A 57,671-nucleotide genomic window follows, 5' to 3' on the forward strand; every position below is an offset into this window, starting at 1 on the left:
TGAAGCAAGTGGGTAATGTTGAGGTGCCTCAAGAAGCATTCTTGGCAGTACTGAAGTTAAATGATTAATCATAATTAACTTAATTGCTTGTAAGATAACGCCGCATTAAGCGGCGTTGTCGTTATAATCGAATAAACTTATCTACAAATCGTTTCTAGTCATGATCTGTTTTTGTAATGTGGCTTACACTGTTTGCTAGAGTGAATACATTGTAAGTGTGAGACCTAACAGGAGTTTTCCATAAAATGGCAGCCCATTTTTCAATTATATTGGTGTTGATTACGTTAATAAGTGGCTTAATTTGGCTTGTTGATGTGATCTTTTTTGCGCCCAAACGTAAAGAGAAACTTGCGATAGCTCAAGCGGGAACAGCGCAATTGAGCGATGAAGCAATCGATAAAATTATTCGCGAACCGGTTGTTGTTGAAACCGCGCATTCTATTTTCCCTGTGATTGCATTTGTAATGATTCTGCGTTCATTTATCTATGAACCTTTTCAAATCCCTTCAGGCTCAATGATGCCAACTTTATTAGTGGGTGATTTCATTTTAGTTGAGAAGTTTAGTTACGGCTTGCGTGACCCTGTTTGGCGAAAGAAATTAGTAGAAACCGGTGAACCTGAACGGGGTGATGTATTTGTGTTTAAATATCCTGAAGACACCAATATTGATTACATTAAACGGGTTGTAGGCTTACCAGGCGACAAAATAACTTATGACAACAAGAGTTTAACGGTGACGCCAAAATGTACCATAGATAATGAATGTCCAAAGTCACTAACCATTAGTCATAAAGAAGTCAACCGTGGTGAGTTCAATCAAAATGGCGTACCGTTAATCCGCTATACTGAAGATACCGACGGCTTTGAGCACGATATTTTAATTAACCCATCTCGTCCTGATTTTAGGCAGCATTTTTACCCTCAAGCCGGGACTCGTGAGGGTGAGTTTATCGTGCCTGAGGGGCAATACTTTGCCATGGGCGATAATCGTGACAACAGCACTGACAGCCGTTTCTGGGGCTTTGTTCCTGAAGAAAATTTAGTGGGTAAAGCGGTAGCGATTTGGATTAGCTTTGAATTTGAACGTGAGCAAGACAGCTGGTTACCTACTTGGGTACCAACAGGAGTTCGTTTTGAACGTGCAGGTGGAATACAGTAATGGAGCCGATTAAAAATTTACCGCGACTTTGCCGTACATTGGGTTATGAGTTTAATGATATCAAATTATTAACTCAGGCTTTAACGCACCGTAGTGCTGCAAATAAGCACAATGAAAGATTAGAGTTTTTAGGCGACTCTATTTTATCCATCATTATTTCTGATGCCTTATATCACCAATTTCCAAAAGCGACTGAAGGTGATTTAAGCCGAATGCGAGCCAGCTTAGTGAAAGGCGATACTCTAACGTTAATAGCTAAAGAGTTTAAGCTGGGTGATTATTTATTCTTAGGCCCTGGCGAGCTTAAAAGTGGTGGCTTTCGACGTGAATCAATTTTAGCTGATGCTGTAGAGGCTATCATCGGCGCCGTGTATTTAGATGCTGATATAGAAGCTTGCAGAAAACTGCTATTAAACTGGTATCAAAAACGTTTAGCTGATATCAAACCGGGTATTAATCAAAAAGACCCTAAAACGATTTTACAAGAACATCTTCAAGGCTTTAAAAAGCCACTACCAGAGTATCAGGTGGTTAAAGTTGAAGGTGAGGCTCACGACCAAACATTTACTGTTGAATGTCGTATAACTGACTTAGCTGATGTGGTTATTGGTGTAGCCGGTTCAAGAAGAAAAGCTGAACAGCTTGCTGCTGCTCAGGTATTGGAGTTACTGAAGAAATGACCAAAAAAACTGACTTGCCAGAACAACAAACTGAGTTAGATCAAGAGCCCAGTTTAAATGAACTACTGGCAAGAATGAATTTAGCAGCCCCGCAAGCAACCGCACAGTATGAAGTGACTTACTGTGGCATGGTAGCCATTGTTGGCCGTCCAAATGTGGGTAAATCAACGCTGTTAAATAAGTTGTTAGGGCAAAAAGTAAGTATCACTTCTAAAAAGCCTCAAACCACTCGTCATCGTATTTTAGGTATTCATACCGATGAAGCTAAACAAATCGTATTTATTGATACACCAGGGCTTCATATTGAAGAAAAGCGTGCAATTAATCGATTAATGAACCGTGCGGCTGCAAGTTCTTTGGCTGATGTCTCTATGGTAATTTTTGTTGTTGATGGTATGAATTGGACCGCTGATGACGAAATGGTCTTACAAAAACTTCAATATCGGAATGATGATAGAAAAATTGTATTGGCAATTAATAAAGTCGATAACATCAAAGATAAAGAAGCCTTGTTTCCTTACTTAAATGAGCTAGGACAAAAATTCGATTTTGATGAGATTCTGCCTATTTCTGCCAGTAAAGGTACCAATGTTCAACGTATTTTGGACATGGCACAAACTTCATTGCCAGAAGCGCCGTTCTATTTCCCAGAAGATTACGTCACAGATCGTTCTCAGCGATTTATGGCCTCTGAAATTGTCCGTGAAAAACTAATGCGATTTTTGGGTGATGAGCTGCCATATGATTGCACTGTTGAAATCGAACAGTTCAAAATGATGGAAAATGGTGTTTATCAAATCAACGCGCTTATTTTAGTTGAGCGTGATGGTCAAAAACGCATGGTTATTGGTAATAAAGGTGAACGTATTCGCACTATTGCTACCCAGTCTCGTCTCGATATGGAAACACTTTTTGATAATAAAGTGTTTTTAGAGATATGGGTTAAAGTAAAATCTGGCTGGGCTGATGACGAACGAGCATTACGCAGTTTAGGTTATGGTGAAGATTAATTATTTTACCTATATTAGGAAAATGACAACATGGCCACAATGAAGCGTGGCTATGTATTGCACCATAGGCCGTTCAAAGAGTCGAGCGTGATTGTTAACCTACTCATTGACGGTGTAGGGCGCGTTGATGCCATTGCCAGAACAGGAAGTGGCAAAAGGTCAATTAAGTCTATTTTACAACCTTTCCAACCGCTATTATTACAATTTAGTGCTCAGTCAGAAAGCAAAAATCTCGCACTAAAAACCGTCACTCATATAGAGGCCGCATCTCCGGCCATTCCACTTAGTAGTAACAGTTTATATTCAGGGTTTTATTTAAATGAACTCTTGGTGCGTTTGTTGACGATTGAGCATCAAGCAGAGTCATTGTTTGTTGCTTATCATCAAGCTTTAATCGCCTTAGCCCAGTCGTTTTGCTCTAGTCACCTGCGTTATTTTGAAAAAGCATTATTACTTGAGTTAGGGGCCTTACCGTCACTGGACTATGATGTTGACGGGAATAATATTAATAGTGATGGTTTTTATCGCCTAGAAGCTGATTGTGGCTTTATCCCAGTATTGCAACAAAGTGTCGGTGTATTTACTCACAGCCGAAGCGTTGTCCCCGGCGCTATGCTAGTAGCGTTACAAAAAGAATCTTTAGCTGTAGAACATTTGAATAGCGCAAAAGGCTTGATGCGTTTTTTACTATCCCCTTTGCTCGGCAATAAACCATTATTAAGCCGACAGTTATTTGTTAAATAACCTCGAATTAGTCTGCAGTAGTCAGTACAATATCGACAATGACTCTCATTATCACGTTAAGGAATCCACCGTGAGCGCAATTCTTCTAGGCATTAACATCGACCATATTGCCACCCTTCGTCAAGCCCGTGGTACAAACTATCCAGACCCTATTCATGCCGCTGCTGTTGCCGAACATGCTGGGGCAGATGGTATCACCATTCACTTACGTGAAGACCGTCGCCATATTCAAGATAGAGATGTTTATCTACTAGCCAAAACGCTGAAAACAAGAATGAATTTTGAGTTTGCAGTCACAGAAGAAATGATTTCAATTGCCTGTGAAGTTAAGCCGGCTTATGCCTGTCTAGTGCCAGAAAAGCGTGAAGAGTTAACCACTGAAGGTGGTTTAGATGTAGCTGGTCAACTAGAAAAAATAACTACTGCCGTATCCCGTTTAGCTGAAAACAATATCAAAGTGTCGTTGTTTATTGATGCAGACAAAACTCAAATTGATGCCGCTGTTGCTACAGGGGCGCCTTATATTGAAATTCATACCGGTTGTTATGCTGATGCTCAAACTGATGCCGAGCAACAAGCTGAACTCGAGCGCATAGCAAGCATGGCAGCGTATGCTCATAGCAAAGGCTTAGTTGTGAATGCTGGCCACGGGTTGCATTATCATAACGTTAAACCCATTGCGGCAATTCCTGAGTTATATGAACTCAATATTGGCCATGCTGTGATTGCGCGTGCGGCTATCGACGGTTTAGATAAAGCGGTCCGCGACATGAAACTGCTAATGTTAGAAGGGCGTCGAGGTGAATAATGGCCATTGTAGGTATAGGTACCGACATTGTTGAAATTGCCAGAATTAAAGCTCAGCAGCAACGTTTAGGAGATAAACTCGCTTGTCGAGTATTAACAGAAGCTGAGTTAAACTCTTATCGCCAAGCTAAGTTCCCTGAGCGCTTTTTAGCAAAACGTTTTGCAGCTAAAGAGGCGGCGGCAAAGGCATTAGGCACCGGCATTGGCCGTGGGGTGTCTTTTCAGCATATTCATATAAGTAACAATGACAATGGGGCTCCTTGTATTTCTTTTACTGATGGCGCACTTGAGCGGTTACAGCAACTGAATGGTAAAAAGGGGTTTATTTCAATTGCAGATGAACAGCATTACGCTGTGGCAAATGTCATTATTGAAAGCTAATCTATACCTCATCTATTCATATTAAGGCGCTTTGTAGCGCCTTTTTTATGCTTTCAAAATTAGAGTAGATACGTTAAGTTTATGTAACAAGAATAATAGCAATAGGATTTAACACCATGAAATCAGCAGTAGAGCAACTGGCAACGTATAAAAGTGTCCATCTAAACCCTAAGAATATTCGGACACATTTTTTTGGCGTGCCAATGATTATTTGGTCATTGTTTGTGATGCTGGGCACCATCAGGTTTGAGGTTCAACAAGTCGAAGTGAGTGTGGCAATGTTATTCACACTCGTTGTGTTGGTTTATTATTTTATGCTTCATGTTAGGCTCGCCATTGGATTAACTGTATTTATCATTCCTGTGATATTAACTTCTGAAATGGCAGTTCATTCTGCTCATCCTATTATTCTTGCTGTAGCTGTTTTTGCCATAGGTTGGGTGATTCAATTTATTGGTCATAAATATGAAAAAGCTAAACCTGCCTTTATCGATGACCTAAACCAATTACTTGTAGGACCATTTTTCTTGATGGCTGAAGTGTACTTTTTATTCGGGTGGGAGAAAGAGCTTGATGCTGAAATTACCCCGATAGCTAGAGAAAAGCGTCGTGCCATTGAAGCGGCAAGAAGAGCGGGTTAGGTTTGTGTTGTTGTGCTGTATTTATTAACAATAAAAGGCGCTAAGCGCCTTTTATTTTCAGATGGATATGATGATTAGCTGATTGATTCCTCATCCTCATCTTCTACCACAGCAATGTTAGGAATAATCCGTACCAGCTTGATCATATTATCACTCACTTCAACCACTTCGATTTGATAATCTGCCAAGCGTAAGCTGGTTTTTGCTGCAGGAATGTCCTCCAAAAACTCAACAATTAAACCATTGAGCGTTTTCGGACCATCAATAGGAAAGTCCCACTTCATTTCTTTGTTTAGGTCGCGAATGTTAATTGTTGCATCAATTAAAAAACTACCATCTTGTTGCACATTAATATCTTCACTCGGGGTGGTGATCATTGATGTGGTAAAGTCGCCGACAATTTCTTCTAAAATATCCTCAAGCGTCACAAGTCCTTGAATATCCCCATATTCGTCAACCACTATACCTATACGCTCTTTATTTTGCTGGAAATTAGCCAGTTGAACATTTAACGGTGTGCCTTCAGGAATAAAATACAATTCCTTGACTGCGCGTAACAATGATGACTTACTAAATTGCTCTTTTGACTGTAGACGTAATGCATCACGCAGATGAATAAAACCAACGACATCGTCAATGGTGTCGCGATAAACTAACACGCGAGTATGCGGGCTTTGAGTGACTAACTTATTAATTAGCTTAAAATCATCGTTGACATTAATGGCGTAAATATCTGAGCGCGAAATCATAATGTCTTCAACGGTCACTTTTTCTAAGTCTAAGATAGACAACAGCATTTCTTGGTGACGATGAGGGATAAGTGCCCCCGCTTCATGAACTACCGTTCGTAGCTCTTCTTGGCTTAAGGCATCATTAGTTTGCACATTTTTAATGCCTAATATTTTTAAGAACAAGCTGGTAATGATGTTAAGTGCTTTAACTAGAGGGAGCAAAACAATCAGCAACCATCTTAATAGTAAGCTGGATGGGAAGGCGATTCGTTCAGGATGCAGTGCTGCAAATGTTTTTGGGGTCACTTCAGCAAAAATTAATACTACAACAGTTAGGGCGCCCGTGGCGATAGCGACTCCGACATCACCAAATAACCGCATTCCAATGATGGTGGCGATTGCTGACGCTAAAATATTAACAAGATTGTTGCCGATAAGGATTAATCCTATAAGGCGATCGGGTCTATCTAACATTTTCAAGGCACGTTGTGCGCCCTTATGCCCATTACCGGCGAGATGCCGTAAACGATAACGGTTTAACGTCATCATGGCGGTTTCAGAGCCAGAAAAGTAGGCTGAAATTAAAATGAGTACAAACAGAAATATAAGGAGTGCGCTGGTTGATATCGCGTCCAATGAAAGGGCCCCGTGTTACAAAACAAGCTGAAAGTCTCAGCCAAAATTGATGAATTAATCCGACATTATTAATCACTGGTTATAAGAGTCAAGATACAGATGTGATTAACTTCAAAAAAGATCATTTTATGCGAGGGGAATTAACGTTTATGGCAACAATAACGGTAAGTGGTACTAATTGTTTTTTAGCCAGTAGCGTCATTTATTATCGGTCTGTTTAACCATTAGAGGCCTAATGATTATTACTGATAAACTAAGATGAATCATTAACAAAAAGGAGCTGTTAAGCTCCTTAATATCACTGAAAATATTTAAGCCAATTTAAGTTAAGATAAGCTCTTTTACGATTCGAGCACCAAAGTACCCTAAAGAAAGTAATAGCGCACCACTGATACTATACAGTACCGCTGTTCTTATTCTGCAGCCAATTGTAAAGTGTTGCCACAGCATTGCACCATAAACAACCCATGCAGCAATAGATAAAATTGCTTTGTGTCCTTTGCCGTCCGCAAACATATCTTCAAGAAATACAAAGCCAGTTATCAGCGATAAACTTAATAACACGAACCCTATCACGATCAAATGATAAAGTTGGCGCTCAACGGTCATTAGCGGTGGCATTGCAGGGCTCATGATCATTTTCTTGGTTTTAAGTTTGTTTTGAATTAGCCATAATTGGATAGCATATAATGCCGCAATCATCAGGGCACTGTACGCCATTAATGACAGCACCACATGGGCGAGGACTTCAGGGTGTAATTCAAAATGAATAATAAATTGAGGCGGTAGTAACCATAACAAGGCTACAGAAATAATCGAACAGGCATAAATAACCGGCAACACCACAATCACTTTTAAGCGTGACAACGTGACGGTGAACGAAAGCGTGATGATCCAGTTAACTAACGAAATAACATTGGTTAAACTAAAGTTCTGTCCTTCAGCAGTATACATCGACTTAGATAAAGCGAAGCCATGCATAATGACCGCAATGGCTGAAATCACCATTATTATTTTTCTATTTGGCCCATCAACATGAAACAGTCGGCTTGTGACTAGTATCAATGCGATGCAATAAAAAATCATAGCCGAAGCTGAGAAAATAACCATCCGTAATAAACCTATAAAATAGTATGGACAAGTTGACTAGACGCAATACCCAGTCTAAAAGTACTCGAACATTGTTCAGTAAGATTAACATGAACTACCCTATTAAGGGCAGTGACCTAATACGCAAAATTTAACAGTATCTTACTGTTAGCTGCAAATAATTTACTTATGTCACTCTTGTACTCATAAAATTTCTCAATCTGAAAGGCTTTGGCAGCTTTGTTTGGTCTGTGCGAAAAATTAAAACATCTTCAATAAAAACAATTTTTATTATGCAAGCGCGCATCTTTATCTCGTTTGGGTATATAATAGCGCGCATTATCGAGAACGTATTAAAGAGCGACTAAATGTTTGAGAATTTATCTGACAGACTTTCGCGAACACTAAAAACTATCAGTGGTCGCGGTCGATTAACTGAAGACAACATCAAAGAAACCCTTCGTGAAGTTAGAATGGCTTTACTAGAAGCGGATGTTGCTTTGCCTGTAGTAAGAGAATTTGTTAACAGCGTAAAAGAGCGTGCTGTTGGGCAAGAAGTCTCAAAAAGTTTAAGTCCAGGGCAAGCTTTTATTAAGATTGTGCAAAGTGAACTTGAACGCGCAATGGGTGAAGCTAATGAAGCGCTAGATTTAGCAGCCCAGCCACCAGCAGTCATTATGATGGCAGGTTTACAAGGTGCGGGTAAAACAACTTCTGTCGCGAAATTAAGTAAACTATTACGTACTCGTCATAAAAAATCGGTATTAGTTGTCAGTGCTGACGTATACCGTCCTGCGGCTATCAAACAGCTAGAAACTTTGGCGACAGAAGTCGAAGTGGAGTTTTTCCCATCAGATGTAAGCCAAAAACCAGTTGATATTGCTAAAGCCGCTATTGCCCACGCAAAGCTGAAGTTCATTGATGTGGTTATTGTCGATACTGCAGGCCGTCTGCATGTCGATGAAGCTATGATGGACGAAATTATTCAGCTTCATGCTGAAGTTAAGCCAGTAGAAACCTTGTTTGTTGTCGATGCGATGACAGGTCAAGATGCAGCCAATACGGCTAAAGCCTTTAATGAAGCTTTACCGTTAACGGGTGTTATTCTGACTAAAGTTGATGGCGATGCCCGCGGTGGTGCTGCACTTTCTATTCGAAATATCACTGGCAAACCCATTAAATTTTTAGGTGTAGGTGAAAAAACCGACGCTTTAGAGCCTTTCCACCCTGACCGTATTGCTTCACGTATTTTAGGCATGGGTGATGTGCTGTCATTAATTGAGGAAGTGGAACGCGGTGTCGATAAAGACAAAGCGATGAAGCTGGCTTCAAAAGTGAAAAAAGGCGGCAGCTTTGATTTAGAAGATTTTCGTGAGCAATTGCAGCAAATGAAAAACATGGGCGGCATGATGAACATGATTGAGAAACTGCCCGGTGTTGGACAATTGCCACCAGAAGCTCTTGCGCAAGTGCAAGATGGCAAAATGACCGTGCAAATGGAAGCGATTATCAATTCTATGACGGCTAAAGAACGTAAAAACCCGGACTTGATTAAAGGGTCGCGTAAACGTCGTATTGCCTTAGGTTCAGGCACACAAATTCAAGATGTAAATCGCCTATTAAAGCAATTTACTCAAATGCAAAAGATGATGAAAAAAATGTCATCTAAAGGCGGCATGAAAAAAATGATGCGTGGTATGAGCGGTATGTTACCACCAGGCATGAAGATGCCAGGCCGTTAAGTTATCTATTCAATCTCGGTGAGAATTGCTTGGCTTATGCTATCAATACCTTTTTGCTGTAAATATCGGCATTTTGGTTGCAATAGTTTCAAAGTCAGGTAAAATCTTCCGGCTTTCTTTCTGGGACCTTTGCGAACACGGGTTCCAGTTTTTATTTTTGCTTATAGCAAATCATTAGAGGAATAAAACGCATGGTTACCATTCGTTTAGCTCGTGGCGGCGCAAAAAAGCGTCCATTTTACAATATCGTTGTTGCTGATAGCCGCAATGCTCGTGACGGTCGTTTCATCGAACGTGTTGGTTTTTTCAATCCACTAGCTCGTGGTCAAGAAGAAACTTTACGTTTAGATTTAGATCGTGTTGAGCACTGGGTTGCTACTGGCGCGGCAACATCTGAGCGTGTTGCAAAGTTAATTAAAGACGCACGTAAAGCAGCTGCTTAATGGCGTTTAGGTATAGATAGATGAGTAGTAACCAACAACCTATTGTACTGGGTAAATTAGGCTCTAGTCATGGTATTAAAGGTTGGCTAAAAATCACTGCCTATACCGATTCTGTTGAGGGTATCTTTGATTATTCTCCTTGGCTTATTAATGACCAAGGACAATGGCGTGAAGTTAAGGTCAACCAGTGGCGTCCACAAGGTAAGGCAGTTATTGCTGAACTTGAAGGGGTAACCACTCGGGAACAGGCGCAAATACTCACCAATTGTGAGATTGCAATTATGCCAGAACAAATGAAAGAACTTGCTGATGATGAATTTTATCACCGAGATCTTATCGGCTGTGAAGTGACCAATAATAACGGCTATAACATGGGATTTGTCGACCAGATCGTGGAAACAGGATCGAATGACGTATTACTTGTTAAAGCTAATGCCAAAGATGCTTTTGGCAAAGCGGAACGTATGATCCCCTTTGTCCCTGAACAATTCATTTTAAAAGTGGATTTGCAAGGTAAACAGATATTAGTGGATTGGGATCCTGACTTCTAAGTCGAGGTACAACAAATGTGGTTAGGGGTAATAACCCTGTTTCCAGAGATGTTTCGTGCTGTTACAGACTTTGGGGTGACGGGTCGAGCCGTTAAAAACGGCCTGCTTGAGGTGCAAACGTGGAATCCTCGTGATTTCACCCATGATAGACATAACACGGTTGATGACCGGCCTTATGGCGGTGGACCGGGTATGTTGATGATGGTGCAACCTTTGCGAGATGCCATTCATGCAGCGAAAGCCGCATCGGGTGACAGAGCGAAAGTGATTTATCTATCTCCTCAGGGACGTAAGCTGGATCAGCAAGGCGTAACTGAGTTAGCTAAATCAGACAGTTTGATTTTAGTATGTGGGCGCTACGAAGGTATCGACGAGCGTATTATTCAAACTGAAGTGGATGAAGAATGGTCAATCGGGGATTACGTGCTTTCGGGCGGCGAATTACCGGCAATGACATTAATTGATTCAGTTGCGCGTTTAGTACCAGGTGTACTTGGCAAGCAAGCTTCGGCAGAGCAAGACTCTTTCTCTGACGGATTACTGGATTGTCCTCATTACACTCGCCCTGAAAACCTAGATGGTATTGATGTACCAGCAGTGTTGTTAAGCGGTGACCACAAAAAAATTAGACTCTGGCGGTTACAACAAAGTCTCGGAAGAACTTTTTTAAGACGGCCAGAAATATTTGAAAATCTAGCTCTGACTGACGAACAATCGGCTTTATTAGCACAGTTCGTAAATGAAACGGACTCGTCAAAATAGTCATCGCTTCAGTTATTCTAGAACGGAGTAAGTTATGAACAATATCATTAAAATGCTCAACGATGAGCAAATGAAAACAGACGTACCTGAGTTTGGTGCTGGTGATACAGTAGTCGTTCAAGTACGTGTTAAAGAAGGTGACAAAGAGCGTCTTCAGGCTTTTGAAGGTGTGGTTATCGCAAAGCGTAACCGTGGTCTGCACTCTGCATTCACAGTACGTAAAATCTCTAATGGCGAAGGTGTTGAGCGTGCATTCCAAACGCACAGCCCATTAATCTCAAGCATCGAAGTTAAGCGTCGCGGCCGTGTTCGTCGTGCTAAACTTTACTACTTACGTGAGCGTTCAGGTAAATCTGCACGTATCCGTGAAAAATTGGCAACTAAGTAATAGTTATCAATTTAGTTTAAAAGATGCAGTGTTCGCACAATTAACCGCCGAAAGGCGGTTTTTTGTTTCTAAAATTCAGTTAATTTGACCATTTTCACTTATGACACAAATTAAATAAAATATTGCTTGATCTGCGCAACGCACACAGGCATAGTAGCTCCTAAGCTGTAATGATGTAGCGTTACAGTGATACAGGTTGAGTTTGATAAAGTCAGTTAGATAACTGAAGTCAGTTTAATTAAGTATTAACTTTTGATCCCATGTAAACCATTAAAGTGAGTCGATAACATGCAGCAAGATACTATCAATAACGTTCATATTAGTTCTGAACAAGTGCTTTCAACCCCCGCACAATTAAAGCAAGAGCTTCCATTATCTGCGCATGCTTATCGTTATATTCTTGATGCACGTAAAACGGTAGCGGATATTGTCCATAAACGTGACAATCGGGTGTTAGTCGTTACCGGCCCATGTTCTATCCATGATATTGATGCTGCGAAAGAATACGCTCTAAAATTAAAGAAGTTACATGATGAATTAAGCGATGACTTTTATATTTTAATGCGAGTTTACTTTGAAAAGCCGCGAACCACAGTAGGGTGGAAAGGATTAATTAATGACCCGAATATGGATGAGTCTTTTGATGTTGAAAAAGGCTTGCGAATGGCGCGTGAATTGATGATTTGGCTTGCTGAGCTAGAGTTGCCTGTGGCAACTGAAGCGTTAGATCCAATTAGCCCGCAATATATTTCTGAATTAGTCACTTGGTCAGCCATTGGTGCTCGAACAACTGAGTCACAAACTCACCGTGAAATGGCTTCGGGTTTATCAATGCCGGTGGGCTTTAAAAATGGTACCGACGGTAAACTTGATGTCGCCATTAATGCACTTAAATCTGCCGCCAGTAGCCACCGCTTTATGGGGATTAACCAAGAAGGCCAAGTCAGTTTATTACAAACAGCGGGTAATCCTGACGGGCATATTATTTTACGTGGTGGTAAAAAACCAAATTATGATGCTCAAAGTGTCGCAGAGTGTGAACAACAAATTCATCAAGCTAAGCTGAATGCGCGTTTAGTTGTAGATTGTAGTCATGGTAATTCATCTAAAGACCATAACCGTCAAAAACAGGTATGTGAAGACGTATTTAATCAAATCGCAGTAGGCAACAAGTCTATTATTGGTGTTATGCTAGAAAGCCATTTAAATGCAGGTAATCAAAGTACTAACAAGCCATTGAATGAGCTAGAGTATGGCGTATCTGTAACGGATGCCTGTATTGATTGGGCTACAACTGAAACCATTTTACGACAAGGCGCTAACCAGTTATCTGCTGTACTCCCTAGACGGTTTGATGTACAGCAAGTAGTTAACGGTTAATGATGAAAAACACCATGAACGAAAAGACCACTGCTGATTTAGAAAAACTACGCGATTTAATTGACGGAGTAGACCAACAACTGCTGCATCTCCTACGCAAAAGATTAGATTTAGTGGCACAAGTTGGTGCGGTAAAACATGCGGCTGGGGTGCCAATATACGCCCCTCAGCGTGAAGCCTCTATGCTGGCTAAGCGTCGTGATGAAGCTGAGAAAATGAATATTTCTCCTCAGTTGATTGAAGATATTCTTCGACGCTTGATGCGCGAGTCTTACTTAAACGAAAAAGATGTTGGTTTTAAGCAAGTTAAGCATGACTTAGGGCATATTGTCGTGGTTGGCGGTGAAGGGCAATTGGGTCAGTTATTTACGCAAATGCTGACATTGTCTGGTTACAGCGTTAAGAGCTTAGATAAAAATGATTGGCAGCGTGCTGACGCTTTATTTGATGGCGCAGGAATGGTGTTGGTTACTGTGCCCATTAAAGTCACTTGCGATGTCATTAAAACCCATTTAACTCGTTTACCAGATACGTGTATTTTAGCAGATTTAACCTCAATTAAAGAGCAACCAGTCGATACTATGTTACTGGCTCATAAAGGGCCTGTAGTGGGGCTTCACCCAATGTTTGGCCCTGATGTAGGAAGTTTAGCAAAACAGGTTGTAGTGGTTTGTCATGGCCGTCAAGCTGAAGCGTACCAATGGTTATTGGATCAAATTGCTATTTGGGGGGCAAGAATCGTTGAAGCTGAACCGGTAAAACATGACAAGGCCATGCAATTAGTTCAGGCGATGCGTCATTTCTCCAGTTTTGTCTACGGTATGAATTTGTGTAAAGAAGATGCTGAAATAGACACTTTACTGCAGTTTAGTTCACCTATTTACCGGTTAGAGTTAGCGATGGTAGGGCGCTTGTTTGCTCAAGATCCTGAGCTTTATGCCGATATCATATTTGCCCAACAAGGTAGTCAAGATGTGATAGCTGACTACTTGGATAATTATCGTGATGCATTAGCGATGCTAAAGTCAGGTGATAGAGATGCATTTGTTGCAGAGTTCAAACGTGTCGCTAAATGGTTTGGTGATTTTGCACCTCAATTCCAACATGAAAGTCGTGCAATGCTGCAATCGGTAAACGATATGAAGACGGGTTAAGCTTTTTTAATCTATCTTTAATTGCGTAAAATCGACCTAGGGCTTATGTTTATAGAGTCATGAAAACGTCTTTAATTTGTCATGATTTTATACTAGGCCTTAGATTCACACGGAGACTGCCCATGACGACTCAATCGCTGCCTACTGAGGCAACTCAAGATAACACCGTTGGTCATTTTCTCTATGCGCTAATGAGCGCCTTTCCTTTATTCTTTATTCCCGTTTTGATGAGCTTTTGGTTGAATTTAATTCAAAAGAATATTCAACCTAATACCCTGTTAGCGTCGCACCTTCGGTGGCAGCGCTTATCTATTATTGGCCTATGTCCATTTTGTATTGTGGGCTATTTGATGAACCCTATGTGGCTGAGTATATCGATATACCTTTTAGGAGTGATGTGGTTTAGCTATCGTATTGTTAAAGGCTGGCTTAGTTTAAATGAAGGATTGATGGTTTAACCACTTTGTTGTTTCAACCGGTCGTAAAAATGCCGCTATCTTTTCATTAGATTGCGGCATTTTTTATGATGATGCGGTATGGTTAACAGAAATTAGTATTCGTCGCTCATTTAGCAGTAAAGCTCACGTAAAAGGCTGATGTCAGTATCATTACAGGGTAAAGACATTATGATGCCATTAACATTAAGCTGTTTAGCCGCCTTTGCTTTAGCTGATTTAAACTCACAGTCCTCTTGAATTAGATTACAAATCACCGGCAAATGAGATTGTTGTTTCAAGGTCACTAAAGCTGATAAATCTAAGGCGATCTGATCAGGTTGAGCAAAACTGCGCACACCTGAGTCACATAAAATTACCTGCTGATTTCCTTGCTCTAACACTGTTTGTACTGCTTGTAGCCAGTCTTCAACACTCGCCATATTATTGCGTTCAATTATCACGGGAATGTTCAAAGAGCCTAACTGATTGAGGATGGTTTGGTTATACATCTGCTGTCCCGTTAACATGAGTAAGTCGACCATGTTAGCCGTGACTAAATCAGCTTCTTGTTCAATTAAGTAGCCACTCACTAATCCGGCTTGTTCAATGACTTTGATTGACTTTTTAAGTTGTAACTCATTCACTGCAGTAGCCGAGTGCTGCAAGATCAGTGCTTGAAATCCTGTTTCTTTACTTTGTTTTGCTAACGTTGCTAACGCGGTATCATCAAGCCGCAGGTCGGCAATTTGAATTGCGGCAAAATGTGCTCCGCCTATGTGTAATTGTTTACACATAACTTCACTATCTTCCGGTTGATATTGGCGGCTATATTTTGCTGAATTTGATACTTCTGAAAGTGGTTTAGTTTCAGTGGATTTTGAACTTTCAGGTTCGATCAATAATTGAGATTGAGTCAATTGGGTTGGTTTAACCGTTTCACATGGGTAACAACCTAATACTTTAATAAAGCGCGTTAAACGTTCTAACTCTTTAATGGATTGCTGCACATCTTGATTTGCTAAGTTGCCGTCAATATCAATATAAAACATTTCTTCCCAAGGCGTACCTGGAATAGGTCTAGATTCTAATTTAGACATGTTTAGGTTATGTGCTTTTAATATTAACAGTGCTTCTACCAATGCGCCTGGCTTTTGTCCCGTTGCCATAATTAAGGTCGTTTTGGCTGGAAGTTGTGACGGCACTTCAACGGCTTTTCTAGCGACAACAATGAAACGGCTTTGATTGATTTTTTGATTGGCTAGCCCCTCTTCTATCGCACTGAGTTGATATAAAGAGCCGCCTTCAGCACTGCCTATTGCGGCAACATTATTATCTGCAGCGTCATTTACTTTAGTCATCGCTTCTGCGCTACTAGAGCAGTACTCAAGTTTAAACTCAGGATGTTGGCTTAAATATCGGCTACATTGGCTAATGGGCTGTGGATGAGCGTAAACGGTTTTGATATTAGATAAATCGGTTCCCGGTTTTGCCAGTAAACAGTGACCTACTTCGATAGTTGTTTCGCCCACAATGGATAAACTAGTATGTTGTAGCACATCATACACTTCGTTAATTGAACCAGAAGAAGTGTTTTCAATGGGTAAAAAGCCATAGTCAGCGTGGCCTGATTCAACGGCGTTAACAATGTCATCGAAACTTTGGCAGCCGAAATCAATCATATTGACTTGGCGACGGTCACAATATCGGCTTGCTGCTAAATAAGAATATGAACCTCGAGCGCCTAAAAAGGCAATGGTATATTGTGTCTTCTGAGTATCTGGGTTCGCACGACCATGTAAAAAGGCTTGCTGGTTAAGCACTGAGTCTTCAATAATGCTTTGGTATAGCGAGATAACAAAGTGTGCATCTAAGCCTTTTTCTCGGCCTGCAATAACGAGTCTTTCAAGTAATTCTTTTTCTCGTTGCGTATCTCGTATTGGCCTGATGTCCACTTCTTTACTTTTGGCAACTTCTAAACTGAGCTCACGTCTTTTTGACAATAAGGATAGTAACTCATTATCTAACGCAGTAATTTGCTCTCGCGTTAAATTCAACCCCTGTGGTTTGTTCATACTAGCCTCTTTAAATAGTTAATCTGATAATTTAAAACTAAAAAGCCCCCCGGTTGGGAGGCTTTGGTATTTTCATTTTGTTTTTTATACACAAAAACCGCCTCCCTAAATGGGTTGCATAAAAAACAAAATAAAAATATTGCGCGTAAAAATATTCATGGGTTAAAACTAAAACGTAGCCTTGTGACTGTCAATGTAAAATTGCTCATAATGAATAAAAGCCAATAAAAAAGCGCACCAGAGGGTGCGCTTCGGTATCAATAATTAAAATCAAGCTGCTGTGTCCTCCTTATATACGTACTCAAAATCATCTTCTGCATCTTCAAATGTAGCATGACGTTGAGCTTGAGGTTTATGAGTCAGGCGATTTAGCTGTTTTTCCAGCTTTTTACCCATTGCAGTAATTGCTGCGTAAAGGTTTTCATTTTTCGCCTGGGCAAATAGATCACCACTTGGCAAGCCTATTGAAGACTCAATTTTAAATAACTGCTTTTCCTGTGTGATAATAACGTGTGGGTTAATAAGTTGAATATCGTGTCGAGTTAGTTTTTCAAATTGTCCTTCTATACGTTCACGGATTGGGGCAGTGACTTCAAGTTGCTTGCTAGTGATTTTCAGCATATTTAGAACCTTTTGTTATGTTGCTTAACTTCAGAATACCAATTTCCCACCCGATAAATGTGATGTAAATCACATTTTATTGTGATGATATGCCTAGGTGATGCGAATTTGAACTGACAGACATTTTTAGCAAATTATGGCCAAATATAGCTTGTATTTGAGCAAATAAACGCTCATATTTGAGTGGATAAGTGGCTATCGTCTTACCCATATTTCAGTATGGTTGGTTATTTATTATCCCGCTATTTTCCTCAACTATGCCCCACCTATGTTCTCCAGCTACCTTTACATTTGTTTACTGTTCATATTGCAGTGAATTAGCTGACTTTCCCTTATAATGAGCGCAAATAAGCCTTTATTCACATTGATAACTTTTAACGTTAGGTGTTGTATGCAACCAAATAATAATAGAATTAAAGTATGGGATTTACCTGTCAGAATATTTCATTGGGGTATGGTTTCCTTGCTGGCATTGCTATGGTGGACAGCAGATGCTGGTGAAATGGAGTTGCATCAGGTAATGGCTTACTTGTTATGCTCATTACTGGTTTTTAGAGTGGTCTGGGGTGTGGTTGGCAGTGAAACGGCCAAGTTTAGTCAATTTTTACGCTCTCCTAAAGCAGCATTACAGTATGCAAAATCAAATCCTAAGCCTGAAAGTATTGGTCATAATCCCTTAGGCGCTTTTATGGTTGTCTTATTGATGCTACTGCTGATGGTGCAATTCTCAACTGGATTATTTGCTACAGATGATATTTTTACAGAAGGCCCGCTTAATCGATATATCTCTTCAGATTTAGCCAGCACATTGACTTGGATTCACAAACAAGCCTTTAATGTGATTTTAGCTTTTGCAGCAATACATGTTTTGGCGATTATTATTTATCTCATTAAAGGGGATAATTTAATTGCAGCGATGATAACCGGATATAAGAAAGTTAACGCTCAAGTGGCTCAGCCCAAGCAGCGCTCTATTTGGATCGCTTTAGTCATATTTGCTGGCATATTTTCTGTGGTGTGGTTTGTTGAATTAGGCAACGTTGTTGCGTATTTATAGCGCCATGAAAGGTAATGGTAGCAAGTGAAAAGCTGTCATGTGGATTGATAAAGTAAGATAGATAAAGCAAGGTAATATTCCCATAACGGATTGTATATTACCTTGCTGACCAATTAAGACGATAAATTAGTCTTTTTTGTATACGTCGTGGCAACCTTTACAGCTTTTGCCTGTTGCACCAAATGCAGCTTTCATTGCACGTTGATCATCTCCTTGTGCAGCAACAGCCAATTTAGCGGCATTGTCTTTAAACTCTAGCATTTTGGCATCAAAGTCAGCTTTGTCTGACCAAACTTTTGCTAATGCTTCAGTATTACCTTTATCTGAACCGGCAATAAAACCTTCGTGAGGTAATTTTGCTAAGGCAGCTACGTTTTCAGCTCTTGCTTTAAATGTAGCTGCATTAAATTCTTTATCGCCTTTTAACATTGCACCCATATCACCAAAATTGTAAGCAATAAGCGTGAATGCTGATTGGCGATATTTAATGGCATGGTCAGTATTTTTAAAGTTGTTGGCGTAAACACTTGGGATTAATAACGCGGTAGCGGTAAAAGCTAATAGGACTTTTTTCATGTTATTCTCTATTGTTATAGGTTGAAAATAGTTTAGGTTGTTGACTGAACATTATTTTACACAATTTTAGGTATGGATCACGTTTTGTTTGTTTCCGAATGTGAGTCATCTTTACATTGATTGATATTGACGAGTTAGGCCGTAAGCTGATGATTGTTTTACTGTGATAAATTGCTATCATCTATATGAATTTCTAAAGAGAGAGCCTAATGAGAGCAAATTGGAGTTTAGTGGTTGATAAAGTATTAACCCATGCAAACGATGAAGACTTATCAGTGTTGTTCCAACTGTTGATGACAGAGGAAGAGCGCAGTGCGATTGCGGGGAGATTAAAAGTGTTTCAAACCTTGCTAGCAGGTGAACTTAGCCAACGACAAATCGCATCAGAGTATCAAGTGAGTATTGCCACTATTACTCGTTGTTCAAATTATCTGAAAAATATGTCACCAGAAAAACGTGAAGCAATTCAAAAGTTAATTCTATAAGCGTAACGTTGTGACTCGTTAGAGACAATGAGAAAACAAGCATTAACGGCGATATGCTTTAAATACCGGAATTTTGTGTTTTCTATAACTCGAACGCCTAATTATTAGATAGGCACCAAACGTCAGTAGGCATATCGCGAATAGGCTGCTTGATTCTTTAGGGTCATATCGATAAAGCAAGACAGCTGATAAAATATAGATAAACGGTAAATAACCGTATAACCATTCAGGCCAGATCCCTTCTTTACGTTTTCGCTTTTGATCTGTGCGACGGTTTTGAGAGCGTAAGTTATAGATTCTTGCACCAAATACATACACAAACACGGCAGCGGCAATAGCATATTCTTGTTGTAACACTAAGAGGCTTGCACTTCCTATTGCAATGTAAGTGAATGGCAGTAATTCATATATAGGTTTAATTAACATTTAGCACTCCATCGCGAAGCGTTAATTATTATTGTTTTTATTTGATTGATGATACGCGAATAGTTGCCATTAACTATGAAGCTCTTATAAATCTAATTAATTGTTTAAATAGCTAAATTATTGGCAGATTGCTATTCAGCAAAGTCCTAAGTGGCATCAATATTATCCAGTTCATATGTAACATATAATGCACTTAATCTTAGATTGTAGTCTAAAAATAAAGCCACTGGCTTATTTTCGTCAGTGGCTTTATCGTATTCAAACTTTAGTCTTACAATTTTGTGCGAATATCAGTTATGGTGTTGCTCACAACAAGTATCGCTTAGTGACAACCGCATCCACCATTACCATCACAACCTGGCTTTTGGGTGTCGCAAGGTTGATGATCATGGTCGTGGCTTCCACAGCTACCGCCATGAGCATGAATGTGTCCATGAGCGATTTCTTCAGCTGTTGCTTCACGCACATCTACTACTTCCACGTTAAACGTTAACGCTTGTCCAGCAAGAGGATGGTTACCATCAACTACTACACTGTCGTCTTTTACTTCAGTGACTTGTACAGGACGTTGCCCCATTTCTGTTTCAGCAATAAAACGCATACCAGGAACAATATCTTCAATATCACCAAACGCCGCTATTGGCACTTCTTGCTTTAAGCCATCATGGTAGTCACCGTATGCTTGCTCTGCTGGAATGGTGGCTTCAAATGTATCGCCAGCTACTTTACCTTCTAACTCAGCTTCTAAACCAGGAATAAGGTTTTCTGTGCCTTGTAGATAAACCATAGGTTCAGCATCAAATGAGCTTTCTAGTAATTGACCTTGAGCATCGCTAAGACGGTAATGAATAGTCACCGCGGCATGTTTTGAGATTTTCATAATGACTCCAATTGGGAATATTGGCGAATAATACCGTTAATTAGAGCTTGCTGCGATGATTTACATCAGGTTTTGCTAAATTCACTTATGTTATCGGTAAGGTCATCTCTTGGTTGGGGGAAATTCAGCCAATGTTGGTGGGTAATACTATTCTGAAGTTAGCAATAGGCCTAAACTTCAACGATGTCAGTTTGAATAGTGATTCTTGAATGCTAGCTAAGCTTTTTTATCTCAGATAAGTAATCTTTAGGTACCGAATTTTATTATTTTTAGTTAGGTGTTTGTATTTTAAGGAGTTAATTAAGGTTTTGTACCTGTAATTGCATTTTAACAGCCTTGTTAATGAGCTGGTTTCACTTTATGAAATATAAGATCTTAAATAAATCAACTTAAATGTTAATTAATATGTAAATAAAATGGCAACTGGGGTTGACAAAATAGGGCTAAAAAAGCAATTCTGTAAACATTAAATAAAGACAGATAAAGCAGAGCAATTGTGTGTTGCCTACTTACTGAATATTAAGAGATTATTATGCCTGGTTTTAATCGTGTTGAAATTACAACAATTACTACCACCACTATTACCATAGTGGGGGCGGGCTGATACACCCTTAAAATAATTCAATAAAAAGCCCGCTTCCCACAAACGAAGCGGGCTTTTTTATTTTAAATTTTGCATTGATGTCATGACTATTGGCAGGGAGAAGACGGTATGAAAGTGATGAAATTTGGTGGTACGTCGTTGGCTAATTGGTCAAGGTTTATGATGGCGGCAGATATTATTGCTGAGTCTTCAAAAGTTGAACCTGTTGCCACAGTGCTATCTGCTCCAGCTACAATTACTAACGCGTTATTAGAAATGGTCGATTTAGCGGTAACGGGTCAACCTTACCAGCAAGTCATAACTCATATTGAAAACGTTTTTAATGATTTGTATTCTCAAGCGGGTAAAACATTATTGTCTGATGAGCAACAGTCATTGCTTCAGCAAAAACTTGCTGACCAAATGACGCAATGGAAGTACAAGCTAGAAGGTATTTGTTTATTGGGGGAATGCCCTGATTCGGTAAAGGCGACCATTGTTGTTTCAGGTGAGAAGTTATCTGCTGCTTTGATGGAGCAGGTGATGTTGGCGAAAAATATTAAGGCAGCCCAATTAGATCCCGTGTCGTTATTTCTTGCTCACGGCAAGCCGTTAGAGTCGGTTGTAGATATCAACGTCAGTAAGTTGCGCTTTAATGTTTTACCACTGAATGACTTTAAAGTTTGGGTTATGCCTGGTTTTACGGCATCAGATGCTCATGGCAAAGTGGTTACCCTCGGTAGGAATGGATCGGACTATTCAGCGGCGGTATTAGCTGCTTGTATTAATGCATCCAGTTGTGAAATATGGACCGATGTAGATGGCGTTTATAATACAGATCCTCGAGTCGTTACCGATGCCAAATTACTGTCACAATTAAGTTACCAAGAGGCAATGGAGTTATCGTATTTTGGTGCCAAAGTACTTCACCCCAAAACCATTGCTCCTATTGCTCAGTACCATATTCCTTGTTACATCAAAAATAGTTTTAATCCTCAAGCCCCAGGCACTTTAGTGTCTAATGAAGAAGATAAAACAGGTTTACAAGTTAAAGCGATTTCTAATCTCGATAACCAAACCATGTTTAATATATCAGGTCCGGGTATGAAGGGAATGGTGGGAATGGCGAGTCGCACATTAGCCGCTATTTCAAGGGCTGGTATTTCAGTTTCATTGATCACCCAAAGCTCATCAGAATACAGTATCAGTTTTTGTGTTTCGACTGATGATGCTCCAAAAGCCAAGTGGGCGCTTGAACAAGAATTTGAATTAGAAATTAAATCAGAACTATTAGAGCCCATAGAGCTACGTGAAGGATTAGCCATTGTCTCGCTTATTGGCGACGGAATGAAAACTCACAAAGGTGTGGCGGCTAAATTTTTTAGTGCGCTAGCAAAGGCAAGCGTTAATATTGTTGCTATTGCTCAAGGCTCTTCAGAGCGCTCAATTTCAACGGTGGTAAGGCAAGAAAAAACCAAGCATGCGATTTCTGCATGTCATCAGGCCTTTTTTGATGTTCAACAATATGTCGATTTGTTTTTAGTCGGTGCGGGTAATGTCGGCGCTGGCCTACTTGAACAAATCAAACAGCAGAATGAAATGCTCAAAGAGCAACATATCAGCATTCGAGTGTGTGGTATCGCCAACTCTCGTCAGATGTTACTTAATAGCAATGGAATCGATTTAACTCATTGGCAAGGGGCGTTGGTTGATAATGGTCAACAGTATGATTTACCTAGCCTATTAAAATGGGGACAAGAAGAGCAATTACTCAATCCTGTTTTAGTTGATTGCACGTCAAGTGAAGCCGTTTCTGATAGTTATTTAGACGTAATGAATGCTGGCTTTCATGTGGTGACTCCTAACAAAAAGGCTAATACACGAGATATTGAGTTTTATCGTGAGCTCCGTAAAGTGAGCCTTGAACAGCGTCGTCAATTCTTATATGAAACGACCGTTGGAGCGGGTTTACCAGTCATTGATAACTTAAAGAAACTGCTGTGTGCTGGCGATAAGTTACATAAATTTAATGGCATATTATCAGGCTCTCTGTCTTATATCTTTGGTATGTTAGATGAGGGGATGAGTCTGTCACAAGCAACCTCTATCGCCAGAGATAAGTGCTTTACCGAGCCTGACCCGCGTGATGATTTAAGTGGTATGGATGTGGCACGTAAGGTGCTTATATTAGCAAGAGAGGTGGGCTTAGACTTGGAGCTAACAGACATCAATATTGAGTCTGTGTTGCCGGATAGTTTTGACGACAGCGGCGATGTAGAAACGTTTATGAACAATCTACCGAGCTTAGACGAGCAAGTTTCACAACGCGTTGAGAAAGCAAAAGCTGAAGGTAAAGTCTTGCGTTATGTAGGGCAAATTGATCAAGGTAAATGCCATGTACGCATCATTGAAGTCGACGCAAATGACCCTCTTTATAGTGTCAAAGGCGGAGAAAATGCCTTAGCATTTTATAGTCGTTATTATCAGCCTATTCCCTTTGTGTTAAGAGGCTATGGCGCAGGTACTGACGTGACGGCCGCTGGGGTGTTCGCGGATGTATTAAGAACGCTAAATTGGACTCGTGAGGTAGGGCTGTAATGAGTAAACATAGTCAAAACGCCATTAGTGTGTATGCCCCCGCATCGATGGGAAATGTAGGCGTTGGGTTTGATTTATTAGGTGCGGCTTTAGCCCCTATAGACGGTTCTCTGTTAGGTGACAAAGTCAGTATTAGCGCAATAGCAACGGGTGTTGAATTCGAACAGGTGGGCCCTTGGGCGCATAAGTTGCCCACTGAATTAACTGAAAATATTGTTTATCAGTGTGCGGAGTTTTTTTTAGATAAGTTGCAAACTAATACTGGCGTTAAACTCGTTTTACAAAAAAACTTACCGGTTGGTAGTGGATTAGGTTCAAGTGCAAGCTCTGTAGTTGCTGCGCTCTATGCGTTAAACGAACACTTTGACAAGCCATTTGATGAACAAGCTTTATTGTTACTCATGGGCGAGTTTGAAGGGAAAATATCAGGCAGCGTACATTATGACAATGTCGCACCATGTTACCTTGGTGGTATGCAGCTTATGCTGAATACTCAGGACAAAGTATGTGCCGCAATCCCTAGTTTCAAAGAGTGGTATTGGGTAGTGGCTTATCCCGGTATTTCACTTTCGACAGCGAAAATGCGTGCATTATTGCCTGAACAGTATGACAAAGGCGTTGCGATTGATTTTGGCCGTTATTTAAGTGCTTTTGTGCATGCTAGCTACCAACAAGACAGTAAAATGGCCATTGAAGTGCTTAAAGACGTGATGGCCGAACCTTATCGTGCAGCGGCTATTCCTGGATATTTAGACGCACGTGAAGCGCTAACACAATTAGGCATGCTTACAACGGGTATTTCAGGCAGCGGGCCAACATTATTTAGTGTCACAGACTCTTTAGAAAAAGCACAGCAAGCCAAAGAATGGCTAGAACAACATTACCTTACTGAGCAAGGGGGCTTTGCCCATGTGTGTCAGTTAGATGAACAAGGCACTCGACGAGTCTAAGCCGTGTATAGAATTTTAAATTTAAATAGGTAGTACCAAATGGAATTATATAATCTGAAACACCCTTCTCAGGAAGTTAATTTTAGTCAGGCTGTACAGTTAGGGCTGGGTAAAGACAGAGGGTTATTTTTCCCTAAGTCCATTCCTGTACTTAATAATATTGATGAGCTACTTGAATTACCTTTTGCTGAGCGAAGTAAAAAAGTATTAGGTGCTTGGTTAGCAGATGAACTTGGTCAAGACAAGGTTGATGCTTTAGTCGACAAAGCTTTTACCTTTGATGTGCCGCTACAAGAGGTTGATTATCATCGTAGCTGTTTAGAGTTATTTCATGGTCCTACATTAGCGTTTAAAGACTTTGGTGCTCGCTTTATGGCGCAGTGCGTTAATCTTTTAGCGGGTGATAAAGGCTTAACCATTTTAACCGCAACCTCTGGTGATACAGGCGCGGCTGTCGCTGATGCTTTTTATGGTTTGGATAAAGTGGATGTTGTGGTGATGTACCCGAAGGGCAAAATCAGCGAACTACAGGCAAAAATGTTTACCACACTCGGTAAAAATATTCATACCGTGGCAGTAAAATCTGATTTTGATGCTTGTCAACATTTGGTTAAGCAAGCGTTTGATGATCCTGAAGTGCGAGACGGATTAGCATTAAACTCGGCTAACTCGATTAACATTAGCCGCTTATTGGCTCAAATTTGTTATTACTTTGAAGCTATTGCTCAAGCAAAGAAAGCTGGCCATGAAAACTATGTTGTCTCAGTTCCAAGCGGTAATTTTGGCAACTTAACGGCGGGCTTATTCGCCAAGGCAATGGGGTTACCTATTACACGCTTTATTGCCGCGACCAATTCAAACGATACCGTGCCTCGCTATTTAGATAATGGCCAATGGTCTCCTAATGAGACAATTGCAACAATGTCGAATGCGATGGATGTTTCAGAGCCGAGCAACTGGCCTAGAGTAGAAGCAATATGTGAAAAAATGGGCTGGCCATTATCAGATATTAGTGGCTTAGCCTTAAATGAGTTGCAAACTTCTGAAGCGTTAATGAACTTATACCAATTAGGATATCAATCAGAGCCTCATGCGGCAATTGCAGCCCAAGGACTACGTCAGCTGTTAACTAAAGACGAGTATGGCATCTTTTTGGGCACGGCTCACCCCGCGAAGTTTAAGGATGTGGTTGATAAGGAGCTATCTGTCGATTTGCCTTTACCTAAAGAGTTGCAAGCTGTGGTTAATAAACCTTGTTTGTCAGTTGATTTGTCCGCTAATTTTGGTGAATTGAAAGCCCATTTGTTTGCTACTTTACGCTAATGTAGTTTAATCAAACTTCTGATTTAAAACATAGTTATCATATAAAGCACTCTTCTGAGTGCTTTGTTTTTTCTAAAAACTAGATAATGAATTGTCTGTTCTATGATCTTTGTCATAACTATTTTATGCCATTCAGGTAGATTAAAACGCTGAGCATTGGCTATTATTAATTGGAGTGAGGTTTACATGACGGAGAAAATGATGCTTAAACGATTAATGCGTGATCATCAACACATAGCCATGTTGCTTGATATACTCACCAACAAAAATGCACGGCTTGTCGAGGGTGAAGCGGTAAACTTTAGTGTAATCAGAGATATTGTCGAGTATATGCAAAGTTATGCAGAACATAGCCATCACCCACTGGAAGATATAACTTATCATTATTACGCTAACAAAGTGGGTGTGCCTGATAGCGAGCAGTTACATCATGAACATGATAAATTGGCTCAAGTATCGGGCTCGTTGATGTATAGCTTAAATATGATTCTGTCTGATATTGTGATTTCAAAAGAAAAATTAGTAAATGATTTAGCGAGCTATATTTCATTGCAGGTTGCACATATGCAGTTTGAAGAGAAAGAAGTTTTCCCGCATTTTGCTAATAGTTTAGATAGTGATGACTGGCAAATAATTGAGCGTCAGTGCCAAGAAAAATTAGTTGATGATCCGCTATTTAGTGAAAATGATAATGTCATTTTTGAGGATTTAAAAAACTACATTGCCAGAGAAGATAAGAGCATAAAGGTTTAACTGACGGTTTTATGAATCGACATAAACGTTAGAAGATAAGATTTTATATCAATTAAAAAGAGCACTTAATGTGCTCTTTTTTTACTTGAGTAAGTCTGCAGATGGGTTATTTAATTAGAGTGCTAAATTCGCATCAAAATCAAACGAATCATCAATATCTTGAAGCTCTTTAATTAAACGCTGTCTATCCTTTATTGCTTCTATCTCGCGCCATTTACGTTTTTTGTTTGAACTTTTTGCACGGCTTGGTCTTTCAACAACTTCGTCTAACGCACCACCATAGTCTAAACGATCCATGGTAACCTCCCTTGTTATTATGATGTCTCAACTAAATAAATAACATACATTCATTGTATGGTGCAATACTTATGTTTCGGTAATGTTAAAGTTTGGTGAAGCTTTGGTTGAGGCGGAACAAGGAGGGGAGAATGATGTCCTTTTATACCGATATTTTGAGGTAAAAAAAGCCAGTAATGACTGGCTTTTTAGTGATTAAATCTTACCGTTTCGGAAGATGTTAATTAGTGCATTACTTGAACTATCTAATTCATCAGCATCGTTGTCAGCACCGATTCGTTCTAAAACATCATTACCCAGTACTTTACCGAGCTCGACGCCCCATTGATCAAATGAGTTAATTTGCCAAATAATACCCTGAACAAAGGTTCTATGCTCATATAAAGCAATAAGTGAGCCTAAGGTTTTTGGGGTTAATTTATCCATTAATAAGGTATTACTAGGCTTATTGCCTTCCATGACTTTATGTTTAGCAATTAACTGTTTTTGGTCATCTGATAATGCACTATTGTTCATTTCAGCCATTGCTTCGTCAAAAGTACGCCCTTGCATTAGTGCTTGGGTTTGACCAAAACAATTAGAGGCTAATTGGTTATGGTGTTCACCTAGGGGATTATGACTTTGTAAAGGCATAATAAAGTCAGCAGGAATGAGCGCGGTACCTTGATGCAATAATTGGTGATAAGCGTGTTGACCGTTAGTGCCTTCGCCACCCCAAATCACAGGGCCAGTACTGTAATCGACACGACTCCCCTCTAGCGTGACTGACTTACCGTTACTTTCCATATCTAACTGTTGGAAATAGGCTGGTAAACCTCGTAAATAATGATCGTAGGTTAAAATGACATGGGATTGAGCGTTATGAAAGTTACTATACAGTACTGACAACATGCCCATGATCACTGGCATATTTTGTTCTAATGGAGCTTGTTGGAAATGCTCATCCATATCAAAAGCACCCGACAATAATTGTTTAAAATTGTCCATGCCAATGATTAAAGCAATAGGAAGCCCGATTGCTGACCATAATGAATAACGGCCACCCACCCAGTCCCACATAGGGAAGATATTATTCGCATCCATGCCAAAGTCGGTAGCTTTGTTTACATTAGATGTTACAGCCACAAAATGTTTAGCGACATCTTGTTGGGTCGCACCTTGGTTTAAAAACCACTCTTTGGCGCTTAAAGTGTTTGTGAGTGTTTCTTGTGTTCCAAATGACTTAGAAGACATAACAAATAAGGTGGTTTCTGCGTTCAAACCCGCTAATTTTTCACAAATAGATGTCGCATCAACATTGGCAACAAAATGACAGTTTAATTTGTTCCAATATGGGCGTAATGCTTGAGTAACAATTTTAGGCCCAAGAAATGAACCGCCAATGCCAATACTGACGATGTCGGTGATTGCTTTACCGGTATAACCTGTCCATTGGCCACTTTGAACTTGTTCAACAAAGCCAGCCATTTTAGCTAATGTTTGTTGGACTTCAGGAACAATATTCTGTCCTTCTGCTTGGATATTTTGATGGGCTTGGCTGCGAAGTGCACTATGTAATACTGCACGTTGTTCAGTATTATTAATGATTTCACCATTAAACATTGCTGAAATTTTGTTGGTTAAATCCGCTTCTTCTGCAAGCTTAAATAATAAAGACAAGGTTTCACTATTGACTCTATTTTTAGAGTAATCAAGCATTAATCCGCAGCTTTTTAAATGCATATTCTCGAAGCGGTTTGCATCACTAGCAAACATTTCTCTCATATGAGGCAAAGAAGCAACATTGGTTTTTAACGCTTGCCAAGTTACTGACTCAGTTAAGTGGGGCATTGATCTACGTCCTTGTTTAGCTTAATTTCTCTTTTAACATGATTTCTAGTTTACCTTGGTCAATCGCAAAGTTGCGGATACCTTCGGCAAGTTTATCTACAGCCATAGGATCTTCATTGAACTCCCAACGGAATTGAGCTTCTGTTAAGGCGGCTGGTGGGGTTTGTGTAGTGGTTGATGGGGCCAGTTTTTGGGTGATAGTTTCTTCAGAGTTAGCAAGCTCTTCAAGTAACGCAGGGCCAATAGTCAGACGGTCACAACCTGCTAATTCAACGATTTCACCGGTATTACGGAAACTTGCACCCATAACAATAGTGTTATAGTTATGCTGTTTATAGTAGTTGTAAATTTCGGTGACAGACACGACCCCAGGATCCGTTTGTGCTGTGTACTCTTCACCAGTACTCTTTTTGTACCAGTCTAAAATACGACCCACAAAAGGTGAGATAAGATATACCCCTGCTTCCGCACAAGCTCTAGCTTGAGCAAAGCTAAATAGCAGTGTGAGGTTACAGTTTATGCCTTCGCTTTCAAGTTGTTTAGCCGCGCAGATGCCTTCCCAAGTTGAAGCCAGTTTTATCAAAATACGTGACTTATCAATTCCTGCATCACTGTATAATTTAATTAATTTATGCGCTTTATCGATTGAGCCTTGTTTATCAAAAGATAAACGTGCATCAACTTCAGTAGAAATACGTCCTGGAACAATTTTCAAGATCTCTACACCAATATTGACGGCTAATTTATCACTGGCATCTTCAATTTGCTGAGCTTGATCGTTACTTTGTTGCTTTGCCCATGAAATAGCATTGTCAATTAATGAAGAATATTCTGGAATTTGCGATGCTTTTAAGATTAAAGATGGGTTTGTTGTTGCATCTTCAGGTTGGTAGCGTTTGATTGCTTCAATGTCACCGGTATCAGCAACAATGGTGGTCAATGATTTTAGTTGAGTGAGTGCGTTGGCCATGTAACGATTCCTCTCGATATGCAAATGAATATATCAGTCCCTTTATTAGAAGCTATCTTGGGTTTGATTCCAACTTATTTTGTAAAAAAATTACAAAAAATTGCTCATTTTGGCAAATTTTTTGTGTTTTATTGTTGCATAATTCCGGTTAATAACTTTTAATCATAAATGCTTTAGTCCAGAATTTAAGTTGTTTATACATTTAAGTTATTGATAAAACTTGTTTTATAATTGTTTGGTAAATAGAAAAGTCGCTGAGGCAGCGACTTTTCTAATATAAGTACAAAATTAATCTTTAAAGATTATTTTAGTACAGGAGCTTTCTCTGTACTGCTAACAATTGCTTCAATACGGCGATTTTGTTTGTTAGCTTCAGCAGAGTTACCTTCAACAATGGGCTTGGTTACACCATAACCCACGGCTTCAATACGGTTCCCACTAATTCCATATTTAGTTTCTAACACTTCAGCGACTGCGTTAGCTCGACGCTCAGACAATGCCATATTGTAATCGGCTGCGCCTACATTCGAAGCATGTCCTTCAATCGCCACTGTGTGTTCAGGATGTGCTTTTAAGTAGTCAGCTAACTTTTCAATTTCTGCGTATGACTCTTGTTTAATAACGGAAGAATTGTTATTAAACAAAATACCGCCTAAGTCATGCTTAGTTGTGACAGTTTTATATTCAGTACAACCGTTGCTATCAACTTTATGACTGCTTAAAGTATCTGGGCACTTATCTAATCTATCAACTACACCGTCATTATCAGAGTCAGCGTCTACAGCAGCAACAGCTGCCGCTGCGACTGGTGCAGCAGCTACTGTTCTACCAAAGCGGTAGCTGAGCTCTAAGCCCCAATAGTTACTTTCTAATGCAAGTGTATTCCATTTGTCATCATCTAGGTTTTCGTAGCGACGGTATTTAACCGCTAATTTCATATTTTCGGTAAAATTATACCCAATACCTGCACCCACAAATGGGGCAATTCCTTTGTCACTATAGTATTCAGTGTTCCATTGCTTTTTATTACGAAGCAGATAATTCATCGCCCCCGCTTCTGCAGATAATGACCAGTTGTCTGCAAATGGGTAAAAGCCGACTAAACCAAGGGTAAATCCTCGTGCGCCAACGTCATTGAGCTTATTGCTATAATCAACCCATGTTGCTTGGCCTAAATCACGGTAACCTAGTTCAATACCGAAGTAATCATTGAAAAGGTAACCACCGTTAAGATCCCAAGCATACGGATCATCTTCACCACAGATTTTCATGGTTTTTTGATCGCAATTAGGTTCGTAGTTATTAATACCTACACCACCACCAACATACCAAGGGGTCAATTCCTGAGCTGCAGATGCTGCAAACGGTAACATTGAAGTGAGAAATAGTGCTTTTACTGTGTTCTTCATCATAATAAATCCATTGTTATAAATTCTTCACCAGAACACTTGTCACTCTTAGATTTTAGATTGAGAGTCAGTGTTGCTGGCGCTTAAGTGGTGAGTCCATTATGTTTTTAGCCAGCGGTGTAATTATGGTAGCTAATGTTGTTATTTGCTATAGCTAAAGTTATTAATAAGTCTTAATAAGGTTAATAAGTCGCTAAAACTCCACTTTTAGACCATTCTTTTAGCAGATCAACTTTTATTAATGACCAAATTGATTGGGGTAACTTTGTTTAATTCCCGCTTTATGCTGAGATTAAAACCTTATTAACCCAAACTAAGTATAGTTAATTTAGTGATTAGTGCTGAAAGTGCGAAGTAAGTTAGCGTTTATTTGTGAATTATTTAAAACACTACGTTTTGTTAACGGGTTAATCGACTGTATATGGTTTTATCATTTCTTGTCTAAGGTAGATTTTATAAAGGGCGTGATGTTGGTAAAAGATTAATCATGTTGTTTTTTGTTATGTTTAATTGTTTTTGTCATGTTTATATTGCTGGGGGGGAATGTCTTTTTGTGATCAAGATCATAAGTCTGGTTTTGAGCCGCATGCTAGTTTGAGAAGGTATAAATGTAGGAGCAAAATTGTTTATGCGGCTAATTTGGCATGTTTGCCGATTAAACTAAATTAGAGTTAGTTGAATGAATCGGTATAATGACCCCGCATCAATGATGTTTCCACATTAGAACTACTACCTAATAAAATCAAAATAATTTAATAACTTCATTTTTTGGTTCTTAAGTAACTAAAAAATAAAGTTATTCTAAAGGGAAAGACAAGCATTATGGCAATGTTAGAAACAATTGTGAATTTTTTAAACGGTTTGCTCTGGGGCAAATTGTTAGTTTATGGGCTGGTCGGCGCAGGCTTATATTTTACTCTTCGCTTAGGGTTCATACAGTTAACCCACTTTGTTCACGGTATAAAAGTATTATCGATTAGCCGTAAACCAGGTAAGCACGGTTTATCTTCATTTCAAGTATTCTGCACCAGTATGGCTGCTCGAGTTGGTGCTGGTAATATGGCCGGTGTCGCTGTTGCTATTGGTGCTGCAGGACCTGGTGCGGTGTTCTGGATGTGGGCGATTGCTATGCTGGGTATGGCAACGGCAATGGTCGAGTCGACATTAGCGCAGGTTTACAAAGTAAAAGACAGTGATGGCCAATATCGTGGTGGTCCAGCTTATTATATGGAAAAAGGGTTAGGACAACGCTGGATGGGCGTGCTGTTCTCAATCTTTTTGATTATTGCTTTTGGCTTAGTATTCAATGCTGTACAAGCAAATACCATTACAGGTGCAATGACTCAAGTTTTCGGTATTGACGAAGTCGTCGTTGGTATCATTATTGTGATCTGTAGTGCTTTTGTGATCATGGGAGGATTGAGAAAGGTTGCTAAGGTTTCTGAGCTTATTGTGCCATTTATGGCATTGGCTTATATCGCCATTGCAATTGTAGTGGTGGCAATGAATATCGAAAAGCTACCTGATGTCTTTATGCTTGTTATTAATAGCGCATTTGGTTGGCAAGAGGCTGCAGCAGGTGGTGTTGCTTATAGTGTTGCTCAGGCGATGCAAGCAGGTATTGCGCGTGGATTATTTTCAAACGAAGCTGGTATGGGTAGTGCTGCTAACGTAGCTGCCTCAGCATCACCTAATCCAAATCACCCTGCTTCTCAAGGTTTTGTGCAAATGATGGGAGTATTTGTTGATACCATCGTTATCTGTACAGCAACTGCAGCAATCATTTTATTATCGGGTGATGCTGGTTCAAGTGGTGATGGTATTGCTAAAACGATTAATGCGTTGACTACTCATGTTGGTGAGTGGGGCGGAGCATTTATTGCTTTAGCAATCTTACTGTTCTGCTTTACGTCGATTATTGCTAACTACTCTTACGCTGAAACCAATGTAATGTTCCTTTCTGGAAATAGTAAAAAAGCACTGCCTGTTTTCCGTATTGCTGTGCTAGGTATGGTGATGTTTGGTGCGATAGCTAAAATTGGTTTAGTTTGGGATTTAGCAGACGTATCAATGGGCTTAATGGCGGTAGTGAATATTGTTGCACTCGTTTTATTATCGGGACTTGCGATACGTGTTATTAATGACTATCGTGAGCAAATAAAGGCAGGACAAGAACCTGTTTTCGATACCAATAAATTCCCAGAACTAGCGGATCAATTAGAAGGAACCGTTTGGCCAGACTCTTCAACCGCCAATAAAAACTAGTACAGAAAATGTAATCTGTAGTATGGGTTATATCCATTAGCCTTATCGAAAAAACCATGCTTAATCGGCATGGTTTTTTTATTTTAGTCACGTATCATGTAGGGAAATAAATTGAGGAGTGACCTATGCTGGTTTTAGTTTCACCTGCCAAAACATTAGATTATGAGAACCCTGCTATTACTGACTCTTATACTTTACCTTCTTTATTAGAGTATAGTCAGTCGCTTATTGATGTCTGTCGTCAACTCTCTCCTATGGATATTGCTAGCTTGATGAAAGTGAGCGACAAGATAGCCGGTTTAAATGCCGCAAGATTTGAGCAATGGCATGCCGATTTCACCCCAGAGAATGCCAAACAAGCCGTTTTTGCTTTCAGAGGGGATGTGTATACAGGCTTTGATGCAGACTCTCTTACTGAAGCACAGTTACAGTCAGCACAACATCATTTAAGAATTTTATCTGGACTATATGGGTTATTAAAACCATTAGATTTAATGCAGCCTTATAGGCTTGAAATGGGCACTAAATTGGCAAACCCTAAAGGCAATAACCTTTATGCGTTTTGGGGCGATATTATTACTGAAGAAGTCAATAAAGCGCTAGCAGAACAAGGTGATGATATCATTATCAACTTAGCGTCTAACGAATATTTTAAGTCAGTTAAAACCAAGCAGTTAAACGGGCAGCTTATTACGCCAGTCTTTAAAGACTGTAAAAAAGGTCAGTATAAAGTGATTAGCTTTTATGCCAAAAAAGCTCGAGGCTTAATGGCAAGATATATTATTGATAAGAAGCCGACTTCATTAGATGATTTAACCGCATTTGATTTAGAAGGCTACTATTACAGCCCAGAGCAATCAACTATAGACTCTCCAGTATTTTTGCGTGAAGAACAATAAAGAATCACTTTTTTATGAGTTGAATACAAAAAGTGCCCTAAACTTTAAACAGGTGTAGGGCACTTTTTATTGTTAAGTAATTAACCTAGTTTTTAGGTTGAAGCGGTCTTAGTTCTACTTCAGACTGCGCCATCATATAAGCAAAATGAACATAGGCGGCAACATTTTGTGCTAAGGCCTTAGGATCAATTTTATCTAATGTATCATTTGGTGTGTGATGGTAGTCAAAGTAATCTGTGCCATCTTGTTTCAAAGATGCTACTGGCACGCCTAGTTTAGGTAGCATAGATACATCTGGCCCGCCTGAAGCCGTGTTAGTCCCTAAGGCTACACCGATTTGTGTGATAGCAGAAACTTGATGCTGAATTTGACTAAAGCTTGTTGGTGCTACATTGAAATCAATTTGGTAAACAGGGCCTGCACCAAAATCTGATTCTGCGGCAATGTAGTGTTTACTTAATTCTTCACTGTGTTCAGCTGCATAAGCTTTTCCACCCACTAACCCCACTTCTTCAGCGGCGTAAAGGACTACACGAATAGTTCTGGCTGGTTTTTTTGGTAAATCTTGAATGAGCTTCGCTGCAGCCGTAACAATGGCGACGCCTGCGCCATCATCAATTGCGCCTGTCCCTTCATCCCACGAGTCTAAATGTGCACCAATTAACACTATTTCTTCAGGCTTAGAGTGACCAGTCACTTCTGCAATGACATTATAAGATGTAGCCACTCCTAAGTTTTTTGAACTCATATTAAGCGACATGATAATGTTTGGGTCACGTTTCAACATACCATTGATCAGTTCTGCGTCAGGAATAGACATCGCGGCAGCAGGAATTTTAGGCACATCTTCTTGATAACGCATCATGCCAGTATGAGCCATACGATCATGGTCTGTACCAATTGAACGGATAACAATAGCCATAGCCCCTTTTTTAGCGGCTTCTACTGCTCCTTTTGAACGAGCACCGACGGTAATACCATAGCCCCGTCCATCTTTGTGCTTTTCAGTTTGATGGTCGATAAATACAATTTTACCTTCAACATCTTTATTAGAAGCTGCAATTAAGTCACTTAAAGTGTCGAAACGGATAATCGGGGCTTGAATGCCTTTTTCTGGGGTAGAAACACTGCCGCCTAAAGCAGTAATTACAAGAGGTTGTTCAAAAGGGGAGACAATGCTGGCTACGGCTTTTCCTCGAGACCATGCAGGAACTTGGACTGATTCTTTATACACCTTATCAAACCCTAAAGACTTAAGGTTATGTATGGCCCAATCTACAGCCTGTAAGTCTTTGTCTGTTCCAGCAAGCCTTGGGCCGACTTCTACCGTTAATGATTCAACTAAGTCATAAGCTAAATTAGATTGCAGGGCTTGTTGTGCCAATTGCTGACTTATTTTTGCATCTTCAGAGTTATTAATTGTGGCTTTTATTGGATCATTGTTAATTTTAGTTGTCTGTTGGCATCCAAATAAAACGAGAGTAAATAACGCAATTAGGCTGGCGCTTTTATAGTTTTTCATGAGTTTCCTTTAAAAATTATAACTAAGTCTCACTTTTTCCAACAATGTACCAAAAAGTGTGCTTCATGTCCCGACTCTATTTTTAAGGTAACGCTATATTAGTCTGAGGTTAGATGAGGAGAGTAACTCGGGTGATGAATATAGAAAAAATGCAACAACAGGCTGATCACGCTGTTGTACTTCTAAAAGCGTTAGCTAATGAGCGTAGATTATTTATTTTATGTCACCTTTTAAATGATGGTGAGATGTGTGTAGGTGATATGAATAAAAAATTAGGGTTAAGCCAATCGGCTTTGTCCCAGCACCTTGCATGGCTAAGAAAAGATAATTTAGTGTGTACACGAAAAGAAGCACAGACTGTTTATTACTCACTGAAAAGTGATGAAGTTAAAGCCTTAATTCAAGTGTTAAATAACATGTACTGTCACTAAATACCGACTAAAATAAAACAATTAATCGTTATAAGTGAACATCACAGGCTCTAATAGTGCTAACGCTATTAGAGCTTTTTTTGTATTTAAATTAGTTATTAGGCAAATTTTAGATATAAAAAAACCGGCCTAAGCCGGTTTTTTGAATTGTGTTCTAAAATTAAGCTGCTAGAGCTTTGATTTTAGCGTTTAAACGTGCCTTTTGACGTGCAGCTTTATTCTTATGAATAAGGCCTTTAGTCGCCATACGGTCAACGATTGGTTGTGCAACTGCGAATGCTTCTGTAGCCGCTTTGTGGTCACCGCTCTTGATAGCAGCGATAACTTTTTTAACGTATGTACGTAACATTGAGCGACGGCTTGCGTTATGCTGACGACGCTTTTCAGATTGAAGCGCGCGCTTCTTTGCAGACTTGCTATTAGCCAAGGTGCAACTCCTAAAAACTGGATTTGATACTTTTAAAGGCCGAGGAATATGCCTGCTTTTTGTCGCTTTGTCAACGACAATGATTGAAATATCATCATAAAGATAAAAAAATCAATCTAGCGTGCTTAATCTTCAACCCACTCGTGTAATATGTGGCGCAATTCTAACAGCTCTTGCGTCCTTGTGACAGAGTTTGGTTAGAATTTTTGCGACAAATCCCATTATTATTTGGGAGGCAAATAAGCATTAGGGGGTCAATTGAGTAAAAAGTTAATTAAATCGGGTGTTATCGTCAGCGCTATGACATTGATTTCACGCGTGTTGGGGCTAGTTAGAGACGTGGTTATTGCAAACTTAATGGGAGCAGGAACCAGTGCAGATGTATTTTTCTTTGCCAATAAAATCCCTAATTTTTTACGTCGCTTATTTGCAGAAGGGGCTTTTGCGCAAGCTTTCGTTCCGGTGTTAACCGAATACCAAGAAAAGAATACCCCAGAAGAAACGCGCGAGCTCATTAGCAAAGTCGCGGGAACTTTAGGTCTGTTGGTAACCGTGGTCACATTATTTGGCGTAATTGGTTCACCTATATTAGCGGCATTATTTGGTGGTGGTTGGTTCTTAGATTGGCTCAATGATGGCCCTAATGCTGAAAAATTCGAACTCGCTTCATTAATGCTTAAAATTACTTTCCCTTATTTATGGTTTATTACCTTTACCGCTTTAGCTGGGGCAATTTTAAATACCCGAGGACGCTTCGCGGTGTCGGCGTTTACCCCCGTTTTTCTTAATATTGCAATTATTAGCTTTGCCATCTGGCTATCACCAACGCTTGAAAAGCCTGAAATCGGCTTGGCTTGGGGGGTGTTCTTTGGTGGTTTAATTCAATTTTTGTTTCAAATCCCTTTTTTATTAAAGGAGCGAGCGCTAGTCAAACCGTCCTGGGGATGGAACCATTCTGGGGTTGTTAAAATTCGTACTCTTATGATTCCAGCGTTGTTTGGAGTATCTGTTTCACAGATAAACTTATTATTTGATACTTTTATAGCTAGTTTTCTGATGACGGGCTCTATTAGCTGGTTATATTATTCAGATAGATTACTGGAGTTTCCGTTAGGGTTATTTGGTATTGCCATTGCCACGGTAATATTACCGGCGCTGTCTAAAAACCATGTTAATGCGCAAGGTGAAGGGTTTAGTCAAACTATGGATTGGGGGGTTAAAGCCATTTTATTACTAGGTATGCCGGCAATGTTAGGGCTTATTTTACTGGCTCAGCCCATGTTAATGGTGTTGTTTATGCGCGGTGCATTTAGTATCACAGATGTGGAGATGGCATCATATAGCTTAATTGCTTATGGCAGTGGCTTGCTGAGCTTTATGTTGATTAAAGTATTAGCACCGGGCTATTACTCACGACAAGATACTAAAACACCGGTTAAGTTTGGTATTATCGCCATGATCAGTAATATGGCGTTCAATTTAATTTTTGCTATTCCTTTTGGATATGTCGGGCTTGCGATTGCAACTTCTATGTCGGCATTACTCAATGCATGTTTGTTATATCAGGGGCTACATAAAGCTGGGGTTTATCGTATTAGTCGCAGCACTATAATTTTTACCTTAAAAGTAATCGTGGCTACATTAGCAATGACCGCATTGATTTTATATGCATTACCTGAACAAACACAATGGCTTAGTTGGTCTTTCTCCCATCGGGTGAGTGTTTTGGCTATGCTGATTTCAGCTGGCGCAGGGTGCTATTTGGTGACTCTGGTTATTCTTGGTATAAGACCTTGGAAAATTAAAAAGGCTCCAACTCTATCCTAATGGGATATTTATCCTCGCTTTATAGCCCTTTTGGGTTTAAGTGAGTGTCGGTTTGGGTATATAATCTGCCGATTTATAATTAGCAAACTTTCACAGGCAAGCATTGGCGTAATGGAATTAATCCGCGGTATACACAATATATTACCTTCTCATAATGGGTGCGTGCTGACTATTGGTAACTTTGATGGCGTGCATCGTGGGCATGCTGAGGTTATCCGTAATTTAGTGAATAAAGCTCACCATTTTCAATTGCCTGCTATGGTGATGACATTTGAGCCTCAGCCCCAAGAAATGTTTAAAGGTGAAAATGCGCCAGCTAGATTAAGTTTGTTAAGAGATAAAATTGCTTTATTAGATGAGTTAGAAATTGACCAATTATTGTGTGTCAACTTTACTCCTTCCTTTGCTAGTCAGCCTGCTCAAGCTTTTATTGAAGATTTGTTAGTCAATAAATTGGGCGTGAAGTATTTAGTGGTTGGTGATGATTTTTGTTTTGGCAAAGGCAGAGAAGGTAACTTTAACTCATTAGTTGCTGCTGGTAAGCAATACGGTTTTACCGTGGTGAGTACTCAGAGTTTTCTTGTGGGGTCACAACGAGTAAGCTCCACATTAATTCGTGAGCAACTCCAGTTAGGTAATCTTGAACAAGCAAGACGCATGCTTGGGCATCCCTTCATGTTAAGCGGCAAAGTAGCGCATGGACAAAAAATTGGACGAACAATTGGGTTTCCCACAGCAAATATCGCTTTAAAGCGTAAAGTAGTTCCTGTACGAGGTGTTTTTGCTGTTCGTTTATTTACCTACGACAGTGAAGAAGAATATCAAGGTGTTGCAAATGTGGGATTTAGACCGACAGTGCAAGGCCAAGTTTGTCAGTTAGAAGTGCACTTATTTGATTTTGATGGTGACTTATATGGCAAGCGAGTAGACGTTGAATTAGTGGCTAAAATTCGTGATGAACAACCTTTCGAATCACTTGATGCACTGAAGAAACAAATTTTGAATGATGCGAATGAAGCTAAGGCTTTATTCAGCTTTGATGCAAGCTGATAAACAGCTTAAATAATGGTATGGAATCAATGAGCGACTATAAACTGACTTTGAATTTGCCGGAAACTGAGTTTCCGATGCGTGGTAATTTAGCTAATCGTGAGCCAGAAATGTTAAATCGCTGGACACAAGATGGGTTATATCAGCACATTCGTGAAAATAGAACCGGTCGTAAACCATTCATTTTGCATGATGGTCCTCCGTATGCAAATGGTAATATTCATATTGGTCACTCAGTTAATAAAATTCTAAAAGACATTATTATCAAGTCAAAAACCATGTCAGGTTTTGACGCACCCTATATTCCAGGTTGGGATTGTCATGGTTTACCTATCGAGCTTAAAGTTGAACAAAAAGTCGGTAAGCCAGGACAAAAGATCTCTGCGGCTGAGTTTCGTGAAGAATGTCGCAAGTATGCGGCATTGCAGGTTGACGGTCAGCGTAATGACTTTATTCGTTTAGGTGTCTTAGGCGATTGGCATAACCCATACTTGACCATGGATTTCAGCACTGAAGCAAATATTGTCCGCTCTTTAGCAAAAGTCATCGACAGTGGTCACTTACACAAAGGCGTTAAGCCAGTGCATTGGTGTACAGATTGTGGCTCAGCCTTAGCTGAAGCTGAAGTTGAGTACGAAGATAAAACCTCTCCAGCAATTGATGTGGCATTTGAAGCGACTGATAGCAAGGCAATAGCGGCTAAGTTTGGTATTAATGACTACGCCCATGCTGTTTCAATGGTCATTTGGACAACCACACCATGGACATTACCCGCAAACCGCGCTTTATCATTAAGCCCAGATTTAGATTACAGCTTAGTTGAGTACACTAAAGAGGGGGTAACGGCCGCAGTTGTGTTAGGTCAAGTTTTAGTTGAATCATGTGTTGAGCGTTTTGGCTTTGAGTCTCATAAAGTATTAGCCGAAGTGAAAGGGGCTGAGCTTGAATTAACGCGCTTTAAACATCCATTCTTGAGTTTTGATGTGCCTGCTATTTTAGGCGATCACGTTACAACCGATGCAGGTACTGGTGTCGTTCATACTGCACCTGGACATGGTCAAGACGACTTTGTTGTTGGTCAAAAATATGGTTTAGAAGTTGCTAACCCTGTGGGTGACAACGGTGTTTATAAAGCGGATACAGAATTTTTTGCTGGCCAACACGTCTTTAAAGCCAACAAGAATGTGGTTGCGCTATTAGAAGAGAAGGGCGCATTGTTATCGCATGTGGCTTATCGCCACAGCTATCCACATTGCTGGCGTCACAAAACACCGATTATTTTCCGTGCTACGCCTCAGTGGTTTATTTCAATGGATAACAAAGGCCTAAGAAGCCAAGCATTATCTGAAATTGAAAAAACACAGTGGTTACCTGACTGGGGCCAAAGCCGTATTGAAAAAATGGTTGAGAACCGTCCTGACTGGTGTATTTCTCGTCAACGTACATGGGGCGTACCAATTACCTTATTTGTACATCGTGAGACAGAAGAGTTGCACCCTGACAGCGTATCTCTGATGGAAAGAGTAGCTCATCGCATCGAGCAACAAGGTATTCAAGCTTGGTGGGATTTAGATGCAGCAGAGTTGTTAGGTGATGAAGCTGACCAATATCGTAAAGTTACTGATACTTTGGATGTTTGGTATGACTCTGGCTCAACTTTCTCATCAGTGGTTGCCTCGCGTCCTGAGTTTCAAGGTCACGAAGTTGATCTATATCTTGAAGGAAGTGACCAACACCGTGGTTGGTTTATGTCTTCATTAATGATTTCAACAGCGATGAATGGCAAAGCGCCTTACAAACAAGTATTGACCCATGGCTTTACCGTTGATGGTAAAGGTCGCAAGATGTCAAAATCTGTTGGTAATGTTATTGCGCCATTACAAGTGACCAATAAATTGGGCGCTGACATTTTACGTTTATGGGTTGCGGCCACTGACTACAGCGGTGAAATGACCGTTTCTGATGAAATTCTAAACCGTAGTGCAGATGCTTACCGTCGTATTCGTAATACTGCGCGCTTCTTATTAGCGAATCTAAATGGCTTTAATCCTGAAACCGATATGGTTGCTCCAGCTGATATGGTAGCACTAGACCGTTGGGTATTACGCCGTGCAGATGCGATTCAACAAGAAATTATGGCGGCTTATGAGCAATATAACTTCCATTTAGTGACTCAAAAATTAATGCAGTTCTGCTCGGTAGAGTTAGGGGCATTCTATTTAGACATCATTAAAGACCGTCAATACACTGCTAAACAAGATGGTAATGCGCGTCGTAGTTGTCAATCGGCACTATTCCATATTGCTGAAGCGATGGTACGTTGGATCACCCCAATTCTAAGCTTTACAGCGGACGAGATTTGGCAGTTATTACCAGGTGAACGCGCCAAATATGTGTTCACTGAAGAATGGTATCAAGGGCTAGAGTCTGTCACGTTAGATTCTGATTTAAGTGATGAGTACTGGCAGCAACTGTTAACTGTTCGTACTGAAGTGAACAAAGTGATTGAACAAGCTCGTCGTGATAAACGTATTGGTGGTTCATTAGAAGCTGAAGTGACTTTATTTGCTGATGCTGACTTGTCTAGCCAATTAGCTAAACTAGATGATGAATTACGTTTTGTGTTATTAACTTCAAAAGCACAAGTGGCCAATTTAGCTGATGCTCCTGCAGACGCAACCGACACTGAGCTAGCTAATCTGAAGTTGATTGTCAGCAAAAGTGAAGCACAAAAATGTGAGCGTTGCTGGCACCATCGTGAAGAGGTTGGCACCATCGACGCTCACCCAACCTTGTGTCAACGTTGTGTGACCAATATTGAAGGTAATGGCGAACAACGCGAATTTGCATAAGGGTTAGATAATATGAGTACTGTTCCAGTTTCCTGGAAAGACAGTGGCTTACGTTGGTATTGGGTAGCTGTGTTCGTGTTTTTAGCGGATCAGCTATCTAAACAATGGGTACTGAATAACTTTGAGTTGTATGAATCAATTCAGCTTTTACCGATTTTCAATTTTACTTATGTCAGAAACTATGGCGCTGCCTTTAGCTTTTTAAGTGAAGCTGGCGGCTGGCAAAGATGGTTCTTTGCCATTATAGCGGTCGGTTTTAGCACATTATTAACCGTTTGGTTAAGAAAGCAATCGCATCAACTTTGGCGAACCAATCTGGCCTATACCTTAGTAATAGGCGGTGCAATTGGTAATTTAATTGATCGTCTAATGCATGGTTTTGTGGTTGATTTTATAGACTTTTACTGGAAAACCAGTCATTACCCCGCTTTTAATATTGCAGATTCAGCCATTTTCATTGGCGCAGTATTAATTATTTGGGAAGCGTTTAAACCTGATGTGGTTGATGATAAGCAGGAGCAAGTAAAGTGAGTGAATTAACTTCAACAACTCGGGCAATTTTATGCCATATGAACATTCTGTTAGAAGATGGTTCAACGGCGGATAGCACCAAAGCTTCAGGTAAACCTGCTCGACTCAATATTGGCGATCAAAGTTTAAGTCCTGCTTTAGAAGCGCAAATAATCAATTTGGCTGAAGGCGATAAACACACGTTTACGCTTGAAGCTAAGGATGCTTTCGGAGAGTCTAACCCAGATGCAATTCATCATTTAGACCGCAGTCGTTTCCCTGCAGACATGAACCTCGAACCCGGTGTCATAGTCAGCTTTGCAGGTCCCGGTGGTAGCGAAATTCCGGGCATTGTGCGTGAAAGTGCGGGTGAGTCTATCACTGTTGACTTAAATCATCCTTTGGCTGGCCATAAAGTCACTTTCGAATTGGATGTGATTCAAGTGATAACGGAGTAAAACTACGTCATGTTAAAAGTTGACCCTACTTCATCAGAACTGAGCATTTTATTAGCTAACCCTCGAGGTTTTTGTGCCGGTGTAGATCGTGCCATTAGCATTGTTGAGCGGGCGTTAGAGTTATTTGAGCCGCCAATTTATGTAAGACATGAAGTGGTACACAATCGCTACGTGGTGCAAAATTTAAAAGATCGCGGGGCAATATTTGTTGAAGAGCTTGATCAAGTACCTGATAACTCTATAGTGATCTTCAGCGCGCATGGTGTTTCACAGGCAGTACGTAAAGAAGCTAAAGCCCGTGGATTAAAAGTGTTTGATGCTACCTGTCCGCTAGTCACTAAAGTGCATTTACAGGTGACTCGTGCAAGTCGTAAAGGGGTTGAATGTATTCTGATTGGTCATGCTGGCCATCCCGAAGTTGAAGGGACGATGGGCCAATACGATAATGCTGAAGGTGGGGTTTATTTAATTGAGTCTCCAGAAGATGTCGAAAAATTGTCGGTAAAAGATGCTGATAATTTGTGCTTTGTGACTCAAACAACCTTGTCAGTTGACGATACTATGGACATCATTGCAGCGCTTCAGCAGCGTTTCCCTTCAATTGAGGGGCCACGTAAAGATGATATTTGTTATGCCACTCAAAATCGTCAAGACGCGGTGCGAAACTTATCTCAGCAAGTGGAATTATTGATTGTTGTTGGTTCTAAAAATAGCTCAAACTCAAATCGCTTACGTGAACTTGCTGAAAAAACAGGTACCCAAGCATATTTAGTTGATACTGCTGCCGATGTTGAGCCGGTATGGTTCGATGGGGTTAAAAAAGTAGCAGTAACAGCTGGAGCTTCAGCTCCAGAAGTATTGGTTCAACAGGTTGTAAATGCCATTGCAAAACATGCTCCCAGTGTAATAACCGAAGTTGAAGGCCGTGAAGAAGATATTGTTTTTGCGGTACCAGCAGAATTAAGATAATTCATAACGGCTTTATTTTCAGGATAAAAATTTAATAATTTTAAATCACAATTAAATCATACCGTCATTGCCATGAACTAAAACCCACTTTTATCGGTGGGTTTTTTTGTGCTTAAAAGTTAATCGGAGTATAGTTATTAGTTAGCCAAGTTTTAAAATGTTTACGCTTATGTTGATCGTGGCGTTGCTATGGTGCTGGAATGTTGTGGTTATGTAGGCTAATATTGTTGGGTTTAATACGACTATAAGTAATGGATTTTAAACATGAAAACACTCAGTCACACAGTCAATAAAATGACATTTTCTGGAGATTTGACACATGTCAGCTAAAGAGGATGGATTTTCTTTAATCGAAGTGATGGTCGCACTGGTGATATTAGTGATAGGGCTTATTGGCATTTTTAATTTACATATTGTTGCCAAGAAAGGCAGCTTTGATTCATTTCAGCAAACGCAAGCGTCTTATTATGCAAACGATATCATCAATAGGATGAGGTTGAATGCCAGCCAGTTAAATGCCTACGGTACAAGTGGCAGTGTTGGTTCAATATATAGTGGTACTCCTACTGTGCCAGGGACATCATGTAACGGAACGGCGACATGTTCTCCTGCTGAAATGGCAGCATGGGACTTATATGAATGGCGTGCAGCATTTACTGGTGAAGCTGAGGTAGTTAATTCAAAAAATGTCGGTGGATTAGACTCTCCAACAGCGTGTATTTTAGTTAATGGTAATGATGTCACCGTTGTTATTAGCTGGCAGGGGATTAATTCACTGTCTGACTCTACCCTCTTTGCGGGGTGTGGAACCTCTAATGATCGACGACGTGTTTACTCTATTCAGACGGTGATTATTTAGATGAACAATATAGACAAAAGCCTACATCGCTATCAATCAGGGATGTCTCTGGTTGAGTTAATGGTCGCTATGCTAATAGGGCTATTTTTAACTGCGGGCGTTTTCACCATGTTCAGTATGTCTTCATCGAACGTTACAACCACAAGCCAGTTTAACCAACTACAAGAAAATGGCCGAATAGCATTAGCCATTATGGAACGAGATATCAGTCAATTAGGGTTTATGGGTGACATTACCGGCACCGATTTTATTGTGGGTAATAACACGCAAGTATTATCCGCAGCAGTGCCAAATGATTGTGTTGGCGACGGGGTTAATAACGCAACCTTGCCTCAGAATGAGCCGTCTCATTTTCGTCGCCTCTGGGGTTATGAACAAGGGGCTTCAGGCTCTGTTCCCTTCAGCTGTTTAACTGATGTTGTTGATGGAACCGATGTTCTTCAAATCAAACGTTTAATTGGTCCACCCACAACGACACCAACAAATGCCTCTCGCCATTATGTAGCCACAACGGCAAATGAAGCCATTTTTTTCACCGGTAACCAGAGTACTCCAACACTTGAAAATGGACGTTTTTGGGAATACCAACATCATATCTACTACATCCGTAATGACGGTGACATTCCGGTGTTAAGGCGTCGAGTCTTAAGCGTTACTAATGGTATGAAAAACGAAGAGCAGTTAGTCGAAGGCATTGAAAATATGCGCATATTGTATGGTTTCGACAATGACGGTGATAGTACCCCTGACCGTTATGTGCCTGCATCAGAGGTGACAACATTGATGTGGGATAATGAATTATTCCAGCGCTTAGTTGCTGTGAAAGTGTTTCTTTTAGTGAGAACAATACAAGCAGATCGAACTTATACAAATGAAACGCAGTATGAATTGGGCGATAAAACCATTTTAGCCCCTAAAGACAACTTTAGACGCAAAGTCATGTCGACGACGATTATGCTGGAAAACCCAGTGTTGATTAGAAGCTAGGTAGCTGAATATGAAAAAACAAAAAGGAATAGTGCTTTTTTTCGCGCTTATCGTGTTGGTTATTATGACGGTAATCGGTGTGGCATTAGCGGTTAACTCTACTCAATCGTTAAGAATGGCAAGTGCAGGAGCTGAAAGGTTAGATGCAAAGGCGGTCGCTGATGGTGGATTGGCTCAAGTTATTTTAAATAACTCTGGCGCTTTGTTTGCTAACCTTTCCGCGAAAAAAACAGAGAGTAATTTTGGTGGCGTACAAGTGATAACCCCTTTGCCAGAGACCAGTGTGCGCGATGTGGGTTGCCAAAGAACATCGAATGCTACCGGTGCAGATTTAGTCAGCTGTCGTAGAGTCGAGGTAACGAGTACCGTGGCTTTTGGACGTGACAGCCTAGGTACATTAACGGTTGCTTCTGGTATTGAGCAGCAAGTGCTAACAGGGAATTAAGATTATGTTTAAGAAACTATTTTGTAGCACAATGGTCGCCTTGGCAGTGATATCTGCCACCAGTATTGCTGATGATACCGAGCTGTATTTGATTGACTCTGATACGCGAACAGGCAAACGTCCCCAAGTGTTATTTATTTTTGATAACTCGGGCAGTATGTCAACAGAAGACCAGAATGCCGTAAGTTCATACTGCTCCGCTGAAGATTTGAGCGCAGAATTGTGTGAATATGCCGATGGTTTTGCCGATTATTTAGCGGGCTACTCAGGCTATATTAACGAAAAAGGCATCTATTGGAATGCGGGGGGCATTGATAACTCCAGTAGTATGCCAGTACCGGATGTACCGAAAGATTCGCGTCGTTTTTATGCAGATAATAATAACTGTAATAAAGCCGCTGAGGCCTTAAAAACACGTGGCCGTTATACTGGATACCTACGTGAATTTAAAGGCAGTGGACAAACAGGTAAATGGTACCCTTTGGCCGATAACGAAGGGTTTAATACAGGTCAAATTGTTGATTGTCATCAAGATATAATCGAAAATGATCCTAAAAACCCAGGGCAAAAAAAGCAAGGTGGCAGCACCGTTGATTTTGCTGACGGTTATCCGATAGACGATAAGAAAATGTACACAGCGGGATCAGCTGAGGTTGACCAAAAATTTAGTCTGAAAGACACTGAGTTTGGTTCTGGCTCGCCAGTAACATTGTATACGGCTCATTATTTAGTGTGGTATCAGTGGGTGACCACTACCGAAGAAGGCCAAGAAAGCGGGGGAACTGGGACCCGTTTAGAGGTTGCCAAATCGGCTTTAGAAACCGCCTTAACAAACTTAAGTATTCCTATTGATGCGGGGGTAGCCATATTCAATTTAAATTACCCTAACGAAAATGAAATTGATGGCGGGCGGATTGTATTCGATATTGCCGAAATGACAGCGACCAATCAAAATAATTTGGTCTCATTAATCAAAAATATGCCTGCTCAAACTAATACCCCACTATGCGAGACATTATTTGAAGCTCATCAGTACTTCAGTGGTGGGGCTGTCACCTTTGGTAATAAAGATGCAAACGCTAAAGGTAATGATAAAATTGACGGCTATGAACCTAATTCACCCCCGAGTATTTTGAGTTCTGGTAATTACACCACACCGTTTAAAAAATGCCCAGATACGGCTTATGTTATCTATATTACAGATGGGGCGCCCACATTAGATAGTGCGGCAGATGATGAGATTAAAGCATTAACGGCAAGTGCTAAAGCCTCGGGTGATTATAGCGCATTTGAATTTACCAATGGCAACGGAGATACCCAAACCAGTTATTTACCCGCTTTAGCCTCTTATATGTACAACAATGATTTAGTTGTCGGTAATACCGATTCTGGAGGAATTGATAACAAACAGAATGTTCGCTTGTTTACGATTGGTTTTTCTGATGGTGCAGATGCCGCTGCAGAATTACTAGAGGAAGCCGCATTTAGGGGCGGAAACCCAAGAGATCAAGCGACTAATGTTTCAGAAGGATATTATGTTGCTAAAAATGGCTTAGACCTCGTTGAGGCTATGGATGATGCGCTAAAATCGATATTAGCGGTTGACTCTTCATTCACCTCTCCCAGTATTGCTAGTAATAACTTTGATAAAACTCAAACCTATAATTCAGCTTATTTCGCGATGTTTTTACCCGGTAATGGTCCCCGTTGGAGTGGTAACCTTAAAAAGTTAAAGGTGACTTCGTCAGGTTCAATTGTGGCTCCGGGTGGTACAATTAAAGCGATTGATGCCAATGGTAATATCGCGGCTGATGTGTGTACCTACTGGAATGCTTGTTCAGGAGCCAGTGTTGATGGTAATAAAGTGACTTCAGGCGGTGTACTGCCAGCGTTAAGAACTGCGCTTAAAAATCGCAAAATATTAACCAACAATAGTAGTAGTTTAGTGAATATTGAAGATGTTTCATCCGCTTCAATGTATTCATTGCTAGGAAGCCCTACAACTCTTCTTCAGTCGTTAACGGTTAGGCAAAATTTAGACTGGCTTTATGGTGTTGATGTTGATGACGACAATGGCGATGGCAGTAATACAGACGCCAGACTCGATATTATGGGCGACCCATTACACTCTAAACCATTGGCGATTAATTTTGGCCCCTCATCTTCTAGTTTAGATGTCAGAATTTTAGTAGGAACTAACCAAGGGTTAGTACATATGTTTAAAGATTCTGATGCCGGAAGCCAAGATTACACTGTGGGCTCAGTTGAAGAATCTTGGGCATTTATCCCCGCAGAATTACTTTCGAATGTGCCCACGTTACGAGAAAACTTATCAACCGGTAAACATAGTGTTTATGGCATGGATTTGTCACCTATTGCTTATACAGAGACAGACTCCAGTGGTAAGGTCGATAAAGCATGGGTTTATTTAGGCATGAGACGGGGAGGAATGTCGTATTATGCCCTTGATATTACCGACCCAGATAACCCTAAATATAAATGGAAAATTGACACTAATACCGTGGGGCTTGAAGAACTTGGACAAACCTGGTCTGAGCCTGTTGTAACCTTTATTCCTGGAGTAGAAGGGCCGGTATTAATTATTGGCGGCGGAATGGCTTCTTCAGATGGCACAGGTGAAGCGGTATATATTGTTAATGCAGATACCGGCGCGTTTATTAAGAAGTTTACTGCTGCTGATATGAGCAGTGTGGTCAGTAAAGTTGCGGTATTAGACAGTAATAATAATGGTGAAACAGATCGTATTTATGCCACCGATATAGGCGGCAATGTTTGGCGTATGGATTTAGCGTCAGATGATAAAAGTAAATGGTCTATTTTCAAGTTTGCTTCTATCAGTAGCGGAACTTCGCCAAATAATAGAATGTTTTTTGCTGAGCCAGCGGTAGCCCAAACTCAGTTCAATAATATCCATAGTGATTCAAGTGGCGAGTTAAGCTATCAAAGCATCCCTTATGATGCCGTGACAGTCGGAACCGGTAACAGAACTAAACCTGCATCTGATAAAGTCACTCAGGATATGTTTTATGTATTCCAAGACAGAAATGTGGTCACTCAGCAGTTTGCAGACACCACTCCGTCAGCGCTGACTTTGGATGATCTTTATGACGTCACGTCAGCGGCTCCAGATACCGACAGCGATAATGTTTCATTTGGTAGCAAGCGTGGTTGGTATTATTCGTTAAATATGCCTGGTGAGAAAAGTCTTTCAGCACCACTCATTTTTGATGGTCATGTATACTTTACGTCGTTTATTCCGCCGACCAATGAAAATATTGATTTAGACGCTGGTGTATGTGGCTTCTCTGGTCAAGGTCGTTTGTATAAATTTGGTCTGCATAAAGGCACTCGAAGTTTCAGTGAGCTGTATTATGAAATAGGTGAAAGAGTACCTGATACGCCGCAGATTGTTATTCCTGAGCCGGAAGAAGGAAAAGACTCTACAGCGTATATTATTGGGGTAGGTAAAGGTGAGTGTGAAAACGGCCAATGTAAAGGAACCGTTGAGTTAGGCAGTGGCCTCAGCACCAATAAAATTTACTACCATCAAAATGAGAATAATTAACCATGAAACAACAGCAGCAAGGTTTTACATTAATAGAGTTGATGATAACAGTCGCCATTGTGGGAATTTTGGCCTCAATTGCTTATCCATCTTACATCGACTTTGTCACCAAAAGTGCTCGCTCTGAAGGTGTTGCAGCAGTGATGAGAGTGGCTAACTTGCAAGAGCAGTATTATTTTGACAATCGCGTGTATGCAGAAGACACTTCAAAGCTAGGTCTCGATAAGCCATTTTTAACTGAGCATGGTCATTATAGTGTAACTTCTGCTGGAACGAGTGCTTTTACTATAACAGCGAAAGCTGAAGGCTCTCAGGCCTCTCGCGATTCAACCTGTGGCACCATTACATTAACATCAGCGGGTGTTAAGGGACCATCAGCGGAGTGTTGGAAATGATAAAATATATTAGTAGCGTTTTATGTGGACTGGGTTTACTTAGTATGGCGATGCCTGTCGTTGCCGCTAAACACGATTATAAGTGTTATATACATAGCACTAAGGGTGACCAAGTGTTGTTTTTCAGTTGGCAGGAACAAGATGCTGAATTGAGAGCCGCTCGCTTAGTGGGTAAGCAATTAACCGATCATAAAGGCAAGAAGTATTTCCTTAAAGAGGTTGAGGAATGTGTGCTGTTAAGTGAAGAGTTTACTAGCGATAAAGCCAAAGCCAGAGATAAACGAACATTAAGATAGCGAGTTACACTATTTAATTTAGGATAAGCCCCATTCAATAAAGCCCTGCAATGCAGGGCTTTATTGAATGGGGTGATAAATGCTAGCGTTGAAAATTTACAGGTTAGCAAGCCTTGCCATCGTCACCGTAAGAGACCTTGCCACTCGATGTGATGCTGACACTTTTAGACTGTGCGGTTTTTCCATCCGGGCAATATATTATATCGCCTCCAGAAGATAAGCCTTCTGGTGAAAAGGTAATATGTGCGCCGTTTGCATTACCACTAATTTTTGCCGGACCTGTAACTTTGTCGCTGCTATTAAAACTGTCAATAACGCGTAATACATCGTTGCTATTTAAATAAACTCTAATGCCCTTTCCCCAATCTGTACCGCAAGAAGTGGCTGTTCCATAGGGGCATATGTTGACGGTTGAGCCATAACTAATGGCTTGGCTACGAGAGAAAGTGACGATATTGTGAATTTTATCAACATTACTATTCGCCCTAACACCCTCATAAATTGACACTAATGACGGAACACCGATAACTAATAAAATGGATGCGACAGTAATTGTGACCATAATCTCCACAAGGGTGAAGCCTTTTCGATTTTTTAACATGATGATCATCCTAATAACGAGTTAATTTAGTATAAGTTAGAATGATCTAGATTTCAGTATATAAAGCCCAATCAATAATATATTTAGTGCATTAAAAGTTCTGAATTCACTGGGCGAAGGTTATTTATTGGCACAAATAATCTTGCGTTTTTTCGATAATCTTACTCTACCGGCTTGGTTAATGATCACCGCTTTAGAATAGGGACTATCAAATTTTTCAGGGCAATATGTAAACGTCCCATTGGTGCCTGATGCTAAACCGTCTGGCTGAAACCTAATTGCTTTACGGTTATATTGGACTATGTCATTAGTGTTAAAGGCATTGATTACCTTCAAGACTCTGTCTTGACTATCTAGAAAGTTTGTTTGTCCTGAGTCGGTAAATATTGAGAACCCCGCTTGCCAATTTCGGCCACAGTTGCGGTGCTCGAGAGGGCAAACTGTGACTCTAGTACCATAATTAATTGCCATATTTCTTGCTAAATAAAGAGCTTGTTGAATAGCGCTAATATTACTACTAGCTCTTATTTGTAATTGAACCGCTTTAAAAGATGGCACGGCAATAGTGGCTAAAATGCTAGTAATGGCAACAATGGCCATTAACTCAATAAGGTTAAATCCGGCATGAAAAACAATAGGGCGGGTGTAATGAATCATAATATTCTATCCTTGAACGTGACAAAACCGCATCCTGCGGCAAAAGGTTGTATTGCAATATGAACGGTGTTGCAAAAGCACTCAAAAAATATTCAAAATTGCGGCAGAAAGTTTATATCTTTTCAAGTAAGATAATAAGTTACTAATCTAGGTTAATTTTAAATCTAACATCATCTTAGGAGTGATTAATGAAGAAAGTCGAAGCTGTTATTAAACCGTTTAAATTAGATGATGTGCGTGAATCTCTTGCTGAAATCGGTATTACAGGTATGACTGTTTCTGAAGTTAAAGGATTCGGCCGTCAAAAAGGTCACACAGAATTGTATCGTGGCGCAGAATATATGGTGGATTTTTTACCTAAGGTAAAAATCGAATTAGTGATTCAAGATGAACAGTTAGAACAAGCCATTGATGTGATTGTGGATACTGCCAGAACCGGCAAAATTGGTGATGGAAAAATATTTGTTACTGAAATCGAGCGTGTAATACGTATTCGTACCGGTGAAGAAAACGAAGAAGCTGTATAAGTAATAAAACAACCAAACAACATTGATGTTTGATTGACCTCTGGGCACTTCACTTTGTCTTATTGTTGTGCCCAAAAAATCAGTTGTTAAAAAAATGTATCAGAGGCTGTTTTTATGGCGATGGAAGCGCTATTGTATACTGTAAAGATACTTGATGTTTTATGTTAGGTATCAACTATTTCAGGTAGACAGAATACGGAGATTAATATGTCTAAACGCAGTTTTAGCATCTCGTTAGTTGCCTCTGCGGTGGCGATTATGCTTGGAAGCGCTTCCAGTTATGCCACAACGACCAATGACGCTTTTACAGATAAACATTCAGTTATCGATTTAAAACAACAAAACATTGCGATGTTTCATTACCGAGACACCGATAATGCTTTAGCGCAAGCAGGTGTTACTGTTCATCCTGATGTTCCTCATGCCGATAACCCAATATCCATTAGAGGGGCTTTAAATGGTGTTGCCGTTATGCAGGACAACATTTTTTATTCTGCCGCCCCTTATTCTGGCCAAAACCTGACTGCATTACCTAATGTCTTTTTCCACGACAGTTTAACTGTTCGAAAATACTCTAGTGTGACCGACGGTGGTCAAGGTGCATTTGGGGCAGTTAATTACACCTCAGCACAAATCAGCCCACGTGATACCGATGCAGTTATTAATCTAGAAACTGATCAAGACGGTTCACCCATTGGTGGACTTTTAGTTAGCGGCACCACCAAAGATTTTGGTCTGTTGTTGGGTGTGGACTATCAAAAGCATGAAACCGAGGCAGGGTTAAATTCATCATTGGATAATAAGCATGACAAGTTAGATGTGTTATTTAAAGTCGATGCCAATAGCTTAGCGGGTGCTAGACGCCCTCAAAAAACAGAGTTCAGTTACCATTATACCGACACCACGCTTGATAATAGCCATGTGGGAACCACAGATGCTGATTATGCCGTAAACCCTGAAGGTCGTTATAGTGCAACTCAGCTAGATAATGAGCAAGGTAAACGCCAGCGATATGCATTGGCTCATCAAGTAAAAGTAAACGGTCAATCAAGTGTGTTTACTGACTTTTATTATCAAAGTTATGCTCAACAAGCCCACAATACTTTGTTTATTGGTGATGAATTTATCAATAGACAATTATTGACCGCATTATCTGCATTTGAGAAAGCACCTTCTTCAGCTGGTATATTGACCTCTGCAGCATTACCCGATAATGATTTTGCAGGTTTTGGCGTACAAAGTAAGGGCGTGACCATGTATGGCGCGCATGAAGTGACTTATCAAGCTAGATACCATTCTGATAAGGCTGAAATGCGTGTGGATGGAGCCGAATATCTTTTAGGTGAAAACTTAGCGTTAGTAAAGACCGACACTGAATATGCTGTAGGGACCTACCGCGATGATGCCGACGTGTTTACAACCGCTGTTAACACTAAGCTTAATTATAATGCATGGTCGATAGGGGTGGGTTTAGGTTATGAAAAGGTGAGTGTTTCGCGAGAGTTAGGCGAAGATGCTGATTTACTTAACGCTGCTGACTTTTCAAATGACGGTTGGTTACCTGAACTCGAAATTGCTTACGCTAATGCATCATGGTTGTTTGCTTTAAGTGCTAAACAAGCATGGACCGCCGCATCAGCGGGTAATGCTCAACAGCTTGATCAGGAAGCTTTACAGTACCAATTAGCGTTTAGCTATACCAATAGTGCTATGACATTGGGTGCGTCGGCCTATATGCATGATTTTGATAATCAACACGTGACTTGTCGCTGGGGCGTTGCTTGTAGTGCAGTTGATGAGACTATTCAAGTCAATATTAAAGATGTGTCAGTTCAAGGTGCTGATGTTACATTTAATTATGACCTGCAATTTGATTCATTCTCAATGCCTATTGGACTGGAGTATAACTACACTAAAGCCGAGTTTGGTCAGAATCATTGTGATTTAGTTGTTGGGTGTTATGTTGACGGACAGCAATTACCTTGGGTTCCTGAGCAACAAATTTATGCCAATATTGGTTTTGAGATGAATAGTTTTCATGTTGCGGTGAATGGTGTTTATCAATCTGAAACAGGCAGCCCATTAACGCCAGGAAATTACGGTATAGAAAGTCAATGGAAAGTGGATTTAGCCGCTCAGTATCAAATTACGCCAGCGCATCAAGTCTATGTAAGAATAGAAAATTTGACCGATGAACAACTTGTTGCCAAGCACTATCAGACGGGGAATCTCTCACAGGGTGAAATGCGCACGTACTTTGGCTATCAAGGCCATTTCTAACATTTGGACGATATTTTTAACCCTAAATGTTGTTTGTTAGCAAATGGTTGAACATTGTTTGAAAAATCTTAAAGCCCATAGCAGATTAGCGTGGGCTTTATTTGTTTATTCTAATAGAATAAAAAAGCAACGTTTGAAAATATTTCTTTATAAATTAGTGTTATATTCATTGCGGCACGAACGAAAATTACAGGTTTTGTGTTGATTTTGTACTATTTTTGTCCTTGCATCATTTTGGGCACCTAAATCAGTGCATTGGTTTGAAATCACCTATAATTTTCGTGGCGATAGTCTCATATTTGGGGTAAAATGCGCGCGACCAGCGTGATTACGATCGCATTTTCGTGTTAAATCTGCGCTAGCTCAAAAACATTTTATTTGTTAATTCATTGTTTTTGAAGCGGAACGTGGCGCATTGTCTTTCCTTCAAACGTAGTGCTTGTGGATATGATTACAATTAAGAAAGGATTGGAACTGCCTATAGCAGGCGGACCAGAGCAAGTTATCCATAATGGCCCAGCCATTAGACACGTAGCTACTTTGGGTGAAGAGTATATTGGCTTACGTCCAACGATGAAGATCAAAGTGGGCGATAAGGTACAAAAAGGTCAGGTTCTTTTTGAAGATAAAAAGAATCTTGGCGTTAAATATACGGCTTTAGCCAGTGGTACTATTTTAGAAATCAACCGAGGTGCAAAACGTGTACTTCAGTCTGTTGTTATTGAAATTGAGGGTGATGAAAGTGTTACCTTTGAAAAGTATGATGCTGCAGCCTTAGACTCGTTAGACCCGCAAGTTGTTCGTAATAATCTGATTGACTCAGGTTTATGGACGGCATTGCGTACGCGCCCATTTAGCAAAGTGCCAGCCGTTGATGCTACAACGCCGGGTATTTTTGTTACCGCTATTGATACACAACCTCTAGCTGCTGATCCGGCTGTCGTGATTGGTGAACATAAAGAAGACTTTGCTAACGGTTTAAAAGTGCTTGCACGTTTAACTGAAGGAACGGTTTATTTATGTAAAGCGCCTGGTGCAGATATTCCATCAGCAACAGCGCAAGTCACTGAGTTTGCAGGAAAGCATCCTGCTGGTTTAGTTGGCACGCACATTCACAATTTATTACCCGCTTCCACTGCTCGCAGTGTATGGCATATTGGCTACCAAGATGTTATCGCATTTGGTCAATTATTCACTCAAGGTGTGTTAAATACCGAGCGTGTTATTGCTATTGCTGGACCTAAAGCTAAACAACCTCGCTTAGTTCGTACTCAAGTCGGCGCTAGCATAACAGAGCTAATGGCGAATGAAGTTGTTGAAGGCGGTAAAGTACGTATTATCTCAGGCTCAGTATTAAATGGCCGTTTGGCTGAAGGCCCACATGCTTATTTAGGCCGTTATCATGGCCAAGTTAGTGTGCTTGAAGAAGGTTATGAGAAAGAACTATTTGGCTGGGCAATGCCAGGTGCAAACAAGTTCTCAATAACTCGTGCGTTCTTAGGACATTTAAGCCCTTCACGTTTATTTAGCATGACCACGAGCACCGGTGGCTCTGATCGCGCTATGGTTCCTATTGGAAATTATGAGCGTGTAATGCCGTTAGATATTCTTCCAACAATGTTATTACGTGACCTAGTGTCAGGTGACTACGATGGTGCAGTTGCACTCGGTGCGTTAGAGCTGGATGAAGAAGATTTAGCATTATGTACTTTCGTATGCCCAGGCAAGTATGACTATGGTTCATATCTACGTGACTGTCTTGATACGATCGAGAGGGAAGGCTAATGAGCTTGAAAGATTTTCTAGAGCGTATTGAACCGCAATTTGAAAAAGGCGGTAAATACGAAAAGTGGTATGCTCTTTATGAAGCTGTCGCCACTGTTTTTTATACCCCTGGTAAAGTGAACAAGGGCACCACCCATGTTCGCGATAACATTGACCTAAAACGTATGATGATTACGGTTTGGGCGTGTACATTCCCTGCAATGTTTTTTGGTATGTACAATGTTGGACTTCAAGCACAAGTTGCATTAGCAGCTGGCTTTGGTACTCCAGATGTATGGCAAGTTGGATTATTTGAGTTATTTGGGGCTCAACTAACGGCTGACTCGGGTATCGCTTCATTGATGTGGTATGGCGCATGTTTCTTCTTACCTATCTACGCAGTTACTTTTGCTGTAGGTGGTTTCTGGGAAGTATTATTTGCCTCTGTACGTGGTCATGAAGTTAACGAAGGCTTTTTCGTTACCTCAGTACTATTCG

At 40.3% G+C, this 57,671-nt stretch carries 56 protein-coding genes and 1 other annotated feature (2 of these 57 cut by a window edge); of the genes, 41 read left to right on the plus strand and 15 right to left on the minus strand.

What is annotated here, in order from left to right:
* The 8 genes from lepA to L2672_RS01780 all read left to right on the plus strand — a co-directional run.
* A protein-coding gene (gene lepA, locus L2672_RS01745) for a translation elongation factor 4 (RefSeq protein ID WP_248994106.1) crosses the window boundary here: on the plus strand, positions 1-68 show its 3' end. 1,723 nt of this gene lie to the left of the window's left edge; 68 of the gene's 1,791 nt are visible here — the last part of the coding sequence; the start codon falls outside the window, past its left edge; it ends in the stop codon at positions 66-68.
* A 177-nt stretch (positions 69-245) separates the two neighbouring features.
* Positions 246-1,160, plus strand: coding sequence for a signal peptidase I (gene lepB / locus L2672_RS01750; RefSeq protein WP_248994107.1), 915 nt, complete (start codon positions 246-248; stop codon positions 1,158-1,160).
* Positions 1,160-1,840: a ribonuclease III gene (rnc, locus tag L2672_RS01755; protein ID WP_248994108.1), complete on the plus strand. Its 681-nt coding sequence runs from the start codon at positions 1,160-1,162 to the stop codon at positions 1,838-1,840. The genes lepB and rnc overlap by 1 nt, the downstream gene beginning before the upstream one ends.
* Positions 1,837-2,850 (plus strand): GTPase Era, encoded by a 1,014-nt coding sequence (gene era / locus L2672_RS01760; RefSeq protein ID WP_248994109.1) that lies wholly within the window; start codon positions 1,837-1,839, stop codon positions 2,848-2,850. Before rnc ends, era begins: the two co-directional genes overlap by 4 nt.
* 39 nt (positions 2,851-2,889) lie before the next feature.
* Positions 2,890-3,594: a DNA repair protein RecO gene (gene recO, locus L2672_RS01765; protein WP_248994298.1), complete on the plus strand. Its 705-nt coding sequence runs from the start codon at positions 2,890-2,892 to the stop codon at positions 3,592-3,594.
* A 70-nt stretch (positions 3,595-3,664) separates the two neighbouring features.
* Entirely contained in the window at positions 3,665-4,402 is a 738-nt protein-coding gene (gene pdxJ, locus L2672_RS01770; RefSeq protein WP_248994110.1) for a pyridoxine 5'-phosphate synthase, read from the plus strand.
* On the plus strand, positions 4,402-4,782 hold the full coding sequence (gene acpS / locus L2672_RS01775) for a holo-ACP synthase (RefSeq protein ID WP_248994111.1): 381 nt from the start codon (positions 4,402-4,404) through the stop codon (positions 4,780-4,782). Before pdxJ ends, acpS begins: the two co-directional genes overlap by 1 nt.
* A 116-nt stretch (positions 4,783-4,898) precedes the next feature.
* Positions 4,899-5,423, plus strand: a complete 525-nt coding sequence (locus L2672_RS01780) for an Mpo1 family 2-hydroxy fatty acid dioxygenase (RefSeq protein WP_248994112.1) — start codon at positions 4,899-4,901, stop codon at positions 5,421-5,423.
* Between the two features lie 74 nt (positions 5,424-5,497).
* Here L2672_RS01780 and L2672_RS01785 read toward each other — a convergent pair whose 3' ends face one another.
* Entirely contained in the window at positions 5,498-6,790 is a 1,293-nt protein-coding gene (locus tag L2672_RS01785; RefSeq protein WP_248994113.1) for an HlyC/CorC family transporter, read from the minus strand.
* Positions 6,791-7,111: 321 nt separating this feature from the next.
* Complete coding sequence (locus tag L2672_RS01790) at positions 7,112-7,900, minus strand: cytochrome C assembly family protein (protein ID WP_248994114.1); 789 nt, start codon at positions 7,898-7,900, stop codon at positions 7,112-7,114.
* Positions 7,901-8,247: 347 nt separating this feature from the next.
* Here L2672_RS01790 and ffh point away from each other — a divergent pair, with 347 nt between their 5' ends.
* The 8 genes from ffh (at position 8,248) to L2672_RS01830 (ending at position 14,757) form a co-directional block, all read left to right on the plus strand.
* Positions 8,248-9,621 carry a signal recognition particle protein gene (ffh, locus tag L2672_RS01795; protein ID WP_248994115.1) on the plus strand — a complete coding sequence of 458 codons (1,374 nt, stop codon included), beginning with the start codon at positions 8,248-8,250 and terminating at the stop codon, positions 9,619-9,621.
* 191 nt (positions 9,622-9,812) lie between these two features.
* Positions 9,813-10,064 carry a 30S ribosomal protein S16 gene (gene rpsP / locus L2672_RS01800; protein WP_160053063.1) on the plus strand — a complete coding sequence of 84 codons (252 nt, stop codon included), beginning with the start codon at positions 9,813-9,815 and terminating at the stop codon, positions 10,062-10,064.
* Positions 10,065-10,084: 20 nt separating this feature from the next.
* The gene (gene rimM / locus L2672_RS01805; protein ID WP_248994116.1) at positions 10,085-10,615 is read left to right on the plus strand and encodes a ribosome maturation factor RimM; all 531 of its coding nucleotides are present in this window, start codon (positions 10,085-10,087) and stop codon (positions 10,613-10,615) included.
* A gap of 15 nt (positions 10,616-10,630) precedes the next feature.
* Positions 10,631-11,377: a tRNA (guanosine(37)-N1)-methyltransferase TrmD gene (gene trmD / locus L2672_RS01810; protein WP_248994117.1), complete on the plus strand. Its 747-nt coding sequence runs from the start codon at positions 10,631-10,633 to the stop codon at positions 11,375-11,377.
* A 34-nt stretch (positions 11,378-11,411) separates the two neighbouring features.
* The gene (gene rplS, locus L2672_RS01815; RefSeq protein WP_248994118.1) at positions 11,412-11,765 is read left to right on the plus strand and encodes a 50S ribosomal protein L19; all 354 of its coding nucleotides are present in this window, start codon (positions 11,412-11,414) and stop codon (positions 11,763-11,765) included.
* Positions 11,766-12,053: 288 nt separating this feature from the next.
* Positions 12,054-13,145 (plus strand): 3-deoxy-7-phosphoheptulonate synthase, encoded by a 1,092-nt coding sequence (locus L2672_RS01820; RefSeq protein WP_248994119.1) that lies wholly within the window; start codon positions 12,054-12,056, stop codon positions 13,143-13,145.
* A 14-nt stretch (positions 13,146-13,159) separates the two neighbouring features.
* A complete protein-coding gene (tyrA, locus tag L2672_RS01825) occupies positions 13,160-14,299 on the plus strand; it encodes a bifunctional chorismate mutase/prephenate dehydrogenase (protein ID WP_248994120.1) in 1,140 nt (379 codons plus the stop codon).
* 122 nt (positions 14,300-14,421) lie between these two features.
* The gene (locus tag L2672_RS01830) at positions 14,422-14,757 is read left to right on the plus strand and encodes a hypothetical protein (RefSeq protein WP_248994121.1); all 336 of its coding nucleotides are present in this window, start codon (positions 14,422-14,424) and stop codon (positions 14,755-14,757) included.
* 110 nt (positions 14,758-14,867) lie between these two features.
* Here the strand turns inward: L2672_RS01830 and L2672_RS01835 are convergent, their stop codons facing one another.
* Positions 14,868-16,808 carry a chorismate mutase gene (locus L2672_RS01835; RefSeq protein WP_248994122.1) on the minus strand — a complete coding sequence of 647 codons (1,941 nt, stop codon included), beginning with the start codon at positions 16,806-16,808 and terminating at the stop codon, positions 14,868-14,870.
* Positions 16,809-16,843: 35 nt separating this feature from the next.
* Positions 16,844-16,965 (minus strand) — a sequence feature (Phe leader region).
* Between the two features lie 113 nt (positions 16,966-17,078).
* Complete coding sequence (gene hpf / locus L2672_RS01840; RefSeq protein WP_248994123.1) at positions 17,079-17,429, minus strand: ribosome hibernation-promoting factor, HPF/YfiA family; 351 nt, start codon at positions 17,427-17,429, stop codon at positions 17,079-17,081.
* Between the two features lie 391 nt (positions 17,430-17,820).
* On the opposite strand from hpf, the gene L2672_RS01845 reads away from it, so the two are divergent.
* A complete protein-coding gene (locus L2672_RS01845; protein WP_248994124.1) occupies positions 17,821-18,486 on the plus strand; it encodes a cytochrome b/b6 domain-containing protein in 666 nt (221 codons plus the stop codon).
* A 126-nt stretch (positions 18,487-18,612) separates the two neighbouring features.
* Here L2672_RS01845 and L2672_RS01850 read toward each other — a convergent pair whose 3' ends face one another.
* Positions 18,613-19,062 carry a c-type cytochrome gene (locus tag L2672_RS01850; protein WP_248994125.1) on the minus strand — a complete coding sequence of 150 codons (450 nt, stop codon included), beginning with the start codon at positions 19,060-19,062 and terminating at the stop codon, positions 18,613-18,615.
* Positions 19,063-19,271: 209 nt separating this feature from the next.
* Between L2672_RS01850 and trpR the strand changes: the two genes are divergently transcribed.
* Positions 19,272-19,547: a trp operon repressor gene (gene trpR / locus L2672_RS01855; protein WP_248994126.1), complete on the plus strand. Its 276-nt coding sequence runs from the start codon at positions 19,272-19,274 to the stop codon at positions 19,545-19,547.
* Positions 19,548-19,589: 42 nt separating this feature from the next.
* Here the strand turns inward: trpR and L2672_RS01860 are convergent, their stop codons facing one another.
* Both L2672_RS01860 and slyD read right to left on the minus strand, forming a co-directional pair.
* A complete protein-coding gene (locus L2672_RS01860) occupies positions 19,590-19,973 on the minus strand; it encodes a hypothetical protein (protein WP_248994127.1) in 384 nt (127 codons plus the stop codon).
* Between the two features lie 322 nt (positions 19,974-20,295).
* Positions 20,296-20,853 carry a peptidylprolyl isomerase gene (gene slyD, locus L2672_RS01865; RefSeq protein ID WP_248994128.1) on the minus strand — a complete coding sequence of 186 codons (558 nt, stop codon included), beginning with the start codon at positions 20,851-20,853 and terminating at the stop codon, positions 20,296-20,298.
* A gap of 712 nt (positions 20,854-21,565) precedes the next feature.
* Between slyD and thrA the strand changes: the two genes are divergently transcribed.
* From thrA to L2672_RS01885, 4 genes are all read left to right on the plus strand, one after another.
* Positions 21,566-24,034 carry a bifunctional aspartate kinase/homoserine dehydrogenase I gene (gene thrA, locus L2672_RS01870; RefSeq protein WP_248994129.1) on the plus strand — a complete coding sequence of 823 codons (2,469 nt, stop codon included), beginning with the start codon at positions 21,566-21,568 and terminating at the stop codon, positions 24,032-24,034.
* Positions 24,034-24,984, plus strand: coding sequence for a homoserine kinase (gene thrB / locus L2672_RS01875; RefSeq protein ID WP_248994130.1), 951 nt, complete (start codon positions 24,034-24,036; stop codon positions 24,982-24,984). The genes thrA and thrB overlap by 1 nt, the downstream gene beginning before the upstream one ends.
* Positions 24,985-25,023: 39 nt before the next feature.
* On the plus strand, positions 25,024-26,307 hold the full coding sequence (gene thrC, locus L2672_RS01880; protein ID WP_248994131.1) for a threonine synthase: 1,284 nt from the start codon (positions 25,024-25,026) through the stop codon (positions 26,305-26,307).
* Between the two features lie 201 nt (positions 26,308-26,508).
* Positions 26,509-27,060: a hemerythrin domain-containing protein gene (locus tag L2672_RS01885; protein WP_248994299.1), complete on the plus strand. Its 552-nt coding sequence runs from the start codon at positions 26,509-26,511 to the stop codon at positions 27,058-27,060.
* 114 nt (positions 27,061-27,174) lie between these two features.
* Here the strand turns inward: L2672_RS01885 and L2672_RS01890 are convergent, their stop codons facing one another.
* From L2672_RS01890 to L2672_RS01905, 4 genes are all read right to left on the minus strand, one after another.
* Positions 27,175-27,357, minus strand: coding sequence for a DUF3545 family protein (locus L2672_RS01890; RefSeq protein WP_248994132.1), 183 nt, complete (start codon positions 27,355-27,357; stop codon positions 27,175-27,177).
* 195 nt (positions 27,358-27,552) lie between these two features.
* A complete protein-coding gene (pgi, locus tag L2672_RS01895; protein WP_248994133.1) occupies positions 27,553-29,187 on the minus strand; it encodes a glucose-6-phosphate isomerase in 1,635 nt (544 codons plus the stop codon).
* 16 nt (positions 29,188-29,203) lie between these two features.
* Positions 29,204-30,157, minus strand: a complete 954-nt coding sequence (gene tal, locus L2672_RS01900) for a transaldolase (protein WP_248994134.1) — start codon at positions 30,155-30,157, stop codon at positions 29,204-29,206.
* Positions 30,158-30,459: 302 nt separating this feature from the next.
* A complete protein-coding gene (locus tag L2672_RS01905) occupies positions 30,460-31,569 on the minus strand; it encodes an OmpA family protein (RefSeq protein ID WP_248994135.1) in 1,110 nt (369 codons plus the stop codon).
* Between the two features lie 825 nt (positions 31,570-32,394).
* Between L2672_RS01905 and L2672_RS01910 the strand changes: the two genes are divergently transcribed.
* The gene (locus tag L2672_RS01910; protein WP_248994300.1) at positions 32,395-33,831 is read left to right on the plus strand and encodes an alanine/glycine:cation symporter family protein; all 1,437 of its coding nucleotides are present in this window, start codon (positions 32,395-32,397) and stop codon (positions 33,829-33,831) included.
* A 125-nt stretch (positions 33,832-33,956) separates the two neighbouring features.
* Positions 33,957-34,730, plus strand: a complete 774-nt coding sequence (gene yaaA, locus L2672_RS01915; RefSeq protein WP_248994136.1) for a peroxide stress protein YaaA — start codon at positions 33,957-33,959, stop codon at positions 34,728-34,730.
* Positions 34,731-34,815: 85 nt separating this feature from the next.
* Here yaaA and L2672_RS01920 read toward each other — a convergent pair whose 3' ends face one another.
* Positions 34,816-36,252 (minus strand): M20/M25/M40 family metallo-hydrolase, encoded by a 1,437-nt coding sequence (locus L2672_RS01920; protein ID WP_248994137.1) that lies wholly within the window; start codon positions 36,250-36,252, stop codon positions 34,816-34,818.
* Between the two features lie 134 nt (positions 36,253-36,386).
* Between L2672_RS01920 and L2672_RS01925 the strand changes: the two genes are divergently transcribed.
* The gene (locus L2672_RS01925) at positions 36,387-36,683 is read left to right on the plus strand and encodes an ArsR/SmtB family transcription factor (protein ID WP_248994301.1); all 297 of its coding nucleotides are present in this window, start codon (positions 36,387-36,389) and stop codon (positions 36,681-36,683) included.
* A gap of 160 nt (positions 36,684-36,843) precedes the next feature.
* Here the strand turns inward: L2672_RS01925 and rpsT are convergent, their stop codons facing one another.
* Positions 36,844-37,110 carry a 30S ribosomal protein S20 gene (rpsT, locus tag L2672_RS01930; RefSeq protein ID WP_248994138.1) on the minus strand — a complete coding sequence of 89 codons (267 nt, stop codon included), beginning with the start codon at positions 37,108-37,110 and terminating at the stop codon, positions 36,844-36,846.
* Between the two features lie 258 nt (positions 37,111-37,368).
* On the opposite strand from rpsT, the gene murJ reads away from it, so the two are divergent.
* The 12 genes from murJ to L2672_RS01990 all read left to right on the plus strand — a co-directional run bounded on the left by murJ (position 37,369) and on the right by L2672_RS01990 (position 51,344).
* Positions 37,369-38,937: a murein biosynthesis integral membrane protein MurJ gene (gene murJ, locus L2672_RS01935; RefSeq protein ID WP_248994139.1), complete on the plus strand. Its 1,569-nt coding sequence runs from the start codon at positions 37,369-37,371 to the stop codon at positions 38,935-38,937.
* A 111-nt stretch (positions 38,938-39,048) separates the two neighbouring features.
* Positions 39,049-39,987, plus strand: coding sequence for a bifunctional riboflavin kinase/FAD synthetase (gene ribF, locus L2672_RS01940; protein ID WP_248994140.1), 939 nt, complete (start codon positions 39,049-39,051; stop codon positions 39,985-39,987).
* A gap of 29 nt (positions 39,988-40,016) precedes the next feature.
* Positions 40,017-42,839, plus strand: a complete 2,823-nt coding sequence (gene ileS / locus L2672_RS01945) for an isoleucine--tRNA ligase (protein WP_248994141.1) — start codon at positions 40,017-40,019, stop codon at positions 42,837-42,839.
* Positions 42,840-42,851: 12 nt separating this feature from the next.
* Entirely contained in the window at positions 42,852-43,370 is a 519-nt protein-coding gene (gene lspA / locus L2672_RS01950) for a signal peptidase II (protein WP_248994142.1), read from the plus strand.
* Complete coding sequence (fkpB, locus tag L2672_RS01955; protein WP_338055580.1) at positions 43,367-43,807, plus strand: FKBP-type peptidyl-prolyl cis-trans isomerase; 441 nt, start codon at positions 43,367-43,369, stop codon at positions 43,805-43,807. Before lspA ends, fkpB begins: the two co-directional genes overlap by 4 nt.
* 39 nt (positions 43,808-43,846) lie before the next feature.
* Positions 43,847-44,776 carry a 4-hydroxy-3-methylbut-2-enyl diphosphate reductase gene (ispH, locus tag L2672_RS01960; RefSeq protein WP_248994303.1) on the plus strand — a complete coding sequence of 310 codons (930 nt, stop codon included), beginning with the start codon at positions 43,847-43,849 and terminating at the stop codon, positions 44,774-44,776.
* A 319-nt stretch (positions 44,777-45,095) separates the two neighbouring features.
* The gene (gene pilV, locus L2672_RS01965; protein WP_248994143.1) at positions 45,096-45,635 is read left to right on the plus strand and encodes a type IV pilus modification protein PilV; all 540 of its coding nucleotides are present in this window, start codon (positions 45,096-45,098) and stop codon (positions 45,633-45,635) included.
* Positions 45,636-46,622, plus strand: a complete 987-nt coding sequence (locus tag L2672_RS01970) for a PilW family protein (RefSeq protein WP_248994144.1) — start codon at positions 45,636-45,638, stop codon at positions 46,620-46,622.
* Between the two features lie 10 nt (positions 46,623-46,632).
* On the plus strand, positions 46,633-47,067 hold the full coding sequence (locus L2672_RS01975; protein ID WP_248994145.1) for a pilus assembly PilX family protein: 435 nt from the start codon (positions 46,633-46,635) through the stop codon (positions 47,065-47,067).
* A 4-nt stretch (positions 47,068-47,071) separates the two neighbouring features.
* Positions 47,072-50,653, plus strand: a complete 3,582-nt coding sequence (locus tag L2672_RS01980) for a pilus assembly protein (RefSeq protein WP_248994146.1) — start codon at positions 47,072-47,074, stop codon at positions 50,651-50,653.
* 2 nt (positions 50,654-50,655) lie between these two features.
* Positions 50,656-51,048, plus strand: coding sequence for a type IV pilin protein (locus tag L2672_RS01985; protein WP_248994147.1), 393 nt, complete (start codon positions 50,656-50,658; stop codon positions 51,046-51,048).
* Positions 51,045-51,344 (plus strand): TapY2 family type IVa secretion system protein, encoded by a 300-nt coding sequence (locus L2672_RS01990; RefSeq protein ID WP_248994148.1) that lies wholly within the window; start codon positions 51,045-51,047, stop codon positions 51,342-51,344. The genes L2672_RS01985 and L2672_RS01990 overlap by 4 nt, the downstream gene beginning before the upstream one ends.
* Positions 51,345-51,447: 103 nt before the next feature.
* Here the strand turns inward: L2672_RS01990 and L2672_RS01995 are convergent, their stop codons facing one another.
* Positions 51,448-51,945, minus strand: coding sequence for a GspH/FimT family pseudopilin (locus L2672_RS01995; RefSeq protein WP_248994149.1), 498 nt, complete (start codon positions 51,943-51,945; stop codon positions 51,448-51,450).
* 120 nt (positions 51,946-52,065) lie between these two features.
* Positions 52,066-52,602 carry a GspH/FimT family pseudopilin gene (locus L2672_RS02000; protein WP_248994150.1) on the minus strand — a complete coding sequence of 179 codons (537 nt, stop codon included), beginning with the start codon at positions 52,600-52,602 and terminating at the stop codon, positions 52,066-52,068.
* Positions 52,603-52,790: 188 nt separating this feature from the next.
* On the opposite strand from L2672_RS02000, the gene L2672_RS02005 reads away from it, so the two are divergent.
* The 4 genes from L2672_RS02005 to L2672_RS02020 all read left to right on the plus strand — a co-directional run.
* Positions 52,791-53,129, plus strand: coding sequence for a P-II family nitrogen regulator (locus L2672_RS02005; protein ID WP_248994151.1), 339 nt, complete (start codon positions 52,791-52,793; stop codon positions 53,127-53,129).
* A 207-nt stretch (positions 53,130-53,336) separates the two neighbouring features.
* Complete coding sequence (locus tag L2672_RS02010; RefSeq protein ID WP_248994152.1) at positions 53,337-55,409, plus strand: porin family protein; 2,073 nt, start codon at positions 53,337-53,339, stop codon at positions 55,407-55,409.
* A 447-nt stretch (positions 55,410-55,856) separates the two neighbouring features.
* Positions 55,857-57,194, plus strand: a complete 1,338-nt coding sequence (locus tag L2672_RS02015; protein ID WP_248994153.1) for a Na(+)-translocating NADH-quinone reductase subunit A — start codon at positions 55,857-55,859, stop codon at positions 57,192-57,194.
* Positions 57,194-57,671, plus strand: partial view of an NADH:ubiquinone reductase (Na(+)-transporting) subunit B gene (locus L2672_RS02020; RefSeq protein ID WP_248994154.1) — the start only. Its footprint extends 722 nt past the window's final position; 478 of the gene's 1,200 nt are visible here — the first part of the coding sequence; its start codon is at positions 57,194-57,196; its stop codon lies beyond the right edge, outside the window. The genes L2672_RS02015 and L2672_RS02020 overlap by 1 nt, the downstream gene beginning before the upstream one ends.

Origin of the sequence: Shewanella gaetbuli (genome assembly GCF_023284065.1) — a bacterium.
GTDB lineage: Bacteria > Pseudomonadota > Gammaproteobacteria > Enterobacterales > Shewanellaceae > Shewanella > Shewanella gaetbuli.

Bases quoted from the DNA above. Each gene is read 5' to 3' on its own strand.
- ribF (WP_248994140.1), top strand. From the start codon at position 39,049: ATGGAATTAATCCGCGGTATACACAATATATTACCTTCTCATAATGGG.
- recO (WP_248994298.1), top strand. From the start codon at position 2,890: ATGAAGCGTGGCTATGTATTGCACCATAGGCCGTTCAAAGAGTCGAGC.
- L2672_RS01845 (WP_248994124.1), top strand. From the start codon at position 17,821: ATGCAACCAAATAATAATAGAATTAAAGTATGGGATTTACCTGTCAGA.
- hpf (WP_248994123.1), bottom strand. From the start codon at position 17,429: ATGCTGAAAATCACTAGCAAGCAACTTGAAGTCACTGCCCCAATCCGT.
- L2672_RS01975 (WP_248994145.1), top strand. From the start codon at position 46,633: ATGAAAAAACAAAAAGGAATAGTGCTTTTTTTCGCGCTTATCGTGTTG.
- rplS (WP_248994118.1), top strand. From the start codon at position 11,412: ATGAACAATATCATTAAAATGCTCAACGATGAGCAAATGAAAACAGAC.
- L2672_RS01985 (WP_248994147.1), top strand. From the start codon at position 50,656: ATGAAACAACAGCAGCAAGGTTTTACATTAATAGAGTTGATGATAACA.
- L2672_RS01990 (WP_248994148.1), top strand. From the start codon at position 51,045: ATGATAAAATATATTAGTAGCGTTTTATGTGGACTGGGTTTACTTAGT.
- acpS (WP_248994111.1), top strand. From the start codon at position 4,402: ATGGCCATTGTAGGTATAGGTACCGACATTGTTGAAATTGCCAGAATT.
- era (WP_248994109.1), top strand. From the start codon at position 1,837: ATGACCAAAAAAACTGACTTGCCAGAACAACAAACTGAGTTAGATCAA.
- L2672_RS01980 (WP_248994146.1), top strand. From the start codon at position 47,072: ATGTTTAAGAAACTATTTTGTAGCACAATGGTCGCCTTGGCAGTGATA.
- L2672_RS01970 (WP_248994144.1), top strand. From the start codon at position 45,636: ATGAACAATATAGACAAAAGCCTACATCGCTATCAATCAGGGATGTCT.
- tyrA (WP_248994120.1), top strand. From the start codon at position 13,160: ATGAACGAAAAGACCACTGCTGATTTAGAAAAACTACGCGATTTAATT.
- pilV (WP_248994143.1), top strand. From the start codon at position 45,096: ATGTCAGCTAAAGAGGATGGATTTTCTTTAATCGAAGTGATGGTCGCA.
- L2672_RS02010 (WP_248994152.1), top strand. From the start codon at position 53,337: ATGTCTAAACGCAGTTTTAGCATCTCGTTAGTTGCCTCTGCGGTGGCG.
- lepB (WP_248994107.1), top strand. From the start codon at position 246: ATGGCAGCCCATTTTTCAATTATATTGGTGTTGATTACGTTAATAAGT.
- rnc (WP_248994108.1), top strand. From the start codon at position 1,160: ATGGAGCCGATTAAAAATTTACCGCGACTTTGCCGTACATTGGGTTAT.
- L2672_RS01820 (WP_248994119.1), top strand. From the start codon at position 12,054: ATGCAGCAAGATACTATCAATAACGTTCATATTAGTTCTGAACAAGTG.
- L2672_RS01925 (WP_248994301.1), top strand. From the start codon at position 36,387: ATGAATATAGAAAAAATGCAACAACAGGCTGATCACGCTGTTGTACTT.
- ffh (WP_248994115.1), top strand. From the start codon at position 8,248: ATGTTTGAGAATTTATCTGACAGACTTTCGCGAACACTAAAAACTATC.
- trpR (WP_248994126.1), top strand. From the start codon at position 19,272: ATGAGAGCAAATTGGAGTTTAGTGGTTGATAAAGTATTAACCCATGCA.
- L2672_RS02015 (WP_248994153.1), top strand. From the start codon at position 55,857: ATGATTACAATTAAGAAAGGATTGGAACTGCCTATAGCAGGCGGACCA.
- yaaA (WP_248994136.1), top strand. From the start codon at position 33,957: ATGCTGGTTTTAGTTTCACCTGCCAAAACATTAGATTATGAGAACCCT.
- pgi (WP_248994133.1), bottom strand. From the start codon at position 29,187: ATGCCCCACTTAACTGAGTCAGTAACTTGGCAAGCGTTAAAAACCAAT.
- L2672_RS01790 (WP_248994114.1), bottom strand. From the start codon at position 7,900: ATGGTTATTTTCTCAGCTTCGGCTATGATTTTTTATTGCATCGCATTG.
- L2672_RS02005 (WP_248994151.1), top strand. From the start codon at position 52,791: ATGAAGAAAGTCGAAGCTGTTATTAAACCGTTTAAATTAGATGATGTG.
- L2672_RS01905 (WP_248994135.1), bottom strand. From the start codon at position 31,569: ATGATGAAGAACACAGTAAAAGCACTATTTCTCACTTCAATGTTACCG.
- thrA (WP_248994129.1), top strand. From the start codon at position 21,566: ATGAAAGTGATGAAATTTGGTGGTACGTCGTTGGCTAATTGGTCAAGG.
- ileS (WP_248994141.1), top strand. From the start codon at position 40,017: ATGAGCGACTATAAACTGACTTTGAATTTGCCGGAAACTGAGTTTCCG.
- lspA (WP_248994142.1), top strand. From the start codon at position 42,852: ATGAGTACTGTTCCAGTTTCCTGGAAAGACAGTGGCTTACGTTGGTAT.
- slyD (WP_248994128.1), bottom strand. From the start codon at position 20,853: ATGAAAATCTCAAAACATGCCGCGGTGACTATTCATTACCGTCTTAGC.
- rimM (WP_248994116.1), top strand. From the start codon at position 10,085: ATGAGTAGTAACCAACAACCTATTGTACTGGGTAAATTAGGCTCTAGT.
- L2672_RS02000 (WP_248994150.1), bottom strand. From the start codon at position 52,602: ATGATTCATTACACCCGCCCTATTGTTTTTCATGCCGGATTTAACCTT.
- trmD (WP_248994117.1), top strand. From the start codon at position 10,631: ATGTGGTTAGGGGTAATAACCCTGTTTCCAGAGATGTTTCGTGCTGTT.
- L2672_RS01835 (WP_248994122.1), bottom strand. From the start codon at position 16,808: ATGAACAAACCACAGGGGTTGAATTTAACGCGAGAGCAAATTACTGCG.
- L2672_RS01850 (WP_248994125.1), bottom strand. From the start codon at position 19,062: ATGAAAAAAGTCCTATTAGCTTTTACCGCTACCGCGTTATTAATCCCA.
- thrC (WP_248994131.1), top strand. From the start codon at position 25,024: ATGGAATTATATAATCTGAAACACCCTTCTCAGGAAGTTAATTTTAGT.
- L2672_RS01920 (WP_248994137.1), bottom strand. From the start codon at position 36,252: ATGAAAAACTATAAAAGCGCCAGCCTAATTGCGTTATTTACTCTCGTT.
- L2672_RS01885 (WP_248994299.1), top strand. From the start codon at position 26,509: ATGCTTAAACGATTAATGCGTGATCATCAACACATAGCCATGTTGCTT.
- L2672_RS01890 (WP_248994132.1), bottom strand. From the start codon at position 27,357: ATGGATCGTTTAGACTATGGTGGTGCGTTAGACGAAGTTGTTGAAAGA.
- L2672_RS01860 (WP_248994127.1), bottom strand. From the start codon at position 19,973: ATGTTAATTAAACCTATATATGAATTACTGCCATTCACTTACATTGCA.
- L2672_RS01780 (WP_248994112.1), top strand. From the start codon at position 4,899: ATGAAATCAGCAGTAGAGCAACTGGCAACGTATAAAAGTGTCCATCTA.
- L2672_RS01910 (WP_248994300.1), top strand. From the start codon at position 32,395: ATGTTAGAAACAATTGTGAATTTTTTAAACGGTTTGCTCTGGGGCAAA.
- L2672_RS01995 (WP_248994149.1), bottom strand. From the start codon at position 51,945: ATGTTAAAAAATCGAAAAGGCTTCACCCTTGTGGAGATTATGGTCACA.
- thrB (WP_248994130.1), top strand. From the start codon at position 24,034: ATGAGTAAACATAGTCAAAACGCCATTAGTGTGTATGCCCCCGCATCG.
- tal (WP_248994134.1), bottom strand. From the start codon at position 30,157: ATGGCCAACGCACTCACTCAACTAAAATCATTGACCACCATTGTTGCT.
- L2672_RS01830 (WP_248994121.1), top strand. From the start codon at position 14,422: ATGACGACTCAATCGCTGCCTACTGAGGCAACTCAAGATAACACCGTT.
- rpsP (WP_160053063.1), top strand. From the start codon at position 9,813: ATGGTTACCATTCGTTTAGCTCGTGGCGGCGCAAAAAAGCGTCCATTT.